At 72.2% G+C, this 56,779-nt stretch carries 51 protein-coding genes (1 of these 51 cut by a window edge); 15 read left to right on the forward strand and 36 right to left on the reverse strand.

The features are described from left to right. The 15 genes from IE252_RS18495 to IE252_RS18565 form a co-directional block, all read right to left on the reverse strand. Positions 1–227: flavodoxin-dependent (E)-4-hydroxy-3-methylbut-2-enyl-diphosphate synthase (locus IE252_RS18495; protein ID WP_190090543.1), on the reverse strand; the 227-nt coding region annotated here is incomplete at its 3' end. A 4-nt stretch (positions 228–231) separates the two neighbouring features. Beyond that, a complete protein-coding gene (hpnH, locus tag IE252_RS18500; RefSeq protein WP_190090544.1) occupies positions 232–1,254 on the reverse strand; it encodes an adenosyl-hopene transferase HpnH in 1,023 nt (340 codons plus the stop codon). A gap of 5 nt (positions 1,255–1,259) precedes the next feature. Then, complete coding sequence (locus IE252_RS18505) at positions 1,260–1,913, reverse strand: phosphorylase family protein (RefSeq protein WP_190090545.1); 654 nt, start codon at positions 1,911–1,913, stop codon at positions 1,260–1,262. Continuing rightward, on the reverse strand, positions 1,913–3,904 hold the full coding sequence (shc, locus tag IE252_RS18510) for a squalene--hopene cyclase (RefSeq protein ID WP_190090546.1): 1,992 nt from the start codon (positions 3,902–3,904) through the stop codon (positions 1,913–1,915). The genes IE252_RS18505 and shc overlap by 1 nt, the downstream gene beginning before the upstream one ends. A gap of 111 nt (positions 3,905–4,015) precedes the next feature. Beyond that, positions 4,016–5,119 carry a polyprenyl synthetase family protein gene (locus IE252_RS18515; RefSeq protein WP_190090547.1) on the reverse strand — a complete coding sequence of 368 codons (1,104 nt, stop codon included), beginning with the start codon at positions 5,117–5,119 and terminating at the stop codon, positions 4,016–4,018. Continuing rightward, positions 5,116–6,498 carry a hydroxysqualene dehydroxylase HpnE gene (gene hpnE / locus IE252_RS18520; protein ID WP_190090548.1) on the reverse strand — a complete coding sequence of 461 codons (1,383 nt, stop codon included), beginning with the start codon at positions 6,496–6,498 and terminating at the stop codon, positions 5,116–5,118. The genes IE252_RS18515 and hpnE overlap by 4 nt, the downstream gene beginning before the upstream one ends. Positions 6,499–6,634: 136 nt before the next feature. Beyond that, positions 6,635–7,585, reverse strand: a complete 951-nt coding sequence (gene hpnD / locus IE252_RS18525) for a presqualene diphosphate synthase HpnD (RefSeq protein ID WP_190090549.1) — start codon at positions 7,583–7,585, stop codon at positions 6,635–6,637. After that, positions 7,582–8,475, reverse strand: a complete 894-nt coding sequence (gene hpnC / locus IE252_RS18530; RefSeq protein ID WP_190090550.1) for a squalene synthase HpnC — start codon at positions 8,473–8,475, stop codon at positions 7,582–7,584. Before hpnC ends, hpnD begins: the two co-directional genes overlap by 4 nt. Before the next feature lie 429 nt (positions 8,476–8,904). Further along, a complete protein-coding gene (locus IE252_RS18535) occupies positions 8,905–9,708 on the reverse strand; it encodes an ABC transporter ATP-binding protein (RefSeq protein ID WP_190090551.1) in 804 nt (267 codons plus the stop codon). Beyond that, the gene (locus tag IE252_RS18540; protein WP_190090552.1) at positions 9,701–10,582 is read right to left on the reverse strand and encodes an ABC transporter permease; all 882 of its coding nucleotides are present in this window, start codon (positions 10,580–10,582) and stop codon (positions 9,701–9,703) included. Before IE252_RS18540 ends, IE252_RS18535 begins: the two co-directional genes overlap by 8 nt. Before the next feature lie 93 nt (positions 10,583–10,675). Further along, the gene (locus IE252_RS18545) at positions 10,676–11,560 is read right to left on the reverse strand and encodes a glycosyltransferase family 2 protein (protein ID WP_101391043.1); all 885 of its coding nucleotides are present in this window, start codon (positions 11,558–11,560) and stop codon (positions 10,676–10,678) included. Next, positions 11,557–12,336, reverse strand: a complete 780-nt coding sequence (locus IE252_RS18550; protein ID WP_190090553.1) for a CDP-alcohol phosphatidyltransferase family protein — start codon at positions 12,334–12,336, stop codon at positions 11,557–11,559. Before IE252_RS18550 ends, IE252_RS18545 begins: the two co-directional genes overlap by 4 nt. After that, entirely contained in the window at positions 12,314–13,375 is a 1,062-nt protein-coding gene (locus IE252_RS18555) for an iron-containing alcohol dehydrogenase family protein (RefSeq protein WP_190090554.1), read from the reverse strand. The genes IE252_RS18550 and IE252_RS18555 overlap by 23 nt, the downstream gene beginning before the upstream one ends. Beyond that, positions 13,363–14,100, reverse strand: a complete 738-nt coding sequence (locus IE252_RS18560) for a phosphocholine cytidylyltransferase family protein (RefSeq protein WP_190090555.1) — start codon at positions 14,098–14,100, stop codon at positions 13,363–13,365. Before IE252_RS18560 ends, IE252_RS18555 begins: the two co-directional genes overlap by 13 nt. Further along, positions 14,097–15,938: a DUF5941 domain-containing protein gene (locus IE252_RS18565; RefSeq protein WP_190090824.1), complete on the reverse strand. Its 1,842-nt coding sequence runs from the start codon at positions 15,936–15,938 to the stop codon at positions 14,097–14,099. Before IE252_RS18565 ends, IE252_RS18560 begins: the two co-directional genes overlap by 4 nt. 442 nt (positions 15,939–16,380) lie before the next feature. Here IE252_RS18565 and IE252_RS18570 point away from each other — a divergent pair, with 442 nt between their 5' ends. Further along, positions 16,381–17,322 carry a cation diffusion facilitator family transporter gene (locus IE252_RS18570; RefSeq protein WP_190090556.1) on the forward strand — a complete coding sequence of 314 codons (942 nt, stop codon included), beginning with the start codon at positions 16,381–16,383 and terminating at the stop codon, positions 17,320–17,322. 190 nt (positions 17,323–17,512) lie between these two features. Next, complete coding sequence (gene idi, locus IE252_RS18575) at positions 17,513–18,106, forward strand: isopentenyl-diphosphate Delta-isomerase (protein ID WP_190090557.1); 594 nt, start codon at positions 17,513–17,515, stop codon at positions 18,104–18,106. Here the strand turns inward: idi and IE252_RS18580 are convergent. Together IE252_RS18580 and IE252_RS18585 are read right to left on the reverse strand one after the other, a co-directional pair. Next, on the reverse strand, positions 18,081–18,581 hold the full coding sequence (locus IE252_RS18580) for an ATP-binding protein (RefSeq protein WP_190090558.1): 501 nt from the start codon (positions 18,579–18,581) through the stop codon (positions 18,081–18,083). The genes idi and IE252_RS18580 overlap by 26 nt on opposite strands. A gap of 134 nt (positions 18,582–18,715) precedes the next feature. After that, positions 18,716–19,384 carry an HdeD family acid-resistance protein gene (locus tag IE252_RS18585; protein ID WP_190090559.1) on the reverse strand — a complete coding sequence of 223 codons (669 nt, stop codon included), beginning with the start codon at positions 19,382–19,384 and terminating at the stop codon, positions 18,716–18,718. 75 nt (positions 19,385–19,459) lie between these two features. On the opposite strand from IE252_RS18585, the gene IE252_RS18590 reads away from it, so the two are divergent. After that, the gene (locus IE252_RS18590; protein WP_190090560.1) at positions 19,460–20,215 is read left to right on the forward strand and encodes an enoyl-CoA hydratase/isomerase family protein; all 756 of its coding nucleotides are present in this window, start codon (positions 19,460–19,462) and stop codon (positions 20,213–20,215) included. Between the two features lie 6 nt (positions 20,216–20,221). Here IE252_RS18590 and IE252_RS18595 read toward each other — a convergent pair whose 3' ends face one another. Beyond that, the gene (locus IE252_RS18595) at positions 20,222–20,857 is read right to left on the reverse strand and encodes a DJ-1/PfpI family protein (protein WP_190090561.1); all 636 of its coding nucleotides are present in this window, start codon (positions 20,855–20,857) and stop codon (positions 20,222–20,224) included. A 29-nt stretch (positions 20,858–20,886) separates the two neighbouring features. Next, positions 20,887–21,849: a GlxA family transcriptional regulator gene (locus IE252_RS18600; RefSeq protein ID WP_190090562.1), complete on the reverse strand. Its 963-nt coding sequence runs from the start codon at positions 21,847–21,849 to the stop codon at positions 20,887–20,889. 122 nt (positions 21,850–21,971) lie between these two features. On the opposite strand from IE252_RS18600, the gene IE252_RS18605 reads away from it, so the two are divergent. Both IE252_RS18605 and IE252_RS18610 read left to right on the forward strand, forming a co-directional pair. Continuing rightward, positions 21,972–22,835, forward strand: a complete 864-nt coding sequence (locus IE252_RS18605) for an SCO6745 family protein (protein WP_190090563.1) — start codon at positions 21,972–21,974, stop codon at positions 22,833–22,835. A 66-nt stretch (positions 22,836–22,901) separates the two neighbouring features. Then, positions 22,902–25,271 (forward strand): Tex family protein, encoded by a 2,370-nt coding sequence (locus tag IE252_RS18610; protein WP_190090564.1) that lies wholly within the window; start codon positions 22,902–22,904, stop codon positions 25,269–25,271. A gap of 144 nt (positions 25,272–25,415) precedes the next feature. Here the strand turns inward: IE252_RS18610 and IE252_RS18615 are convergent, their stop codons facing one another. The 6 genes from IE252_RS18615 to IE252_RS18640 form a co-directional block, all read right to left on the reverse strand. Continuing rightward, positions 25,416–26,744, reverse strand: a complete 1,329-nt coding sequence (locus tag IE252_RS18615) for an XrtP-associated glycosyltransferase (RefSeq protein ID WP_190090565.1) — start codon at positions 26,742–26,744, stop codon at positions 25,416–25,418. 199 nt (positions 26,745–26,943) lie between these two features. Continuing rightward, on the reverse strand, positions 26,944–28,071 hold the full coding sequence (wecB, locus tag IE252_RS18620; RefSeq protein ID WP_229848554.1) for a non-hydrolyzing UDP-N-acetylglucosamine 2-epimerase: 1,128 nt from the start codon (positions 28,069–28,071) through the stop codon (positions 26,944–26,946). 168 nt (positions 28,072–28,239) lie between these two features. Next, the gene (locus IE252_RS18625; RefSeq protein WP_190090566.1) at positions 28,240–28,932 is read right to left on the reverse strand and encodes a response regulator transcription factor; all 693 of its coding nucleotides are present in this window, start codon (positions 28,930–28,932) and stop codon (positions 28,240–28,242) included. Continuing rightward, positions 28,929–30,062 carry a PAS domain-containing sensor histidine kinase gene (locus IE252_RS18630; RefSeq protein ID WP_229848556.1) on the reverse strand — a complete coding sequence of 378 codons (1,134 nt, stop codon included), beginning with the start codon at positions 30,060–30,062 and terminating at the stop codon, positions 28,929–28,931. The genes IE252_RS18625 and IE252_RS18630 overlap by 4 nt, the downstream gene beginning before the upstream one ends. A gap of 82 nt (positions 30,063–30,144) precedes the next feature. Next, positions 30,145–31,785, reverse strand: a complete 1,641-nt coding sequence (locus IE252_RS18635) for an ABC-F family ATP-binding cassette domain-containing protein (RefSeq protein WP_190090568.1) — start codon at positions 31,783–31,785, stop codon at positions 30,145–30,147. 111 nt (positions 31,786–31,896) lie between these two features. After that, positions 31,897–32,913 (reverse strand): oxidoreductase, encoded by a 1,017-nt coding sequence (locus IE252_RS18640; protein WP_190090569.1) that lies wholly within the window; start codon positions 32,911–32,913, stop codon positions 31,897–31,899. Between the two features lie 65 nt (positions 32,914–32,978). On the opposite strand from IE252_RS18640, the gene IE252_RS18645 reads away from it, so the two are divergent. Next, entirely contained in the window at positions 32,979–33,911 is a 933-nt protein-coding gene (locus IE252_RS18645; protein ID WP_229848558.1) for an FAD-dependent oxidoreductase, read from the forward strand. Positions 33,912–33,935: 24 nt separating this feature from the next. On the opposite strand, the gene IE252_RS18650 is transcribed toward IE252_RS18645, so the two are convergent. Further along, the gene (locus tag IE252_RS18650; RefSeq protein ID WP_190090570.1) at positions 33,936–35,210 is read right to left on the reverse strand and encodes a M14 family metallopeptidase; all 1,275 of its coding nucleotides are present in this window, start codon (positions 35,208–35,210) and stop codon (positions 33,936–33,938) included. Further along, complete coding sequence (locus IE252_RS18655; protein ID WP_190090571.1) at positions 35,207–37,201, reverse strand: Xaa-Pro dipeptidyl-peptidase; 1,995 nt, start codon at positions 37,199–37,201, stop codon at positions 35,207–35,209. Before IE252_RS18655 ends, IE252_RS18650 begins: the two co-directional genes overlap by 4 nt. A 190-nt stretch (positions 37,202–37,391) precedes the next feature. Here IE252_RS18655 and IE252_RS18660 point away from each other — a divergent pair, with 190 nt between their 5' ends. Continuing rightward, positions 37,392–38,891: a M1 family metallopeptidase gene (locus IE252_RS18660; RefSeq protein ID WP_190090572.1), complete on the forward strand. Its 1,500-nt coding sequence runs from the start codon at positions 37,392–37,394 to the stop codon at positions 38,889–38,891. A 139-nt stretch (positions 38,892–39,030) separates the two neighbouring features. Further along, complete coding sequence (locus IE252_RS18665; protein WP_190090573.1) at positions 39,031–40,065, forward strand: LacI family DNA-binding transcriptional regulator; 1,035 nt, start codon at positions 39,031–39,033, stop codon at positions 40,063–40,065. Positions 40,066–40,069: 4 nt separating this feature from the next. Here the strand turns inward: IE252_RS18665 and IE252_RS18670 are convergent, their stop codons facing one another. Then, on the reverse strand, positions 40,070–40,927 hold the full coding sequence (locus tag IE252_RS18670) for an oxygenase MpaB family protein (protein WP_190090574.1): 858 nt from the start codon (positions 40,925–40,927) through the stop codon (positions 40,070–40,072). A gap of 210 nt (positions 40,928–41,137) precedes the next feature. On the opposite strand from IE252_RS18670, the gene sph reads away from it, so the two are divergent. Together sph and IE252_RS18680 are read left to right on the forward strand one after the other, a co-directional pair. Then, positions 41,138–42,127, forward strand: a complete 990-nt coding sequence (gene sph, locus IE252_RS18675; protein ID WP_190090575.1) for a sphingomyelin phosphodiesterase — start codon at positions 41,138–41,140, stop codon at positions 42,125–42,127. A 99-nt stretch (positions 42,128–42,226) separates the two neighbouring features. After that, positions 42,227–42,964, forward strand: a complete 738-nt coding sequence (locus IE252_RS18680; protein ID WP_190090576.1) for a MerR family transcriptional regulator — start codon at positions 42,227–42,229, stop codon at positions 42,962–42,964. A 39-nt stretch (positions 42,965–43,003) separates the two neighbouring features. Here IE252_RS18680 and IE252_RS18685 read toward each other — a convergent pair whose 3' ends face one another. The 5 genes from IE252_RS18685 to IE252_RS18705 all read right to left on the reverse strand — a co-directional run bounded on the left by IE252_RS18685 (position 43,004) and on the right by IE252_RS18705 (position 49,266). Then, positions 43,004–45,178: a 3-hydroxyacyl-CoA dehydrogenase NAD-binding domain-containing protein gene (locus IE252_RS18685; RefSeq protein ID WP_190090577.1), complete on the reverse strand. Its 2,175-nt coding sequence runs from the start codon at positions 45,176–45,178 to the stop codon at positions 43,004–43,006. Positions 45,179–45,218: 40 nt separating this feature from the next. Next, on the reverse strand, positions 45,219–46,433 hold the full coding sequence (locus IE252_RS18690; RefSeq protein WP_190090578.1) for an acetyl-CoA C-acetyltransferase: 1,215 nt from the start codon (positions 46,431–46,433) through the stop codon (positions 45,219–45,221). Positions 46,434–46,454: 21 nt separating this feature from the next. Further along, positions 46,455–47,597 (reverse strand): acyl-CoA dehydrogenase family protein, encoded by a 1,143-nt coding sequence (locus IE252_RS18695; RefSeq protein WP_190090579.1) that lies wholly within the window; start codon positions 47,595–47,597, stop codon positions 46,455–46,457. Next, positions 47,594–48,784 (reverse strand): CaiB/BaiF CoA transferase family protein, encoded by a 1,191-nt coding sequence (locus IE252_RS18700; protein WP_190090580.1) that lies wholly within the window; start codon positions 48,782–48,784, stop codon positions 47,594–47,596. Before IE252_RS18700 ends, IE252_RS18695 begins: the two co-directional genes overlap by 4 nt. A 98-nt stretch (positions 48,785–48,882) precedes the next feature. Beyond that, on the reverse strand, positions 48,883–49,266 hold the full coding sequence (locus tag IE252_RS18705) for an MmcQ/YjbR family DNA-binding protein (protein WP_190090581.1): 384 nt from the start codon (positions 49,264–49,266) through the stop codon (positions 48,883–48,885). 117 nt (positions 49,267–49,383) lie between these two features. On the opposite strand from IE252_RS18705, the gene IE252_RS18710 reads away from it, so the two are divergent. Beyond that, positions 49,384–50,607 (forward strand): saccharopine dehydrogenase family protein, encoded by a 1,224-nt coding sequence (locus IE252_RS18710; protein WP_190090582.1) that lies wholly within the window; start codon positions 49,384–49,386, stop codon positions 50,605–50,607. A 116-nt stretch (positions 50,608–50,723) separates the two neighbouring features. Here IE252_RS18710 and IE252_RS18715 read toward each other — a convergent pair whose 3' ends face one another. Next, positions 50,724–51,425: an endonuclease V gene (locus tag IE252_RS18715; protein WP_190090583.1), complete on the reverse strand. Its 702-nt coding sequence runs from the start codon at positions 51,423–51,425 to the stop codon at positions 50,724–50,726. Between the two features lie 39 nt (positions 51,426–51,464). Between IE252_RS18715 and IE252_RS18720 the strand changes: the two genes are divergently transcribed. Next, positions 51,465–51,767, forward strand: a complete 303-nt coding sequence (locus tag IE252_RS18720) for a YciI family protein (RefSeq protein WP_190090584.1) — start codon at positions 51,465–51,467, stop codon at positions 51,765–51,767. Here IE252_RS18720 and IE252_RS18725 read toward each other — a convergent pair. Beyond that, positions 51,764–52,849 carry a WD40/YVTN/BNR-like repeat-containing protein gene (locus IE252_RS18725; RefSeq protein WP_190090585.1) on the reverse strand — a complete coding sequence of 362 codons (1,086 nt, stop codon included), beginning with the start codon at positions 52,847–52,849 and terminating at the stop codon, positions 51,764–51,766. The genes IE252_RS18720 and IE252_RS18725 overlap by 4 nt on opposite strands. A gap of 243 nt (positions 52,850–53,092) precedes the next feature. Here IE252_RS18725 and ssgD point away from each other — a divergent pair, with 243 nt between their 5' ends. The 3 genes from ssgD to IE252_RS18740 all read left to right on the forward strand — a co-directional run bounded on the left by ssgD (position 53,093) and on the right by IE252_RS18740 (position 56,590). Next, the gene (gene ssgD / locus IE252_RS18730; RefSeq protein ID WP_190090586.1) at positions 53,093–53,509 is read left to right on the forward strand and encodes a spore wall synthesis regulator SsgD; all 417 of its coding nucleotides are present in this window, start codon (positions 53,093–53,095) and stop codon (positions 53,507–53,509) included. Positions 53,510–53,798: 289 nt separating this feature from the next. Beyond that, entirely contained in the window at positions 53,799–55,439 is a 1,641-nt protein-coding gene (locus IE252_RS18735; RefSeq protein WP_190090587.1) for an ABC-F family ATP-binding cassette domain-containing protein, read from the forward strand. A gap of 176 nt (positions 55,440–55,615) precedes the next feature. Next, complete coding sequence (locus IE252_RS18740; RefSeq protein WP_190090588.1) at positions 55,616–56,590, forward strand: acyl-ACP desaturase; 975 nt, start codon at positions 55,616–55,618, stop codon at positions 56,588–56,590. 10 nt (positions 56,591–56,600) lie between these two features. Here IE252_RS18740 and IE252_RS18745 read toward each other — a convergent pair whose 3' ends face one another. After that, positions 56,601–56,779 carry the final stretch of a GMC family oxidoreductase gene (locus IE252_RS18745; RefSeq protein ID WP_229848562.1) on the reverse strand. Its footprint extends 1,420 nt past the window's final position, so the window shows 179 of its 1,599 coding nt (coding positions 1,421–1,599); its start codon lies beyond the right edge, outside the window; it ends in the stop codon at positions 56,601–56,603.

The following is a 56,779-nucleotide window of genomic DNA, read 5'->3' on the forward strand; positions in this document are numbered from 1 at the left end:
CACGCCACCCGCACGATCTGACAGCCCGACGCCGTCAGCTCCGCGATCTGCTGAAGCGTCGCGCCGATGTCCGACGTACGCGTCGTCGTCATCGACTGCACCGAAATGGGCGCTCCCCCGCCGACGGCCACCGACCCGACCTGGATGCGCCGCGAGGTGCGGCGCATCGCCAGCGGTCGGGCCGGCAGCGCGGGGAGGCCCAGGGAGACGGGCTCTCCGGTCCTCATCACGTCACCCGCGGTTTCCCTGCACGGTCTCGCGGACCGCGCGCAGCGACTCCTTGAGCGACCCCATGGTCGCGAGGACGGCGGTGGGCTCGTAGCCGCAGTGCGCCATGCAGTTGGCACACCGGTCGTCCTTGCCCCGGCCGTACTTGTCCCAGTCGGTCTCCTCGACGAGCTGCCGGTACGTCGGGACGTACCCGTCGCTCATCAGATAGCAGGGCCGCTGCCAGCCGAAGAGCGAGTAGTTGGGGATCGCCCAGGCCGTGCACGGGAAGTCCGCCTTGCCCTCCAGGAAGTCCAGGAAGAGCGGCGAGTGGTTGAGCCGCCAGCGGCGCCGGTTGCCACCGGAGAACGCCTTCTTGAAGAGCTCCCGGGTCTGCTCGACGCCCAGGAAGTGTTCCTGGTCGGGCGCCTTCTCGTAGGCGTACGCGGGCGAGATCATCATCTCGTCGACCTGGAGGTCGTCGTTGAGGAAGTTGAGCACCTCGATGATCGTCTGCGGGGTGTCGGTGTTGAAGAAGGTGGAGTTGGTGGTGACCCGGAAGCCTTGGCGCTTGGCCTCCTTGATCGCCGCCACCGCCTCGTCGAACACGCCCTCCTTCGCCACCGACTCGTCGTGCCGCTCGCGCAGCCCGTCGATGTGCACGGCGAACGCGAAGTACGGGGACGGGGTGAACTTCTCCAGCTTCTTGCGCAGCAGCAGGGCGTTGGTGCACAGGAAGACGTACTTCTTCCTGGCCACCAACTGACGCACGATCTCGTCGATCTGAGGGTGCATCAGGGGCTCGCCGCCCGCGATGGAGACCATCGGGGCACCCGACTCCAGGACGGCGCCCACGGCCTGGGCCACCGGCATGCGCTGCTTCAGGATCCCGGCCGGATGCTGGATCTTGCCGCAGCCCTCGCACTTCAGATTGCACGCGAAGAGCGGCTCCAGCTCGACGATCAGCGGGAACTTCTCGCGCTTGCGGAGCTTCTGTTCAAAAAGATAGGTCCCGACCCTGATGGACTGGCGAAGCGGCATGGCCATCTGGCTCACCTCCTGGGGAGCGGCAAAGAACGGTGCCATTCAAAGAAAGCGGGAAGGACGGCACGAAGAACGCGGAAAGCCGATATTCCACCGCGTACCGTGCCGATCCGGACGAGTTCATGTTCTGGAGCGTCCACGACCACCCGTACGGCCGCAACCGGACGCTCTCCGGCCCCGACGGCGCTCCACAGCGTCGCCGCGGACTCCATGTCCACGGCGATCGCCCCGGTCGCGCGCAGTTCGGCCCGTTCGTGACCACGCACCACGTGGTCGGAGCCGATGAGCGGACCGGTGTGCACGGTGCGGCCGGGCAGCGCCGCGGTCAGCGCCTTGGCCAGCACCTCCGTACCCACGCAGGCGGTCGTGCCGCGCGGGTCGCGGGTCTCCGAGGCGACGACCAGGTCGCCGGGGTGCATCCCGGGGGCCAGGCCGGCGCAGAATCCGGAGGCGATCACGGCCGCCTCCCGGTTGGCCGAGGTGCCCAGGCCGCGCAGCACGGCCCGCTCGGCGGCTCTGGGGCCCATGCCGCTGCGCAGCACGGTGACCACCTGGCCCGGTGTGCGGCCCCGGCCGCCGCTGCGCAGCGCCAGCTCCTCGATGGTGAGCGCGCAGGCGACCAGCAGCGGTACGGGTTCGGGGAGTGCGGGGCGTACGTCCATCACTTCCCCTTGGGGCCGTTGGGAGAGAACGGTTCTCCATGGACGTAGCGACCGAGCGCGGTCAGCGGGAACACCTGCCGGTAGAGGTGGTAGTTGATCGAGAAGTCCCAGGGGAACCCGGTGCCGGTGAAGTACGGCTCGTCCCAGGAGCCGTCCGCCAGCTGGGTCCCGGCGAGCCAGGCCACGCCCCGCTCGACCGCCTTGCCCTCCCGCTCCCCCGCCGCCAGCAGCGCCAGCAGCGCCCAGGCGGTCTGGGAGGCGGTGGAGGCGCCGTGCCCGATCCACTCCTCCTCGCGGTAGGAGCGCAGGTCCTCGCCCCAGCCGCCGTCCTCGTTCTGCACCGACTCCAGCCAGCCGACGGCCCGGCGGATCGCCGGGTGCGAGGCGGGCAGCCCGGCCGCCGTCAGCGCCGGCACCACCGAGCCCGTGCCGTACACGTAGTTGACGCCCCAGCGCCCGAACCAGGCGCCGCTCGCCTCCTGTTCGGCGAGCAGCCACTCGATGCCCCGGCGGGTGCGCGGCTCGTGAGCCCGGCCCTCGACCGCCAGCATCTCCACCACGTGCGCGGTGACGTCGGCCGACGGCGGGTCGATGACCTCGCCGAAGTCGCAGAACGGCAGCCGGTTGGGGAGCGGGCTGGTGTTGTCGGCGTCGAAGGCGCCCCACGCCCCGTTCCTCGACTGCATCCCCAGCGTCCAGCGCGCGGCCCGGCCGATCGCCCCCTCGACCCGGTCGGGGTCGGGGTGGCGCACCCGGCGCAGCGCGAGGATCACCTCGGCGGTGTCGTCGATGTCCGGGTAGTTGTCGTTGTGGAACTCGAACGCCCAGCCGCCCGGCGCCAGTTGGGGCTTCTTCACCGCCCAGTCGCCGGGCCGGACGATCTCCTCGCCGAGCATCCAGTCGACCGCCTTGACCAGCGCCGGGTGGTCGGCGGGCAGCCCCGCGTCGGCGAGCGCGATGGTGGCCAGGCAGGTGTCCCACACCGGGGACTGGCAGGCCTCGATCATCCGGGCGCCGTCCTCGCGCCACACCGCGAACCGGTCCAGGGATTCGAGCCCGGCCCGCATCACCGGGTGCTGGAGGTCGTAGCCGAGCAGGTGCAGGGCGATCACCGAGTAGACGGCGGGCGGCTGGATCCCGCCCCAGCAGCCGTCGTTCTCCTGGCGCTCGACGATCCAGCGGGCGGCGGTGTTCATCGCGGCGCGGCGCAGCCTGCGCGGAGCGAGGCGGTGGTAGACGTGCAACGCCCGGTCGAGCCGCTGGAAGGCGCCGTCCCAGCTCGCGGCCGGGGCGAGCGGCTTCACGGGGTTGGGGTCGCGCGCGTCGGTGTGCAGCTCGTCGAGCGCGAAGGGCGCGGGCCGCACCGGCCGCTTGGCGGAGACCACCGTGAGCGGCACGATCGTCTGCCGGGCCCAGCAGCCGAAATCGTAGATGTTCAGCGGGAACCACTTGGGCAGGAAGATCAGCTCCGGCGGCAGCTCCGGCAGGTCGTCCCACTTCCACCAGCCGAACAGGGCCAGCCAGATCCGGGTGAAGACCCGGCAGGCGGCGATGCCGCCCTGGCTCCTGACCCACGCCGAGGCCCGCGCCATGTGCGGGTCGTCCGGCCGGTCCCCGGCGAGCCGCAGCGCCACGTACGCCTCGACGGTGGCGGACAGCTCCGGCGGGCCGCCGTAGAAGGTGGCCCAGGTGCCGTCGTCGCGCTGCTCGCCCCGGATGAAGAGCGCCGCCGCCCGGACGGTCTTCTCGTCCTGGATGCCGAGGAACTGACGGAGCAGCAGGTCCTCGGCGTCCATGGTGACGTTGGTCTCCAGGTCACCCTTCCACCAGCCGAGGGCGTCCTGCCTGCCGAGCAGGTGCTCGACCGCGCGGTCCGCCGCCCGCCGGGCGGCGTCGAGCGCCTCGTCCGCGCCGGGTGGTGCGGTCGGTCCCGTGGCCGCGGCGGCCGGGGGCCGCGGGGCCCCGGCGCTTCCGTCGGTCGTCGCTGTCATGGCTTCCCCTTAATGCAAGTGCAGTGGTACTTCTGCTGTGCTGGGGTCTCCGTCGGACGCGGCCCCCTGGCGGGCCCGCTCCGGCGACGTCGCGTCATATGCGAATGGTGATCATCTCTTCCGTACGACCACGAAGTCGGCCAGCGCGGTCAGCTGCGCCCGCACCCGCTCGGGCATGTCGACGGCGCCGAGTGCCTCGATCGCCACGGCGTGCTGCCTGCGGGCCTCCTGCGAGGTCCACTCGCGGCCGCCCGCCTCCTCGATGAGCGCCGCCCGGGTGGCGAACTCCTCCTCGGAGAAGGTGTCGAAGTCGTTGCTCTTGGCGTCGGCGGCGAGCAGCTCGCCGAGCCGCTCCGAGGCCGGGCCGCCGGCCGCGAGGGCCGCCACCACCGGCAGGGACTTCTTGCGCTGGCGCAGGTCGCTCCAGGTCTGCTTGCCGGTGGCCTCGGGGTCGCCCCAGATGCCGAGCAGGTCGTCGACGGCCTGGAAGGCGAGGCCGAGGTGGTAGCCGTACGCCTCCAGGGTGTCGGCGGTCCTGTCGTCGGCGCCGCCGAGGACCGCGCCGATGGAGCAGGCGCAGGCGAGCAGCGCGCCCGTCTTGTTGCCCTCCATCTCCAGGCACTCCTCGACGGTGACCCGCTCGCGATGCTCGTACGAGATGTCCTGGGCCTGGCCGTCGATGAGCTTGCGGGTCGCGGTGGTCAGCCGGCGCGTGGCGCGCCCCGCCTCGACCGTGCCGAGCTCCAGGAGGACCTCGTTGGCCAGCGCGAAGAGCGCGTCGCCGACGAGGATCGCCTGCGCCGGGCCGTGCACCTTCCACACCGTGTCGCGGTGGCGGCGCTGCTCGTCGCCGTCCATCAGGTCGTCGTGGAGCAGCGAGAAGTTGTGGACGAGCTCGACCGCGACCGCGCCGGGCACGCCGACCTCGGGCCGGGCACCGGCCGCCTCGGCGGAAAGGAGTGCGAGCGCGGGCCGCACCGCCTTGCCGCCGTCGCCGTCCGCCGGGTTGCCCTGGGCGTCGATCCACCCGAAGTGGTAGGCCGCGACGGTGTCCATGGGAGCCGCGAGCCGGTCCACGGCCGTGCGCAGCACCGGTGTGGCCAGCGTCCGTCCGCGCTCCAGAAGCGCGGCGACGTCCACGGTGTCGACAGCCGAGTCAGCCGAAGGCACAGTCGGCACGGTCTCTCCTCTTGTTCCAGTGCTGCTAAGGGTCATGCCGCCTCCTGAAGCGGGTGGGCGTGGGAGCGGCCGAGTACGGCCAGAGCCGCGCCCGCGGCGCTGAATCCGCTGCGTACGGCGCCTTCCATCGTCGCGGGCCAGCCGGTGGCGGTCCACGCGCCCGCCAGGTACAGGCCGGGCGCATTGGTGTGCGCGCCCGGCCGCAGCCGTCCCACGCCGGGGGTGGGGGCGAACGTCGCTGTCCGCTCCCGGGTCACGAAGAAGTCCCGTACGCCCGCGCCGCGCGCGGCGGGCAGCAGCCGTTCGAGCTCGGGCAGGTAGCGCGCACGCAGCGCGGCCACCGGCTCGTCGATCTCGTCCCCGGCGGCCGACTGGGAGACGGCCAGGTACTGGCCCCCGCCGGTGAGCCCCGACGACTCGGTGCGGTCGAAGACCCACTGCACGGGCGAGCCGAGGGCGGCGAAGAACGGCTGGCGCAGCACCTTGCGGTCGTAGACGACATGGAGGTTGAGGATGGGCGCGGTGCCGATGTCGAGCAGCTTGCCCGGGTCGTCGAGCGCGCCGTGCGGCAGCAGGTCGTGCGCCTCGCGCTGCGGGACGGCCAGGACGACCACCTCGGCGTCCAGCGTCTCGCCGCTGACCTCGACCCGCCAGGCGCCGCTCTCGGTACGGGACAGCGACTCCGCCTTGGTACGGGTCTCCACCCTCACCCCGGCCGAGGAGAGCGCCTTGCGGGCCAGCGTGTCGTGGAGCTCACCGAGCGGGACGTGCGCCCAGCCGATGTCGGCCGCGCCGGGCTCGGAGAGCAGGCCGGTCTTGAAGACCATCGCGGCGAGCCCCAGGGAGGCGTGCGGGGCGGTCGCGTTCAGGGTCGCCACGCCGACCAGGTCCCACAGGGCCTCGACGGTGCGGGCGGACTGGCCGTGGCGGCCGAGCCAGGTCGCGAAGTCCACCCCGTCGAGCGCCGGGTCGGCGGGGTCGAGGCGCTTGAGCGCGAGTGCGGCGCGCCCGACGGAGGCCCGCTCGGCGAGCGAGAGGTGCGGATAGGTGGCGAGGCTCCTGGCCAGGTGGAGCGGTACGGGCAGGGCGCTGCGGCGCAGCCGGCCGAGCCGGGGCCCGCCGGGGTGGGCGACGTCCAGGACGGGCACGTCCAGGCGGTCCTGGAGCGGCGCCAGGTGCGTACCGCCGACCCGGTCCAGGAACCAGCCGTAGGCCGTGCAGCAGCGCAGGTAGACGTGCTGGCCGTTGTCGACGGTGAGGTCGCCGCGCCGGAAGGAGAAGGCGAGGCCGCCCAGGCGCGGGCGGCCCTCGATCAGGGTGACGCCGAGGCCGGCGTCGGCGAGTTCGAGCGCGGCGGTGATTCCGGCCAGGCCTCCGCCGACGACCACCGCGCGTTCGGGCTGCGGGGTTGTCATGCGCCCTCCCCTCCGGCCGTGCCGGTGTCGTGCGCACGCCCGGCCGTCGCAGTCAGGGACGCCCCGGCCGGAGCGGGGGTTGCACACCCTGTGCGCGTAATGCTCCTCGGCCGCACGTCCAGGTGCCCATGGGCCATCAGGCGCGCCTCCTGGCGGTCTGCCGGGAGACGGTACGGGTGTCGAGTCCCGACAGTCCGCGTACCGCCACGTACGCCTTCTCCCTGCCAGGCAGCGAGACCCGGCCGCGCAGCACGGCCTCCGGGTCGCGCTCGATGCGGTCGAGGAGGCGGCGGTAGATTCCGGCCATCGCGGCGACACAGGCGCCGCTGCGCCGGTCGAGCATGGGCAGCAGCCGGTAGCCCTCGGCGAACAGGGCGCGGGCGCGGCGCACTTCGAAGTGGACCAGGCCCGCGAAGTCGGAGCCGGCCGGCGGCACCGGGGTGTGGAAGCCCGCGGCGCAGCCGAACTTCGCCAGGTCGTCGGCGGGCAGATAGGTGCGCCCGTTGCCCGCGTCCTCGCGAACGTCCCGGAGGATGTTGGTGAGTTGCAGCGCGAGACCCAGCGTGTCGGCGTACTCGGCGGCGCGCTCGGTGCCCGGTGCGCCCGGTTGTGTACCGAACACGCCCAGCGAGAGCCGGCCGATGGCACCCGCGACACACCGGCAGTAGACCTTCAGGTCGTCCCAGGTCTCGTAGGTCTCGCCGTGCACGTCCATCAGGACGCCGTCGATGAGCTCGTCGAGCCCGTCCAGCGGGATCGGGAAGCGGCGCGCCGCGTCGGCGAGCGCCACGGCCACCGGGTCGGTGTCGTCCTCCTCGACCGCGCCCTCGGCGATCCGGCCGAGCAGCGCCCGGGTGTCCTCCAGGCGCTGCTTCTTGTCCTTGGCGGGCAGGAGTCCGTCGCCGATGTCGTCGACGCGCCTCGAGAACGCGTAGAGCGCGGACATCGCCTGGCGCTTGTCGGTCGGCAGCAGCCTGATGCCGTACGCGAAATTGCGCGCCTGCTGTCCGGTCACCGCCTCGCAGTAGCTGTACGCGGCCTGTACCGGCGCGGACACGTGTGCGTGTGGATCCACGGTCCGGCTCACCCCTCTCTACGCGCTCTACGCAACACGGCTCCCACTTCGCGCAGCAGACTGGACTTGGTGGGCTTGGGAGGTCCAGGAAGTACGTCGTGGCCGGCGGCAGCGACCGCGTCGAGCGCGGCGCGTCCTCCGGCCACGAATCCGGCCAGCAGCAGCCTGAGTCTGCCGTGGACGCTACCCACCAGGGAGGTGCCTTCATTCAGCAGCTGTGCGGCGCGTTCCGCCTCGAACGCGACCAGGGCGCGCACCGACGCGCCCCCGCGCGGCGCGGCCAGATCGGCCTCCGTGACGTGGAACCGCTTCATGTCCTTGGCGGGCAGGTAGACGCGGTCCCGGCCGAGGTCCTCGGTGACGTCCTGGAGGTGCTCGACGATCTGGAGCGCCGTGCAGACGGCGTCCGAGCGGCGGATGCGCTCGGGGCTCTCGGTGCCGGTGATCGCCAGCACCAGGCGCCCCACGGGGTTGGCCGACAGTTCGCAGTACGCCACCAGGTCCTCGTAGGTCTCGTACCGCCTGACCTGCTGGTCCTGCCGGTTCGCCGCGATCAGGCCGAGGAACGGGCCGGGGGTGAGCGAGCGGCGGCGGACGGTGGGCTGCAGGGCCTTGAGCAGCGGGTGGTGCGGGGTGGAGTCGAAGACGCGGCGCAGATCGGCCTCGAAGGCGTCGAGCATCACGAGCCGGTCGTCCGCGTCGGCGGGGGCCACGCCCAGGTGGCGGGCGTCGGCGCCGCCGGGCGCGAGGTCGCCGTCGCCGATGTCGTCGACCAGGCGGGCATAGCCGTACACCGCCATCAGGTCGTCGCGCCAGGCGCGCGGCAGAAAGAAGGGGGCCACCGGGAAGTTCTCCTCCGTGGCCTTGTCGAGCGTGGTGCGCGAGGGGGAGTCGGTGCGCACGTCCCGGACACCTGTCACCGGGGGCCGCCCGGTACGGGAACGGCGGAGGTCTCTCGTAGCTGGAGATTTCCCGTAGCCATTGCCGTCACATCTCCCGTTCTACACCGCCGACCCAAAACATCCCATTTCGGACACGCCGCCGAGCCTCCCGAGTGGCGGACGGCTGCCGCGCGGGCTGTCCGGGGCGGTACCGCCCATCCGTCACGATCAACACCGGTACAGCTTACGTTGTACAACGCCTGACAACACGTCGGGGTGTTGCGCGCATTACAAGAACACTTCAATCCGCGCCAACCTTCCCCTGACGCAGGCGACTTGACGGAGCCTTGACATATCGGCCCGTCCCGCGGGCCTCCCCCAAGGACGCGAAGGCCCCCGCCGGGGTTGATCGGCGGGGGCCATCGGGGTCGTTCGAACGGTGACCGGCTGTCAGCGGCCGGTCTCCTTCTGGTACGCCTTGACGACCTCGTCCGTGGGGCCGTCCATCAGGAGCTCGCCCCGCTCCAGCCAGAGCACCCGGTTGCAGGTGTCCCTGATGGAGCCGATGCTGTGGCTGACCAGGAAGACCGTGCCCGCGTGCTTGCGCAGCTCGCGGATGCGCTCCTCGGAGCGGATCTGGAACTTGCGGTCACCCGTGGCCAGCGCCTCGTCGATCATCAGGACGTCGTGGTCCTTGGCGGCCGCGATGGAGAACCGCAGCCGGGCCGCCATGCCCGAGGAGTACGTCCGCATCGGCAGGGTGATGAAGTCGCCCTTCTCGTTGATGCCGGAGAAGTCGACGATCTCCTCGTACCGCTCCTTGATCTCCTCGCGCGACATGCCCATGGCCAGACCGCCCAGGATCACGTTGCGCTCGCCGGTCAGCTCGTTCATCAGCGCGGCGTTGACGCCCAGCAGCGACGGCTGGCCGTTGGTGTAGACCCGGCCCTTGGCCGGCGGCAGCAGCCCGGCGATCGCCCGCAGCAGGGTCGACTTGCCCGAGCCGTTGGTGCCGATCAGGCCGATCGCCTCGCCGCGGTACGCGGTGAAGGAGACGCCCCGCACCGCGTGCACCTTGCGCATGCCGCGCGACTCGCCCTTGTCCCGCTTCACTATCCGGCTCAGCGCGGCGGTGGCGCTGCCCCGGCCGCCGCCCGCGCCGTTGACCGTGTACACGATGTGCACGTCGTCGGCGATGACGGTCGGGATGCGCTCGCCGCTCGCGTCGGCGAGCCGGTTGTTGTCCTCAGCCACGGCCGTACTGCTCCTCTGCCTTCCAGAAGTACACGAAGCCCGCGACGCCCACGACGAGGGCCCAGCCGACCGCCACCAGCCAGACGTGCGGCGGCAGGTTGTGGGCACCGTATCCGTCGATCATGGCGAACCGGGCCAGGTCCATGTAGACCGCGGCCGGGTTCACCTGGAGCACCTGGGCCAGCCAGTGCGGCTTGCCCTGGAGGACCACCTTGATGCTGAACATGACGCCCGACGCGTACATCCAGGTGCGCAGGACGAACGGCATCAGCTGGGCCAGGTCCGGGGTCTTGCTGCCGAGCCGGGCCATGATCATCGCCAGTCCGGTGTTGAAGACGAACTGGAGCGCCAGGACCGGCACCATCAGCAGCCACGACGCCATCGGCATGGTGCCCGACGCGACCACCACGAGGATCAGGACGATCATCGAGAACAGCAGCTGCTGGAGCTGCTGGAGCGCGAAGGAGATCGGCAGGGAGGCGCGCGGGAAGTGCAGCGCGCGCACCAGGCCGAGGTTGCCGGAGATCGCCCGGACGCCCGCCATCACCGAGTTCTGGGTGAAGGTGAACACGAACACGCCCGTCACCAGGAACGGGATGTACACGTCCGACGGGATGCCCCGCTTGGCGTTCATCAGCACGCCGAAGATGAAGTAGTAGACCAGCGCGTTGAGCAGCGGGGTCGCCACCTGCCAGATCTGGCCGAGCTTCGCCTGGCTGTACTGGGCGGTCAGCTTCGCCTGCGAGAACGACAGGATGAAGTGGCGCCGCCCCCAGAGCTGGCGGCAGTACTCGAACAGCCCCGGCCGGGCGCCGCTCACCGCCAGGCCGTGCTTGGCGGCGAGGTCCGCCGGGGACAGAGTTGTGTCACTCACAAGAGGAAACTTTCGCTTTCAAAGAAGTTCGCCCGATGACCGAAGTGCCCGGAGCCCGGTGGCCCGCACCCGATGTGCTCAGACCCGAGAGTGTCAGATGACGGGCGGACGGCCCAGCCGGGTCAGCCGCCAGACCGTACGCCACTTCATGGGGCGGCGCGGTCCGCACGGCGTGGTCCAGCCCTCCTTGAAGCCGCCGAACCACGCCTTGAGGGCGGGCCCGGAGGGCTTCCTGGCGAGCGTGAGCAGCATCCAGACCCCCAGATAGACCGGGACCAGCGGGGCCGGCAGGTTGCGCCGGGCCAGCCAGACCCGGTTGCGGGCCACCATCCGGTGGTAGACCGCGTGCCGGGACGGCGCCGTCGTGGGGTGGAACAGGACCATGTCCGCGCGGTAGTCGATCATCCAGCCGGCGTCCAGCGCCCGCCAGGCCAGATCGGTCTCCTCGTGGGCGTAGAAGAACTCGTCGGGCAGCCCGCCGACCTCGGCGATGACCTTGGTGCGTACGGCGTTGGCGCCGCCCAGGAAGGTCGTCACGCGCGAGGAGCGCATCGGGTCGGAGGCGCGCAGCCGCGGGACGTGGCGGCGCTGGGTGACCCCGGTCTCCGGGTCCGCGATGCGGAAGCTGACGATGCCGAGCGCCGGGTCGGCGGCGAACGCCTGGCGGCACAGCTCGGCCGTGTCGGTGTTCGGCAGCAGCCCGTCGTCGTCGAGGAAGAGCAGGATGTCGACCTCGGCGCCGGACGGGCCGAACGCCTCGATGCCGACGTTGCGCCCGCCGGGGATGCCCAGGTTCTCGGGCAGCTCCACGGTCCGCACGCCCGCCGGGACGTCCGGGACCGGGGCGCCGTTGCCGACCACCACGACCTCGACCGGGTCGCCGTCCTGCTTGGCGACCGAGTCGAGCAGCGCGCGCAGCTCCTCGGGGCGGTTGCCCATGGTGATGACGACCGCGCCGACCTTCAGCGGGGCGCTCACTTGAGCCTGCTGGAGGCGAGGATGGACACCAGGTGCAGCACGCTCTGGAGCAGCGCGATGCCCGCGAGGACGGCGACGCCGAGCCGCGAGAAGAACAGGTCGCCGCGCACGTGGTCCACGATCGCGAGGACCAGGATCAGCAGGGTCGCCTCGATGCCCATGACCAGGCGGTGGAACTTGAGCGCGCCGGCGGCCCGGCGGGCCAGCGCCATGCCGGACGAACGCGGCTCGGACGCCGTCTCCTTGACCGGCGGCATGCCCTGCTGGTGGCGGGCGACACCGACGAGGTCGGTCTCGGACTTGATCAGCACGGCGCCGAGGGCGGCGAGGGTGCCGAGGAAGGCCCACAGCCAGTCGATGCGCCCGGTGCCCCAGATGTCGGCGGCGCGCAGCCCGAAGCCGACGAGGACGGCGGCGTCGAGCACATAGGCGGCGACCCGGTCCACGTAGACGCCGACCATCGAGTACTGCTTCTTCCAGCGGGCGACCTCGCCGTCGACGCAGTCCAGGAGCAGATAGACCTGCGCCATCACCACGCCGAGCACGGCGCCCCAGATCCCCGGCACCAGAAGGGCCGGGGCCGCGAAGGCGGCGGCGACGGTCATCACGTAGGTCAGCTGGTTGGGCGTGACCTTCGTGGTCACCAGGTGCCGGTCGACGCGCAGGGAGACCTCGCGCATGTAGAGCCGGCCTCCCCAGTGCTCGCCGCTCCGCCGGTCCTTGACGCCCGGAGGGTGCACGACCGGGCGGAGTTCAGCTACCGATGGCTTTTGCATAGTCGGCGTAAGCGTCCTTGATCTGGGCTGTGGACAGGTTGAGGTGTTCCAGGATCGTGAAACGGCCCGGCCGGGTCTGCGGCGCGTACGCCACCGCCCGGACGAACTCGTCGGCGGAGAAGCCGATTTCCTGCGGGAGGACCGGCAGGCCGTGCCGCCGCAGCACCTCCGTGAAGAGACCGGACTGCTCGGCGGCGCCGCGCAGGTGCATCGCGAAGGCGGCGCCGAGGCCGACCTGCTCGCCGTGGAGCGCGGAGCGCTTGGGGTAGAGCAGGTCGAAGGCGTGGCTGATCTCGTGGCAGGCGCCGGACGAGGGGCGGGTGTCGCCGCTGATCGACATGGCGATGCCGGAGAGCACCAGCGCCTCGGAGAGCACGGTGAGGAACTCGTCGTCGCCGACGCCGCCGGGGTGGCGCAGCACCGACTCGCCCGCGGTACGGGCCATGGCGGCGGCCAGGCCGTCCACCGGTTCGGCGTTGACCTCGTGCGAGAGCTCCCAGTCCGCGATCGCGGAGATGTTGGAGATCGCGTCGCCGATGCCGGAGCGGACGAACCGGACCGGTGCCTCGCGGATCACGTCGAGGTCGATGACCATGGCGATGGGCGTGGGCACGCCGTAGGAGCCGCGGCCGTTGTCGTTGTCCAGGATCGAGACCGGCGAGCAGATGCCGTCGTGCGAGAGGTTGGTGGCGACCGCCACCATGGGCAGCCCGACCCGCGCCGCGGCGTACTTCGCCACGTCGATGATCTTGCCGCCGCCCAGGCCCACGACCGCGTCGTACCGCTTGCCCTTGATGTCGTCGGCGAGCTGCACGGCGGAGTCGATGGTGCCGTCGGCGACCGGGTACCAGTCGGCGCCCGGGAGCACCGGCGCGAGCTTCTCGCTCAGCGCCTGGCCCGAGCCGCCGCTGACCGCGATCGCCAGCTTGCCGGAGGCCGAGATCCGCTGGTCGGCCAGGAGGCCCGCCAGGTCGTCAAGGGCGCCCCGGCTGATGTCGACGACGACCGGCGACGGGATGAGCCGGGTCAGTACTGGCACGCGATCTCACGGCCCTTCGCGAGGTCGTCGTGGTTGTCGATCTCGACCCACGAGACCTCGCCGATCGGCGCGACGTCGATCTGGAAGCCGCGGTTGACGAGCTCCTGGTAGCCGTCCTCGTAGTAGAGGTCGGGGTCGCGCTCGAAGGTGGTCTTCAGCGCGTCGGCGAGCTCGTCGGCGGCGGAGCCCTCGATGAGGGTGACGCCGATGTACTCGCCGGTGGCCGTCGCCGGGTCCATCAGCTTGGTGATCTTCTGGACGCCCTTCTCGGGGTCGACGATGACCTTCATCTCCTCGTCGGCGAGGCTCTTCACCGTGTCGAGGGCGAGGATGATCTTCTTGCCGTCGCCGCGCGCGGCCAGCAGCGTCTTCTCGACGGAGACCGGGTGCACGGTGTCGCCGTTGGCGAGGATCACGTCGTGCTTGATGGAGTCACGGCCGCACCACAGGGAGTAGGCGTTGTTCCACTCCTCGGCCTTGTCGTTGTCGATCAGGGTGAGCTTGAGGCCGTACTTCGCCTCCAGCGCCGCCTTGCGGTCGTAGACGGCTTCCTTCTTGTAGCCGACGATGATCGCGACCTCGGTGAGACCGATCTCGGCGAAGTTGCCCAGCGTCAGGTCCAGGATCGTGGTGTCGCCGTCGACGGGCACGAGGGCCTTCGGGAGCGTGTCGGTGTAGGGGCGCAGACGCCGTCCGGCACCGGCTGCGAGTACGAGGCCGATCATGCGGGTTCTCCTTCGTCATGTACTGCGGGTGCTCCGGAGGACACCCAGAAGCGGATGGACTCCACGACCACCAGGAGCGCGATGCCTACCGCGAGGGCGGTGAGCGCCAGGGTGAAGTCCGTGCCGCGGTCGGCGAGGGCCGCCGCGAGCACCGCGACCACCAGCGTCCGGCCTTCGTGGCCGCCCGTCAGCCGGACCAGCCAGCGCGGCGGCGCGCCGGAGCCGCCCTTGATGCGGTAGACCGTGTCGTAGTGATGGTAGGCGACCGCGGCCACCAGTCCGAAGGCCGCGGGCAAGGCCCCGTTCACCTCGGAGCGGGCGGCGAGGATGAGGACCGTGCCGTATTCGGCGGCCCGGAAGAAGGGCGGCACCAGCCAGTCGAGGGCGCCCTTGAGGGGGGCGGAGACGGCGAGGCCGGAGAAGAACGCGTACGCCACGGCCGCGCCCACACAGGCCCAGGACGGACCCGAGACGGCCGAGTCGACGAGCACGACGGCCGCGCCGAAGGCGGCGAGGAGCGGGGCGACGAACCCGGCGCGCGGGGCGCGGCGGGTGGAGCCCCGGGCTACCGACTCGGCAAGGGGGCCGCTGTCGGCGAGCTCGGCCAGCGCCTGCGCGGCCCGGTCGGTGCGGGTCGCCTTGCGGGTCAGCGAGCGCAGCACGCGCCCGGCCGTGGTGTAGCAGGCCGCGAAGGCGCACCCGACGAGCAGGACGTAGAAGACGGTACGGGGCGTGGTGACGGCGGTCAGGACCGCGATCATCGCCCAGCGCTCGCCGATCGGCAGCACGATCATCCGGCGCACCCAGACCGTCCAGCCGACCGAGTCGAGCTTGTCGGAGAGGGCGGCGGTGGGGCTGGTGTTGGCGCTGGCGTCGTGGTTGGACTCGTTGAACGAGAAGTCCACGACGTGGCGGCAGGTCTGCAGGACCATCGCGCCGAGCGCCAGTGCCCAGACGTCGTCGCCGCCGCGGGCCGCGCCGAGCGCCAGGCCCGCGTAGTACGCGTACTCCTTGGCCCGGTCGAAGGTCGCGTCCAGCCAGGCGCCGAGCGTGGAGTACTGGAGCGAGTAGCGGGCGAGCTGCCCGTCGGTGCAGTCCAGGACGAAGGAGAAGAGCAGCAGCGCGCCGGCCGCGACGAAGCCGCCCCGGGTGCCGGTCGCCGCGCAGCCGGCCGCGATCAGCGCGGTGAGCAGCGAGGCGGTGGTGACCTGGTTGGGGGTGAGGCCCCGGCGGGCGCACCAGCGGGCGATGTAGCGCGAGTACGGGCTGATGAAGAAGGTGGTGAAGAACCCGTCGCGGGACTTCACGGCCGTACGCAGCCGGACGGCCTCGTCGTCCACGGCGTCCACGGCCTTGCGGGCGGCGAAGGCGGCCTCGGGCCCGGCGGGCACGGTGGCCACCAGCGAGCCGAGCTCGGGGCGGTGCACGGCGGTGCCCCGGTCCTCCAGGGCGGCGGCGACGCGGTCGACGAGGACGCCCGTCGCGGTGGACGGGGTGTTCACGGCGACCGAGGCACCGGCGGCGGCCGGGGCGGGCGCCCCGGCGAGGTCCGCGAGCGCGCGCCCGAGCGCGGGGCGGGCCTCCGCCTGGACCGCCATGGCTCCGCTGACCGCCGCCGCCGGGAAGCGGGGGTCGGTCAGGGCGAGGCGCAGGGCGTGCGTGTGGCCCACGAAGGACGGATCGACCAGGGCGACCCGCTCACCGGGCGGGACCTCGGCGAGCAGGCCGGGCAGGTCCTCGGGCCGCTGGGCGGACCGTACGTCGAAGCCCAGCGAGCGCAGCTCGGGTGCGAGCTGCGACCCGGGGACCGGGAGCCCGGTCAGGATGGCGGTCGACAGACGAACTCACTCCTTGGAGCTGGCATGGCTGATGTCCGGCGGCCCGGCCCGGAAACAAGCGGCGGGCGGCACGTCGGCAGAGGCTATCGGGAGGCTATCGGATGCGTGGAACCGGGAGTTCATCGCCTGTTTACGCCCCGATCGGGCCCTGCGGCGGGGGTCCGCCGCGTGGATCATCATCGTCGATCAAGGCCGCGCCCCACAAACCGCCCCCCGTCGATCGGCACCGGGGCTCCGCGCCGTCCGGGGCGGCCGTGCACCGCTCTGACCTGCGACGCCTGTGCGAATGGCGTACAAACCTGAGAGGCAGCACGTTTTCGCAGGTCAGGGCACATGACAACGGTGTTCAGTGCCGTGTTGCCCGATACCCCCCGCCCGTAGTTCACTGACCCCTCGTACGGAGATCGCACAACCTTGCCGACCGTCTGAGAGGTGGCCTTCCATGGGGGCTGGGCACGACCACGGACACGCGCACGGCGGACCGGCGCCCACCGGGACGGCCGCCGCGGCCTACAAGGGGCGGCTGCGGGTGGCCCTGTGCATCACGCTGGGCGTGATGGTGGTCGAGATCGTCGGCGGGCTGCTCGCGGACTCGCTGGCACTGGTCGCGGACGCGGCGCACATGGCCACCGACGCCCTCGGGCTGGCGATGGCGCTGCTCGCCATCCACTTCGCCAACCGCCCGGCCGGTCACAACCGGACGTTCGGCTACGCCCGCGCCGAGATCCTGGCCGCGCTCGCCAACTGCCTGCTGCTGCTCGGCGTCGGTGGATACGTGCTGTACGAGGCGGTCCAGCGGTTCGTCGAGCCGGCCGACACCTCGGGGCCGACGACGATCGTTTTCGGCCTGATCGGTCTGGTCGCCAACATGGTCTCGCTGTCGCTCCTGATCAAGGGCCAGCAGGACAGCCTCAATGTGCGCGGCGCCTTCCTGGAGGTGCTCGCGGACGCGCTCGGCTCGGTGGCGGTGCTGATCTCGGCGGTGATCATCATGTCGACGGGCTGGCAGGCCGCCGACCCGATCGCCTCGCTGGTGATCGGCCTCATGATCGTCCCGCGTACGGTGAAGCTGCTGCGGGAGACGCTGAACGTGCTCCTGGAGGCCGCGCCCAAGGGTGTCGACATGGGCGAGGTGCGCGCCCACATCGTGGCCCTGCCGGGCGTCGAGGACGTCCACGACCTGCACGCCTGGACGATCACCTCCGGCATGCCGGTGCTCTCCGCCCATGTGGTGGTCAGCCAGGAGGCCCTGGACTCGGTGGGCCACGAGAAGCTGCTGCACGACCTCCAGGGCTGCCTGGGTGATCACTTCGACGTGGAGCACTGCACCTTCCAGCTGGAGCCGAGCGGCCACGCGGCCCACGAGGCCGGGCTCTGCCACTGACCGACAGCGGGCCGGACACCCCGGCTCGCTCACACGTTCGATGGTTCCGCTTCGGTGCGGCTGGGCACGATCCCTTCTTCGGTGGTGTCGCGCACCCGACGCATTACGGACATGCGCCGCCCGTCGAAGTGCGGACACGCCGCTTTTGTACGGCAGACTTGGCAGCCGAGGACCGAAGCGAAGGATGGTTATGCCGACCACACCAGCCACTACGGCGAACAGCTCGTCGAACGGGACCGCCGAAGAGATCATGCTCGAACTGGTCGACGAGAGCGGCAATACCATCGGCACCGCGGAGAAGCTCTCCGCCCACCAGGCCCCCGGCAAGCTGCACCGGGCGTTCTCCGTCTTCCTCTTCGACTCCACGGGCAAGCTGCTGATCCAGCGCCGCGCGCTGGGCAAGTACCACTCCCCCGGCGTCTGGTCGAACACCTGCTGCGGTCACCCCTACCCCGGCGAGTCCCCCTTCGCGGCGGCCGCCCGGCGCACCCACGAGGAGCTGGGCGTCTCGCCCTCGCTGCTCGCCGAGGCGGGCACGGTCCGCTACAACCACCCGGACCCGGACTCGGGCCTGGTGGAGCAGGAGTACAACCACCTCTTCGTCGGTCTGGTGCAGGCGCCGGTCAAGGCGGACCCGGAGGAGGTCTACGAGACCGCCTTCGTCTCGCAGCAGGAGCTGACCGCGCTGCACGAGCGGGCCACCTTCTCCGCGTGGTTCATGACGGTCCTGGACGCGGCCCGGCCCGCGGTCAGGGAGCTCACAGGGCCTGCCGCGGGCTGGTGACCGCGCCGGGGACCGGGGCCAGCGGCAGGGCCACCCAGATGATCTTGCCGCCGCTCGCGGTCTGCTCGACGTCGCAGGCCCCGCCCGCCTCACAGGTGATCTCGCGCACCAGCAGCAGTCCGCGCCCGCCGGTCTGGCCGTAGTCGGTCTCCAGCGCCTTGGGGCGGTAGGGGTGGTTGTCCTCCACCGAGACCCGGATCCACTCGGCGCCGATGGCGACCTCCACGGCCACCTGCGGGGAGAGCAGGGCCGCGTGCTTGACCGCGTTGGTGACCAGCTCGGAGACGATCAGCAGAAGGCCCTGGACGAGGTCGTCGTGGACCGGCACGCCCTGCCGGCGCAGCAGGTCGCGCACGGCGTGCCGGGCCTGCGGGACCGAGGCGTCGACGGCGGGTGCCGTGAAGCGCCAGACTCCCTCGTACGGGAACGGCCTGGCCGGCGCGGCGTCGGGTGGCACGCTCCCGCGGATCTCCATGTTCCGGCACCCACCCTCGCACTCGGCTGTCAGGCTCTTCGGTAACGAGTGTTGAGAGTGGGATGGTCCGGACCGGGCGACTGAACAGAAGTCAGCGCGTATCGACGCCTTCTGATCTCAATCGCCCGCCGATGTCACTTCCGAAAACGTCCCTGATCGCTGTCTGACGGCTTTGCCACGGCTTGCGGGGGTGTCTGCGGTACGGGTTCGGGCTCCCGGGCGTCGGTGTCCGCGAGCCCGTCCGTCACCAGGCCCACGATCCGCCGGCCGCCGACGCCGAGCGCGATCAGGCCGAGGCCGTCGAAGAGCAGGCCGAGCGAGAAGAAGCAGCCGATCACATAGCGGCTGCTGCTCGGCCAGCTCGCAAGGACCAGCACCCCGAGCAGCACGCCGAAGGCGCCCTGCACCAGCGTCCAGCCCATCTGCGGCCCGCGCACCACCACGCTGCCCGCGAGCCGGAACACCCCGCCGGTGAGGAAGAGCAGCGCGGCGAACATGGTCAGCGCCTCGGCCGAGCCCTCCGGGCGGCGGATGACCACCACACCGGCCGCGATGTTCAGGGCCGCGACCACCACGCCGAGCCAGAAGAAGTTCGCGCCGCGCGACTGGATCGCGTGCATCAGCCCGACCACGCCGCCCACCAGCAGCAGCCAGCCGAACAGGAGCATCGAGGTGAGGGTCGCCACGCCTGTGTAGACGAGTCCGACCAGGCCCGCGAGGGCGAGGACCGCGCCGAGGACGGTCAGCCGTCCGAAACTGCGGCGGAGCTTCCTGCTGTCGCGTGCGGTTGCGGGTGCGGCCATCAGCGTCTCCTCGTGGCATCGCCGGTCGTCCCCCTCTTGATCATAGGAGCGGCCCGCCCGGATAGCATCCGGCGCATGGAGCCGCAGCTGGAGCACACCGTGGCGGACGGGGTGGCCACCGTCGTCATCAGCAACCCCGCCAAGCGCAACGCGATGACGGCCGGGATGTGGCGGGCACTGCCGCCGCTGCTCGACGGGCTGGCCGCCGACCCGGACGTGCGGGCCCTGGTGCTGACCGGCGCCGGGCCGACGTTCTGCGCGGGCGCGGACATCTCCTCGCTGCGCGCGCCCAGGCCGGGCGAGGACCCGCAGTCGCTCGCGGTGGCGGCCGAGGAGGCGCTCGCCGCCTTCCCCAAGCCGACGCTGGCCGCCGTGCGCGGCTACTGCGTGGGCGGCGGCTGCCAGCTCGCGGCCGCCTGCGACCTGCGCTTCGCGGAGGAGGGCGCCTCGTTCGGGATCACGCCCGCCAAGCTCGGCATCGTCTACGCGTCGTCCTCGACCCGGCGGCTGGCCGCCCTGGTGGGGCCTTCGACCGCCAAGTACCTGCTGTTCTCGGCCGAGTTGATCGACTCGGCGCGGGCGCTGCGGACCGGCCTGGTGGACGAGGTGCTGCCGGCCGGTGAACTGGACAAGCGGGTGGCCGAGTTCACCCGCGTCCTCGCCGCCCGCTCCCAGCTGACCCAGGCGGCGGCCAAGGAGTTCGCGAACGGCCGCACCGACCGGGACGCGTACTGGCGGGAGCAGGCGCGCGGCAGCGGCGACACCGCCGAGGGCGTCGCCGCGTTCCTGGAGCGCCGGGCCCCGCGCTTCACCTGGACCGCCTCGGGCTGAGCCGCGCTACCGCACGACGGCGTGGCCCCCCGAGCGCAGCCTGGCCACCAGATCGGCGGGGGCCTTGAGGGGCGAGCCCGCGTCGTAGGGCGGCTGCGGGTCGTACTCGGTCAGCAGCTGCACGGCCTGCGCGAACTCGTCGCCCGCGAGGCGGCCGACCAGGGTGAGCCCCATGTCGATGCCGGAGGAGACCCCGGCGGCGGTGATGTACTTGCCGTCGACGACCACGCGCTCGCCGGTCGGCTCGGCGCCCAGCGCGGCCAGGGTGTCGTAGCCGAGCCAGTGCGTGGTGGCGCGCCGGCCCGTCAGCAGCCCGGCCCCCGCGAGCAGGATCGAGCCGGTGCAGACCGACGTCGTCCAGGTGGTGGTGGCGTCGACGGTACGCAGCCAGTCGGCCAGGGCCGCGTTGCGCAGCGTCTCCTCGGTGCCGGGGCCGCCCGGGACGACCACGATGTCCGGGGTGCGCACCTCGTCGAGGGACTTCTCGGCCACCAGGCGCAGGCTGCCCTTGTCGTTGGTCACCGGACCTGCCTGCTCGGCGACGAAGACCGTCTCGGCGTCGGGCAGGCGGCAGAGCATCTCGTACGGGCCGATGGCGTCCAGCGAGGTGAAGCGGTCGTAGAGCAGGATGGCGATCTGCATCGGGTTCCTCTCGGGGTGGGGCGGACAGGTCAGCCGGCGGGGTGGAACCGGCGCCGGTACTCGGCGGGCGCGGTGCCCAGGGACTTGAGGAAGGCGCGGCGCATGGCCTCGGGGGTGCCGTAGCCGCAGGCGCGGGAGATCTCCTCGACTCCGTCGGCGGTGTCCTCCAGCAGCCGCCGGGCGTGCTCGACGCGGACGCGCTCGACGTAGCGGCCGGGCGTCGTCCCGGTCTCGGCCTGGAAGGCGCGGGCGAAGTGGCGCGGCGAGAGCCGGGCGCGGGCGGCCAGCGCGTCCACCGAGAGGTCCTCGCCGGGGTGCTCGGTGATCCAGTGCTGCACCTCGCGCAGCGGCTCGCGCCGGGCGGTCTGGGCGGAGAGCTGGGCGCTGAACTGGGCCTGGTTGCCCGGGCGGCGCAGGAACACCACCAGGTGCCGGGCGACCGTGAGCGCGGCCTCGCGCCCCAGGTCCTCCTCGACGAGCGCGAGGGAGAGGTCGATCCCGGCCGTCACCCCGGCCGAGGTGGCCACGTTCCCGTCGCGTACGTAGATGGGGTCGGGCTCGACGGTGACCTTCGGGTGGCGGCGCGCGAGGGATTCGCAGTACGCCCAGTGGGTGGTCGCGCGGCGGCCGTCGAGCAGCCCCGCCTCCGCGAGGAGCTCGGCCCCGGTGCAGACGGAGACCAGCCGTTCGGCCCGGGGCCCGTGCTCGCGCAGCCAGGCGATCAGGGCCGGGTCCGGGGCGCGGGTGCCGCTGCCGCCCGGCACCAGCAGGGTGTGCGGCTCGGGCGCCTCGGCCAGGGCGAAGTCCGGGACGAGGGTGAGCCGGCTGGAGCTGCGGACCGGGCCGCCGTCCAGCGAGGCGGTGCGGACGCGGTACTCGTCGCCGACGGCCCGGGCGAAGTGGCCGGCCCCCGTGAAGACCTCCATGGGACCGGTGACGTCCAGGCTCTGGACGTCCTCGAAGAGGACGATGAGGACGGTTCGCTGTGCCATGCCCACGATTCTTCGGGGCGCCCGGGGTGTCCGCAATGACGAGTACCCCACCTTTCCTGCCACCGCGCGCCCGTCCCGTCCGGGGACTTCACGCCGTACCGACCAGTCGGTAACCTGCGGGTATGACGTCTCTCCCGCCGCGCGCCGGCCGCCACTGCCACAACTCCGTCAACCCGCTGCACTCGACGGTCTACTTCTCCCCCGACTACACCAAGGAGCTCGTGGCGCTCGGCATCGAGGACGAGCGCGCCTCCTACTTCGCGGGGCGCGCCGCCGCGATGGGCGCGGTCGGCCCGGGCACGATCACGGCCACGTTCTACAACTTCAACCACGAGCTGGTCGCCCGGCACGTGCCCGCCGTCTGGGACATCGCCTCCCCCGAGGCGGTCCTCGCCGCCCGGCTGCGGGCCGTCGACAGCACCCTGCGGCGCCTGCTCGGCGACGACGTGGTCGCCTCCCCGGAGATGGCCGAGGCCGCCCGCCTCGCCCTGCGCGCCGCCGAGGGCTGCACCCGCCACGCCCGGCCGCTGTACGCCGCCCACGCCGACCTGCCGGTGCCCGAGGAACCGCACCTGGCGTACTGGCACGCGGCGACGCTGCTGCGCGAGCACCGGGGCGACGGCCACCTCATGGCGCTGCTCGACGCGGCACTCGACCCGCTGGAGGCACTGGTCAGCCACACCGCCACCGGCAAGGGCATGGCGCCGCGCTGGGTGATCGCCTCGCGCGGCTGGCGGCGCTCCGACTGGGAGGCGGCGCAGGAACGGCTGCGCGGGCGCGGGATCCTGGACGCCGAGGGCGAGTTGACCGAGGCGGGCACCGCGCTGCGCGCCGAGGTCGAGGAGCGCACGGACCGGCTCGACCTGGGCCCGTACGAGCTGCTCGGAGCGGACGGCGTGGCCCGGCTGACCGAGCTGGCCCGGGGCTTCCTGATGACGGCGCTGGCGGCGGGCGCGTTCCCGGCCGACCTCACCGGCAAGGGCTGACCGCCGATTGTCGGTGCCGCCTGCCACAATGGCGCCTCAAGCTCTGCGAGAAGGCGGTACGGGATCGTGACGACGTCCATCGAAGGCAGGATCGCCGAGGAACTCGGCGTACGGGAGCGGCAGGTGAAGGCCGCCGTCGAGCTGCTCGACGGAGGGTCGACCGTGCCGTTCATCGCGCGCTACCGCAAGGAAGCGACCGAGATGCTCGACGACGCCCAGCTGCGCACCCTGGAGGAGCGGCTGCGGTATCTGCGCGAGCTGGAGGACCGCCGCACGGCGGTCCTCGACTCCGTACGCGAGCAGGGCAAGCTCACCGAGGAGCTGGAGCGGCAGATCCGCGCCGCCGACACCAAGGCGCGCCTGGAGGACATCTACCTGCCCTTCAAGCCCAAGCGCCGCACCAAGGCGCAGATCGCGCGCGAGGCGGGCCTGGAACCGCTGGCGCAGGGCCTGCTCACCGACCCGTCGGTGGAGCCGCTGGCCGCCGCGGCCGCGTTCGTCGACGCGGACAAGGGCGTCGCGGACCCGGCGGCGGCCCTGGAGGGCGCCCGCGCCATCCTCACCGAGCGGTTCTCCGAGGACGCCGACCTGATCGGCGAGGTGCGCGAGCGGATGTGGGCCAAGGGCCGCCTCGCGGCCAAGGTGCGCGAGGGCAAGGAGGAGGCGGGCGCCAAGTTCGCCGACTACTTCGACTTCACCGAGCCGTTCACGGCGCTGCCCTCGCACCGGGTCCTGGCGATGCTGCGCGGCGAGAAGGAGGAGGTCCTCGACCTCGTCCTGGAGCCCGAGGAGCCGTCGGAGGTGCCCGGCCCCTCGGCGTACGAGAACATGGTGGCGCGCCGCTTCGGCATCGCGGACCGGGGCCGGCCGGGCGACAAGTGGCTGGCCGACACCGTCCGTTGGGCCTGGCGCACCCGGATCCTGGTCCACCTCGGCATCGACCTGCGGCTGCGGCTGCGCACGGCCGCCGAGGACGAGGCGGTGCGGGTCTTCGCGTCGAACCTGCGCGACCTGCTGCTCGCCGCCCCGGCCGGGACGCGCGCGACGCTGGGGCTCGACCCCGGGTTCCGTACGGGCGTGAAGGTGGCCGTCGTGGACGCGACGGGCAAGGTCGTGGCGACGGACGTGATCTACCCGCACGTCCCGGCCAACAAGTGGGACCAGGCGCTGGCCAAGCTGGCGGGCCTCGCCAAGGAGCACGCGGTCGAGCTGATCGCCATCGGCAACGGCACGGCGTCCCGCGAGACCGACAAGCTCGCCGGTGAACTGATCACCAAGCACCCCGAGTTGAAGCTCACCAAGGTGATGGTGTCGGAGGCGGGCGCCTCGGTGTACTCGGCGTCGGCGTTCGCCTCGCAGGAGCTGCCCGACATGGACGTGTCGCTGCGCGGCGCGGTCTCCATCGCCCGCCGCCTCCAGGACCCGCTCGCCGAGCTGGTCAAGATCGACCCCAAGTCGATCGGCGTCGGCCAGTACCAGCACGACCTCTCCGAGGTGAAGCTCTCGCGCTCGCTCGACGCGGTCGTGGAGGACTGTGTGAACGGGGTGGGCGTGGACGTCAACACCGCGTCCGCGCCGCTCCTCTCGCGCGTCTCGGGCATCGGCGCCGGACTCGCCGAGAACATCGTGGCGCACCGCGACGCCAACGGCCCGTTCCGCTCGCGCAGGGCGCTGAAGGACGTGGCCCGCCTGGGCCCGAAGGCGTACGAGCAGTGCGCGGGCTTCCTGCGGATCCGCGGCGGCGACGACCCGCTGGACTCGTCCAGCGTGCACCCCGAGGCGTATCCGGTGGTGCGCCGGATGGTGAAGTCCACGGGCAGCGAGGTGGCGGCGCTCATCGGCAACACGGCGGTGCTGCGGTCGCTGCGGGCCGACACGTTCGTGGACGAGACGTTCGGTCTGCCGACCGTCACGGACATCCTGCGCGAGCTGGAGAAGCCCGGGCGCGACCCCCGGCCCGCCTTCAAGACGGCGACCTTCAAGGAGGGCGTCGAGAAGATCGGCGACCTGGAGCCGGGGATGGTCCTTGAGGGCGTGGTGACGAACGTGGCGGCGTTCGGCGCGTTCATCGACATCGGGGTGCACCAGGACGGGCTCGCGCATGTGTCGGCGCTGTCCAAGACGTTTGTGAAGGACCCGCGCGAGGTGGTGAAGCCGGGGGACATCGTCAAGGTGAAGGTGCTTGATGTGGATGTGCCGCGTAAGCGGATTTCTTTGACGCTGCGGTTGGATGACGAGGCGAGCGCCGGCGCCTCGGGCGGCGGGCCGAAGCGGGAGGAGCGGGGTGGGCGGCCCCCGCGGCAGCGTCAGCAGCAGCGGCGCGGTGGCGGTGACCGGGACCGTGGTGGTCGTCAGTCGGCGCCGCCTCCGGCGAATGGGGCGATGGCGGATGCCCTTCGCAAGGCGGGGTTGCTGGATCCGAAGGGGCGCCGCTGAGGGGGGCGGGCGGGGTGGAGCGGTGCCCGGGGACGGGGTGCCGCTGTGCCCACCCTCCCCCAAGCTCTCGGCTTCGCTCGAGCAGGGGGGACCCCCATCGCCCTTAGCGGCACGATTGCCCACAGCTCCTCCGGAGGGGGGTTGCTAGCCCTCCAGGGCCACCGGGCCCGTTGTGACAGGTTCCGCGTTCCTTCGTGTCTTTGCCCAGCCGTTGCGGCCTCGGGTCATGCGGATGAAGGCGCGGGCCGAGACCACGAAGAGGTGGTAGGCGTACAGCCAGAGGGCCACGCCCCACAGGACCGCCGTGAGGCGGGAGGCGTCGGGGGCGTGGTCGCGGCGGTAGACCGGGCCCCACAGGACGAACGGGCCGATGGCCAGGGCCGCGAGCACCAGCATGAGCGGCCACAGGGTGAGTGAGCCGATGCCGCCCAGGACCAGCATCGCCGCGCTCAGCGCGAGCGTCAGCAGATGCGCGACCGGCTGGCAGAACGTGTACAGCGTCTCCAGGACGCCCCGGCCGCTGTAGTGGCGGGACGAGACGATGCGTGGGGCGTAGCGCACGCACTGGAGGTTGCCCTGGGCCCAGCGGGTGCGCTGGGTGAGCAGTCGGCGGGCGTGCGGCAGGCCTTCCTGGGAGACCCAGGTGTCGGCGATGTGCGTGATGCGGAAGCCCGCGAGGATCATGTGCAGGCCGAGCTCGTAGTCCTCCAGGAGCGCGCCGCGCTGCCACGGGCGGCGTTCGGCGTCGGCGATCCGGTCGAGCGCGGAGAGCCGGGTGAACTGGCCGTTGCCGCCCAGGCCGACCGAGCCGGTACGGCCGCGCAGCAGCTGCATCCCGGCGTTGGAGACGGCGAACTCCATGTCCTGGACGCGGACGAGGAGCCGCGCGAAGGCGTTGGCGACCCGGCCGCGCTCGGGCAGCGGGCGGGGGTCGTCCACGTTGCGCATCCGCACGCTGACCTGCACCCCGCCGATCTCCGGGTCGCCGAACGCGGCCGGGCCCGAGACCAGTTCGAGGGCGCGCGGGTCGAGCCGCCCGTCGGCGTCCACGACGCACACCACGACCCGGTCGCGGTCGGCGCCCGCCGGCAGGAACTCCCCGAGCTGGTCGTACGCGGCGTTCAGCGCGTCGCCCTTGCCGGTGCGGGCGTCGGGGCGTATTCGACGTACGAGATGGACGCGGCGGTCGTCCTCCGCCAGGGCGGCGACGATCAGCCCGGTCCGGTCGTCACTGTCGTCGTCGACGACCCACACGTGCGCGGCCGGAAAATCGGCCCGGAGCTGCGAAACGGTGGCCCCCACGACGGCCTCCTCGTCCCGACACGGCACGAAGAAGTGCCATTCGAGAGCGGCGGGGTCCCCGGCCTCGGCACGCGGCCGGTTGAGGTAGGCGTGCCGGGCTCCGGCCCAGTAGAGGAGGAAGCAGGTGAGGAGGACGAAGGGGAAGAGGAGGATGAGGAGGCTGTCGAACATGGGGGGCTTTCGGTGAGTTGGGGGGCGGCCCTTCAGGGACGCGGGGAACGGCGCGACCAGCCGACGGACGGCCTTCGGCCTCTAAGGGGCGCGGGGAACCGCGCGGCCAGCCAGCGACGACCCGCAGCCGACCGGCGGCACTTCCGGCCCCATAAGGGGCGCGGGGAACTGCGCCGCGAGCGACCGCGTCGGTGAAGTGCTACGCCGCCGCCCCGTACGGCATCACGGCCAGTTCCGACAGCAGCCCCACGATCCGGCGCGACGCGAGCCCGTCGCCGAACGGGCTCGGCAGTGCCGCGAGCCGGGCGCGGCCCGCCGTACCCAGGGCCAGCCCGTCCCGCGCGGCACGCCCGAGCGCGGGGCCAGGCGCCACCAGCGTCGCGAAGTCGGCCATCGCCTCCGGCCGCTCCGTGGAGTTGCGGACGACCACCAGCGGCCGCCCCAACACGGTGACCTCCTCCTGGACGCCCCCGGAGTCGGAGACGAGCAGCGCCGCGTGCCGCGCCAGGGCGAGGAAGTCGCGGTACCCGAGCGGACGGGTCACCCGCAGTGGCGCGAGCAGCGCGGCGAGCCCCGCCGCCTCGACGCACGCCCGGGTACGCGGGTGCAGCGGCAGCACCACCGGCACGTCGGCCGCCAGCGCGGCCAGCTCCGTGAGGATCGCGCGCAGGGCCGCCGGGTCGTCGGTGTTCTCGGGGCGGTGGACCGTGGCCAGGACGTAGCCGTCCGGGGTGAGGCCCAGCTCATCCAGGTGCGCGGAGCGCTCGTCGGCGTCCGGCAGCTGGCTGTGGACCGCCTCGACCACCGTGTTGCCGGTGATCTCCACGAGCTCCGGGGCCACGCCCTCGGCCAGCAGGTTGTCGCGGTTCTCCGGCGTCGCCGCGCACAGGACGTCGGCGAGCCGGTCGATCAGGACCCGGTTGTGCTCCTCCGGCATGTTCCGGTCGTGGCTGCGCAGCCCCGCCTCGACGTGGACGAGCGGGACCGACCGGGCGTTGGCGGCGAGGGCACCGGCGAGTGCGGCGTTGGTGTCGCCCTGGACGACCACGGCGAGCGGCGGCTCCGCCAGGAACAGCGCGTCGAGCTGGGCCAGGGCCGCCGAGATCTGGACGGCGCGGGGGTGGCCGCCGATGCCGGTGAGGTAGGTCGGCTCGGGTATGCCGAGGTCGGTGAGGAACCGGCCGGAGAGCTCCTCGTCGTAGTGCTGGCCCGTGTGCACGACGTGCGCGGCGGGTCCGAGGAGGCGGATCAGCTCGGTGAGCTTGACCAGCTCGGGGCGGGTGCCGAGGACGAGGGCGATGCTGCGGGGTGGCAGGTGGGTGGGCACGGGGGCTCCTGGGACGGCCGGGCGGGACGTCCATGAGCGTGGCCGGGGAGCGTTGCGGGGGGTGGTGGCGGTTGGTTGCCCGACGGTTGCGGTGTGGGGGTTCGGGACGTTCGGCCCCGGGCGGGCGGGACCTTTGGCCCCCACCCCGCCCCTCCCGGGTGGGAAGCCTCAGACCCCCGTCTCCCCCCGATATCGATACCCCATCCCCCGCACCGCCTCGATCGGATCCCCCTCCCCCTCGCCCGCCGCCTGCTGCAGCTTCCGGCGCAGTCTCAGTACCGCGAACTTCACCCGGTCGCGGCCGATGCCCTGGGGGTCGTCCCAGACCTGGTCGAGGAGCTGGTCCGTGGTGACCACTCGGCCTCGGTTGCGGACCAGGAGTTGGAGGAGGCGGTATTCGATGTCGCTGAGGCGGACCTCCTCGCCGTGCCAGAGGGCCGCGCGGCGTTCGGGGACCAGGCGCAGGGCGTCGTCGTGGGCGGCGCCCGCCCAGCGCGCGGGGGCGGCCCGGCGGAGCAGGGCCTCGACCCTGGCGAGGAGTTCGTCGTTGCCGAACGGCTTGGGCAGGTAGTCGTCGGCCCCGGCCCGCAGCCCCCGCACCCGGTCGCTCTCGGCGCCGCGTGCGGTGAGGAGCAGGACGGGCAGGTCGGTCATGTCCCGAGTGCGTTCCAGGACCTGCCAGCCGTCGAGGCCGGGCAGGCCGATGTCGAGCAGCATCAGGTCGGGGCCGTCGGCGAAGAGGCGGCGCAGGCCCTCGCGGCCGTCGGCGGCGGCCACCACCTCGTACCCGGCCCTGGTCAGCAGCACCCGCAGCGCCGTCGCCACGTCCGGGTCGTCCTCGACGACCAGGATCCGCGTCACGGCTCCTCCCCGCCGCGCCCGGGCCCGGCCACCGGCAGGCGCAGGGTGAAGACCGCTCCCCCGCCGGGCGCGTCCGAGACGGTGAGGTCACCGCCGTGGCGGCGCACGATGTCCCGGCTGAAGGTGAGGCCGAGACCGGTGCCGGGGAAGCCGCCGCTCTCGGCGTTGGGGGCCCGTACGAAACCGGAGAAGATCTCCTCCCGGTACGCCTCCGGCACGCCGATCCCCGTGTCCGAGACCGTGATGCGCCAGCCCTCGCCCTCCGGCGCCGCGTCGATCCCCACCGCCCCGCCCGGTGGCGTGAACTTGGCCGCGTTCTCCAGGAGGTTCGCCAGGACGTGTTCGAGGCGGTGCTCGTCGCCGTACAGCGGTGGGCCCGGCTCGCAGGAGAGGACCGTGAACAGGCCCGCTTCCGTCAGTGTCGACATGCGGTCGTGCACCGCGTGCTCCAGCATCCGCGCGATGTCCACCTCGCCGAACTCCAGGCGCAGTTGGGGCTCGCGCATCCGGGTGGTGTCGAGCAGCGTGGTGATCACGGTCGCCATCCGCCGCGCGTTGCGGCGGATCGCGTCCAGGAAGTCCAGCCGGTCCGCGTCCAGGGGGCCCGACGCCGGGTCCGCGAGCAGGTCGCAGAAGCTGATGATGGAGGTCAGCGGGGTGCGGAGGTTGTGCGACGCGGAGGCGAGGAACTCGTTGCGCTGGCGGGCCAGCTCCGCCAGCGCCTCGTTGTCCCGCCGCAGCGCGTGCTCCCGGCGCTTGTCCTCGGTGATGTCCTCGGCGGTCCACAGCGACCCGAAGGGCCGCCCGCCCGAGTCGTAGAGCGGCTCGACGTCGCGGCGGATGACCCGGCCGTCGGTGAGGTCGATCTCGGCGGCGCGGTGGATACGGCGGGCGGCGATCGTGTGGGTGGTCTCGACGACCCAGGCGGGGCGGTCCGCGAAGGTGTCGCAGACCGCCTCGACCACCGGTCCGAGCGGGGCCCCTGGCTCGTACGACACCCGTCCGGCCAGGCCGAACATCTCCACGAAGCGGCGGTTGACGGCGACCACGTGCTCGTCGCCGCCTTGCACGATCGCCGCCCGGGGCAGCGCCTCCAGAACGGCCTGCAGTCGGTCGCGCTCGCGGTCCACCCGCTCACCGTACGCGCGCACCGGCCGCCGCTCACGTAACGCGGGCGCGTCCCGGCGCACAACCGGTCGCGTCAGCGCACGGTCAGCTCAGCTCCGTCACCTTGCCGTCGGCGACCTCGATGCGCCGGGTCGTGTGCACCGCGTCCAGCATCCGGCGGTCGTGGGTGACCAGGAGCAGCGTGCCGGTGTACGAGTCGAGGGCGGACTCCAGCTGCTCGATCGCCGGGAGGTCGAGGTGGTTGGTCGGCTCGTCGAGGACGAGCAGGTTGACGCCCCGGCCCTGGAGCAGCGCGAGCGCGGCCCGGGTGCGCTCGCCGGGCGAGAGCGAGGCGGCGGGGCGCAGCACGTGGTCGGCCCGCAGGCCGAACTTGGCGAGGAGCGTGCGCACCTCGGCCGGCTCGGTGTCGGGCACGGCCGCGCAGAACGCTTCCAGTAGGGCCTCCTCGCCGACGAAGAGGCCCCGGGCCTGGTCGACCTCGCCGACGATCACGCCGGAGCCGAGCGTCGCCCGCCCGGCGTCGAGCTGGAGGCGGCCGAGCAGGGCGGCGAGCAGGGTGGACTTGCCGGAGCCGTTGGCGCCGGTGATCGCCACGCGGTCGGCCCAGTCGATCTGGAGGGTCGCGGGGCCGAAGGTGTAGTCGCCGCGCCGGATCTCGGCCTGGCTGAGGGTGGCGACGACCGCCCCGGAGCGCGGCGCGGCCGCGATCTCCATCCGGAGCTCCCACTCCTTGCGGGGCTCGTCGACGACGTCCAGGCGCTCGATCATGCGCTGGGTCTGGCGGGCCTTGGAGGCCTGCTTCTCGCTGGCGTCGCTGCGGAACTTCCGGCCGATCTTGTCGTTGTCGCCCGCCTTGCGGCGGGCGTTCTTGACGCCCTTGTCCATCCAGCCGCGCTGCATCAGGGCCCGGCTCTCCAGGGCCGAGCGCTTGTCCGCGTACTCCTCGTAGTCCTCGCGGGCGTGCCTGCGGGCGGTGGCGCGCTCTTCCAGATACGCCTCGTAGCCGCCGCCGTAGAGCGTGATCTGCTGCTGCGCGAGGTCGAGTTCGAGCACCTTGGTGACCGTGCGGGTGAGGAACTCGCGGTCGTGGCTGACCACGACCGTGCCCGCGCGCAGGCCTTTGACGAAGGACTCGAGGCGCTCCAGACCGTCGAGGTCGAGGTCGTTGGTGGGCTCGTCGAGCAGGAACACGTCGTACCGCGACAGCAGCAGCGAGGCCAGTCCCGCGCGGGCGGCCTGGCCGCCGGAGAGGGCCGTCATCGGCTGGTCGAGGCCGATGGTGAGGCCGAGGGTGGCCGCGACCTCCTCGGCGCGCTCGTCCAGGTCGGCGCCGCCGAGGTCGAGCCAGCGCTCCAGGCTCTCCGCGTACGCGTCGTCGCTGCCGGGGGCTCCGTCGACCAGGGCCTGGGTGGCCGCGTCCATGGCCTCCTGGGCGGCCGCCACGCCGGTGCGGCGGGCGAGGAAGGCGCGCACGGTCTCGCCGGGGCGCCGGTCCGGCTCCTGCGGCAGGTGGCCCACGGTGGCGCCGGGCGGCGAGAGCTTCAGCTCGCCGTCCTCCGGCGTGTCGAGTCCGGCGAGCAGCCGGAGCAGGGAGGACTTCCCCGCCCCGTTCGCCCCGACGAGGCCGATGACGTCGCCGGGGGCGACGACGAGGTCGAGCCCGGCGAAGAGCGTGCGGTCGCCGTGGCCGGCGGCGAGGTCCTTGGCGACGAGAGTGGCAGTCATGAGGACATAGATCCTACTGGGGTGCGCTGACACCGGCCGACGAATATCCGCCGGGGCCCGGTCCGCCCGCACACTGCGGACCGATTCCGCAGGTCGCCCCAGCGGACCGTTTCAGCGCACCACCGCCGCCGTGATCACTCCGCCCGTCGTGCGCGCCACCAGGAAGGCCTCTCCGCGCAGGGCGCGCTCGTCCAGCGGGATGCGGTGCGGGCCGGGGTCGAGGACCGCGTCCAGGACCTCCTGGGTGTGCACGCGGTGCAGCCGGTCCAGGCGGTACGCGGTGAGCCGCACCCGGCAGGTCGCGCCGACCGCGAGCCGGGCCTCCTCCGGGGACGCGGAGAGGTAGGTGAGCCGGCGCTGGCCCGGCGGGGTGCGGTCCAGGGCCTGTTCCAGCTGGGCCACCAGGAGCGGGGTGATGGGGGCCAGGCCCGTCACGTACACGGGGTGCGTGTGGGCGCGGCCGAACGCGGCGCGCACCGCCGCGCGTTCGGCCTCCGGGACCGCGCGGCCGAAGGCGACCGCGCCGTAGGTGGCGAGCTCCTCGGGAACCGCCTCGGTCACGTCGTGGGCGATGTCCGCGCCGATGCCGATCGAGCGCAGGGCCGCCGCGAGCTTGCCGAGGACGGCCGCGCGGGCCCCCACCAGCAGGACCCGGCGCCGGGGCGGCTCGTCGCAGAGCAGCCGCTCCAAGGCGGCTCTGTACTCCTCGGCGCGGAAGCGGAACGGCCCTATCCCGTGGTAGCCGTTGAGCGGCAGATCGGGCACGGGCCCGGTCTGCCAGGCGAAGTCCCGCCAGATGATGTCGTCGCCGGAGCGCTCGATGACCGCGGTGACCGCGCCGCACGCCAGGTCCTCGCACTCCGGGCAGGCATAGACCACGTACCGCCCGTCGGCGAGCGGCGGTTCGGTCTCCAGGAGGAGGCTGCGCACCTGGGCGCCGAGGATGGCGGGCGGCACGTCCGCCGCGAGCGGGGAGACGGCGTCGAGGTCGGCGAGTTGGAGCAGCAGCGGCCGGCCGTCGACGACGAAGTCCATGAAGTCGCGGTGCAGCTGGGGAGAGCCGGCCCCCGCCACGTCGCCTGCCCGCATCGCGGGGGCGAGTGCGAAGGTCGCGTACGCGGCAGACATGTCCTGAGTATTCCCATCTGCGGCTGTTCCGAGCACGGGGTCACCCATTCCGCTACCGTCCCGCCATGAGCGAGCAGATGATCGTGCTGGGTGGCGGAGTGATCGGGCTGACCACGGCGGTGGTCCTGGCGGAGTCGGACCGCCAGGTGCGGGTGTGGAGCCGGGATCCGGTCGGGGAGACGACGTCGGCGGTGGCGGGGGCGCTGTGGTGGCCGTACCGCATCGAGCCCGCCGGGCGGGTCGGCGACTGGGCGCTGGCCTCCCTGCGGGTGTACGAGGAGTTGGCCGCCGATCCCGGGCGGACCGGGGTGCGCCTCGTCGAGGGGCTGCAGTCTGGCCTGAACCTCGCCGAACTGGGGCCGTGGGCGGCCGGGGTGGCCGGGCTGGGCGAGTCTTCGGACGGGGTGCGCGCCCGGATACCGCTGATCGACATGCCGGTGCACCTGGCGTGGCTGCGGGGGCGTCTGGAGGCGGCGGGCGGGACCGTGGAGATACGCGAGCTCGACGGGTTGCCCGACGCGCCTGTCGTGGTCAACTGCACGGGTCTGGGCGCCCGTACGCTCGTTCCCGACCCCGGGGTGCGGCCGGTGCGCGGCCAGTTGGTGGTCGTGGAGAACCCCGGGGTGACCGAGTGGTACACCTCCGTCGACCACTCCTCCAGCGACACGACCTACTTCTTCCCCCAGCCCTACGGGCTGCTGCTCGGCGGCACCGCGCAGGACGACGACTGGGACCTCGCCCCGGACCCGCGCGTGGCCGAGGAGATCGTGGCGCGGTGCGCGCGGGTGCGTCCCGAGATCGCCGGGGCGCGGGTGCTCGCCCATCGGGTGGGGCTGCGGCCGGTGCGGGACGCGGGGGTGCGGATCGAGGCGGAGACCACCGCGTCGGGCGGGCTGCTGGTGCACAACTACGGGCACGGCGGCGCCGGGGTGACCGTCGCCTGGGGGTGTGCGCGGGAGGCGGCCGCGCTGGCCGCCTCCCGCACTCCCCTCCGGTGAGAACCCGTTGCGGCGGGCGCTGCCTCAGCAGCGCGGCACGGGTTCGGCCGCCGTCAGCCCGTACTGCGCACGGGCGTCGAGCAGCAGGGGCACGAGCGCCCGCAGCGGCTGGCGCAGCGGGACGAACGCGCCGTCGCCGGACCGGCGCGCCCGGATGCCGTGCAGGGCGAGCCGGTCCTTCACCTCGGCGTACTGGGCGGGTGTGAGGCGGTAGCCGCAGGGCGGGTCGGTCAGGGTCTGCTCGGGTTTGGCGGGTTCGTTGTCCGCTCCGCCTAGGTAGACCGGCCCGCGGTCGCGGTATCCGGCGAGCCGGGCGGCCGTGGTGGCCGCCTCGACGGCGCCCCTGCGCTCGGCCGTGAAGCTCAGCAGTCCGCGCAGCCCGCTCAGCTGGGAGACCACCCGGCGCCGGTTGTTGAGCGCCGGGTCGGCCTTCTCGGCATCGGTCGCCGCGTCCACGCGGCTCTCGATGAGCAGGCCGACGGCGTGCTTGATACCCGCCGTGTTGCGCAGGATCCGCTCCTGGCCGTCGCCCGCGACCTGTTTGACCGGCTCGCCGGTGACGGGGTCGGTCCAGATGCCGTAGGTGCCGGTGGAGAAGCCGTCCGCCTTGGCGGCCTCCCGTACGTACGCGCCCGACAGCGTCCGGGCCTCCTCGTGCACCGCCGGGGCGGTGTTGAGGTTGCGCGGCCACAGGTCGAACAGGTCCTTGTCGTAGTACTTGGGCGTGGCGCTGTACTCGTGCAGGTCGTAGACGACGTCGGGCTGTTCGTCGCGCAGCACGGCGGCGACGGCCCGGGCCTCCTGCGTCTTGAGGGCGATGTGGTCGCGGTTGATGTCGACGCCGTCGGCGTTGACGCGGCTGTCGGCGGCCCGGCCGTCCGGGTTGGCGGTCGGCACGACGTAGAGCGTGGTGTGTGCGAGGAGTTGGCGGGTCGCCCGGTCCTTCGCGTAGGCGAGGTCGCGGACGGTGGCCAGACAGGCCTCGCGGCCGGCCGGCTCGTCGCCGTGCTGGCTGCACACCAGCAGGACGCGGTGGGCGGTGTGCCCGGTGCCGACGCGGACGAGCTGGAGCGGGCGGCCCTGGGTGGTGGTGCCGATGCGCAGCACCGAGGCCCGGTCGCTGCCCTGGGCGACGGCCGCGAGGAAGTCCTGCTCCTCGCTCTCGCCGGTCCAGCGCGCCCCGGCGCTCACCTCGAAGCCGGTACGGGGCGGGCTCGCGGTCGCCCGCGCCGGGACGGTCACCAGGGGCACGGCGAGCGCGGCGCCCGTGACGCCGAGGAGCAGGGTGCGGGCTCTCATCGCGCCTCCGGGACCGGGCGGAGCAGGTGCGGGGCCTCGACGCCGGCCGGGTGCGGGACCTTCGGCGCGATCCGGTGCGGGGTGGTGGACGTGGCCCGCCAGAACGCCCCCGTACCGCCGAGGAGCGGCAGCTTCGCCGAGGTGCGGGCGAGGTCGAGGGTGAGGGTGGGGCGGCTCGCGGGCGGGTCGATGAGGTCCTTGTCGGTGCCCGCGACGATCAGCGCGAGGCGGTGGCCGGCCGGAACGACGTGGTCGGTGGCGTGCAGGTCGAGGGTGATCGTGTACGGCTTGCCCGGGGTGAGCGGCTGCCCGGTGTCGCCCGCGTAGTTGCCGAGGTCGGCCCAGCCGCGGCTGAACACGGTGTAGTCGACGGCCTTGGTGTCGGCCGATGTCACCTTGTAGCAGGCGCTGTCCCCGGCCGTGCTGTCGCCCCAGCAGGTGCGGGCGGTGCCGGTGAGGATGCCCTCTCCGTCGCCGCCGTAGTTGCGGATGGTGTCGGGGCCGAGGTCGACCAGGACCGCCGAGAGGTGGGCGCTGGTGGTGGTCGGGGTGGCGGTGACGGTCACCTTCGAGGAGCCGGAAAGGCGCAGGTCGGCGCCGAGCGGCTGGGTGACGAACCCGGCCTTCTCCGGAGTGGACCTGTCGACGGCCGCGGACCAGCTTCCCTCGTCCAGCTGCGGGTTGTCGGTGAACGTCTCGGTCGCTCCGGCGGGCGCCGGGTTCAGGCCGAGGCCGCCGACGCCGGGCGCGGAGCCGGTGACCGGGCGCAGCACGGCGTCACGGGTGCCGGCCGGGGGCCAGGTGCGGTCGGTGGACCACTGGTCGGGGTGGCGCTCGATGTCGGCCATCGGCGCGCGCTCTATGCCGTTGTCGTAGCCGAGGAGGTAGTGGTCGAACCACTTGTGGAGGGTGGCGACCCAGTCGGCGCGGCGGTAGTCGAAGGGGTCGACGTGCCCGGTCTGGGAGAGCCAGATCTTGCGCTCGACGCCGTGGGCCGCCAGCGCGTCCCACCACTGGCCGAAGTTCTTGGTCCGTACGTTCAGGTCCTGCATGCCATGGACCACGAAGACGCTCGCCTTGACGTCGCCCGCGTCGGCCACGTAGTCGCGCCCGCTCCACAGCGGCGTCCAGTCGCCGGTGCGCGGCGCCCCGTCGACGAGCCGCTTCTGCACGGCGGCGCAGTGGGCCTGTGCCTCGGGGCTCTCGACCGCGTTGGAGAGCCAGTCGGGCCCGGAGTCGTAGAGCGGGGCGCCCTTGGCGAAGTAGTAGTCGTACCAGGAGGAGATGGCGCTGATCGGGACGATCGTCCTGAGGCCGTCGACGCCGGTGGCGGCCACGCCGTTGGCTATGGTGCCGTCCCAGCTCTTGCCGATCATGCCGGTGCGGCCGTTGGTCCAGCCCGCGCTCGCGCGCTGGTTCCCGGTCCGCGTGGTGTAGGCGCGGGCGCGGCCGTTGAGCCAGTCGACGACCGCCTTGGCGGACTGGATGTCGGACGGGCCGCCGATGTCGACACAGCCGTCCGAGCGATTGGTTCCGGCCAGGTCGACGCCGACGAAGGCGTAGCCGCGGGGCACGAAGTAGTTGTCGTAGAAGAGCGGCATCTGGACGACGCGGCCCTGTGCGTCGTACGTCTTGAGCTGGTGCTCGTTGCCGCGTCCGCAGCAGGAGTAGTACGGCGAGGCGTCCATGATGACCGGAACCTTGCGGCCCTGGCTGGCGGGCTCGCGGGGGCGGACTATGTCGACGGCGACCCGGTCGCCCCTGCCGTCGCCGTCCTCGTCGAGCCGGGTGTCGACCCAGACGGATTCGCGTATCGCGTTCTCGTACGAGTAGACGGGCGTGCTCTCCCTGGCACGGCCCGCCTGGGCGCCCGCCGGGGAGAGGAACAGGGCCGTCAGGGCGGCCGCGGCCGCCATCACGAGCAGGCGCGCCCAACCGGGCGACCGGAGCGATCTGAACCTTGTGCGGCTGGACCGCGCAGGAATCGGCATGGGCGGACGGTACTCCCGTCAACTCCCGTGCAAAAGGGGGCATGCACGGTCCGAAAGTGCTCCTGGACGAGCAGGTCAACATGTCGGCGCAATGGCGATCGTGTGACAGGTGGGGCCATGGACATGACCTGCCGGGCGGGCGCTGAATAGGGTCCGAAGAGATCGTTCACCCCGACGACTTGGAGCACTCGTGCACCGCAGAATCCTCGCCCCGAGCGTGCTCGCCGCGTCCTTGCTGCTGGCGATCCCGGCATCCGCGACCGACTTCACACCGGGCGCCCCGGGTATCGGCGACCCCTACTACCCGAGCAGCGGCAATGGCGGTTACGACGTTTCCCACTACGACCTGCGACTGAAGTACCAGCCCGCCACCGACCTCCTGGAGGGCACGGCGACGATCCTGGCCACCACGACGCAGAACCTCTCCCGCTTCAACCTGGACTTCGGGCTCGCGGTGAGCGAGGTCAGGGTCAACGGCACCAAGGCGAAGTACGTCAAGACCGGCACCCAGGAGCTGGAGATCACCCCGGCCGCGCCGCTGGCCAAGGGCAAGTCGGTCTCGGTGGTGGTGAAGTACGCGGGCAAGCCGTCCGAGCTGAGCATCGACGGGTACACCGCCTGGCACCGCACCCCGGACGGCGGGGTGGCGGCGCAGGAGCCCGACTCGGCCGTGTGGTGGTTCCCGTCCAACGACCACCCGCTGGACAAGGCCACCTACGACGTGTCGGTGCTGGTGCCGGACGGCACCCAGGCGATCAGCAACGGCACGCTCCAGTCGCAGAGTTCCAAGCTGGGCTGGACCCGCTACAACTGGCGCTCCAACAAGCCGCAGGCCACCTATCTGGCGACGCTCGCGATCGGCAAGTTCGACATCACGACCGACACCACGGCCAACGGGCTGCCGGTCATCAACGCGTACAGCAAGGACCTCGGCGACAACGACGGTGCCGCGCGGGCCAGCATCGAGCGCACCAAGGAGGTCACCGAGTGGCTGAGTGACGTGTTCGGACCGTATCCGTTCAACTCGGTCGGCGGCTACGTGCCGAACGTGACCTCCGGCTTCGCCCTTGAGACCCAGACGCGGCCGTACTACAGCCCCAAGCAGTTCGCGAACGGCGCCAACGTCTCGGTGGTCGTCCACGAGCTGGCCCACCAGTGGTACGGCGACAGCGTCTCGGTGAACGGCTGGAAGGACATCTGGAACAACGAGGGCTTCGCCCGCTACGCCCAGTGGCTCTGGTCGGAGAAGGAGGGCGAGGGCACCGCGCAGGAGCTCGCGGACTACGTGTACGCGCAGCACCCGGCCGACGACCCGTTCTGGAAGGTGAAGCCGGGCGACCCGGGCGCGGACAACCAGTTCGACCTCGCCGTCTACGACCGGGGCGGGCTCGCCCTCCAGGCGCTGCGCAACGCGGTCGGCGACAAGACGTTCTTCACGATCCTGAAGGGCTGGCCGGCGGCCCACCAGTACGGCAACGCCAAGGTGGGCGACTTCGTGCAGTACGCGGAGAAGGTCTCCGGCAAGCCGCTGGCCGGGCTCTTCGACACGTGGCTCTACCAGCCCGTCAAGCCCGCCGCCCCGGCCGCCAAGAAGGCGAAGCTGGTGGCCGGTTCGGCCGGCTCGGTGGTGACGCAGCCGAAGTCCTGGAAGAAGATCGCGGCGACGAACGAGATCCACGACCGTCACTGACGCGAGCACGGCTCCGGTGGGCGGGCGCGGCTGGGGAGCCCGCGCCCGCCCACCGGGTCTCCCCCGGGGCCGCCGGATACGCTGGGCGCGGCGCAGCGCCGTGCGCCGCAACCACCGCCGCGCACGAGGAGCACCCGCCTTGACCGTGCAGCACCCCGGGGCCCGCCCCACCCTGGAAGCCGTCGCCGCGCACGCCGGGGTCTCGCGGGCCACGGCCTCCCGGGTCGTCAACGGCGGTGCGGGGGTGCGGCCGCCGCTCGTCGACAAGGTGCGCCGGGCGGTCGAGGAGCTGGGTTACGTACCCAACCACGCGGCCCGGACGCTGGTCACCCGCCGCACCGGCGCCGTCGCCGTGATCATCCCCGAGCCGGAGATCAGGATCTTCTCCGACCCGTTCTTCTCGCAGCAGATCCGGGGCATCAGCAGGGAACTCACCGCGCACGACACCCAGTTGGTGCTGCTCCTGGTGGAGGGGCCGGGCGACTACGACCGGATCGCGCGCTATCTCGCGGGCGGCCACGTCGACGGCGCGCTCGCCTTCTCGCTGCACACCGACGACCCGCTGCCCGCGATCGCCCGCAGGACCGGGATGCCGACGGTGTACGGGGGCCGCCCTGGCTGGCCGACGGCGCCGGGCGAGCGGCCCGTCCCGTACGTGGACGCCGACAACCGGGGCGGCGCGCGGCAGGCCGTACGCCATCTGCTCGCGCTCGGCCGCAGCCGGATCGCCCACATCGCGGGCCCGCGCGACCAGACGTCGGCGACGGACCGGCTCGACGGGTTCCACGACGTGCTGCCCGGCGCCGATCCCGAGCTGGTCGAGGAGGGCGCCTTCACGGCGGAGAGCGGGGCCCGTGCGATGGCCCGGCTGATGGAGCGGCGCCCGGACCTGGACGCGGTGTTCGCCGCGAACGACCTGATGGCGTCGGGCGCCCTGCGGGTGCTGCGCGAGCACGGGCGCCGGGTGCCCGAGGACGTGGCCCTGGTCGGCTTCGACGACATGCGCGGGGTGGCCGAGACGACCGATCCGCCGCTGACCACGGTCCGCCAGGACATCGAGGGGATGGGCCGGCTGATGGCCCGGCTGCTGCTGCGGGGCCTGGCCGAGGGGGCGCCGGACGCGCCGACCCCGGTGATCACGGAGACGGCGCTGGTGCGTCGGTCCTCGGCCTGACGTTTCAGCGTCTGTGCCGCGCCCTTGCCTCCCGGGCGAGCGGGAGGTAGCGCAGCCGCTCGGGCAGTACGGGCACGACGGCCCGCACCACGCGGCCGAACCGGCGCAGCTTCCGCTCCTGCGCGTCGGTCCACTCGAGGCCCAGCGCGTCGCGCGCGTCCGGCGGCAGGAACCCGATGGTCGCGAACCGCCGGAAGCGGGATATGCGCGGCAGCAGCACCGGCCAGCACAGCCGGAGCAGCAGCCGGACGGGCAGCGGGCCGCGGTCGGGGGCCGGGACCTTCGCGTCGACCGAGATCAGCTCCTCGACGACCGCGTTCGAGGCGATCTCGTCGCCCAGCATCTTGCGGTAGTACGGCCAGAACTCCTCGATCGTCTGCGGCATGTCCCGGTCGTGGATGCCCAGGATGCGCCCCACCTGGAGCCACTCGGCGTACAGCTGCCGCTCCTGGGCCTCGGTGAGGGGGCGGTTCAGATACTTCTGGGAGTGGGCGAAGACGGGGTAGCCGGTGGCGTGCACCCAGGCGTAGTTGGCCGGGGTCAGCGCGTGGTACGGGCGGCCCCGGGTGTCGGTGCCCTGGATGGTCCGGTGCAGTCGGCGCAGCCGCCGCCCCTCCTCGGCGGCCGCCTCGCCGCCGTACACCCACAGCTGTAGGGAGCGCAGGGAGCGCTCGCCGCGCCCCCAGGGGTCGGTCCGGAACACGGAGTGCTCGTCGACCCCGGCGCCGACGGCCGGGTGCGCGACCTGGAGGGTGAGCGCGGCGGGCAGGGTGAGCAGCATCCGTACGTCGCCGGCGAGGCTCCACAGGACACCGCCGGGCGGAGGCGGGGTGGGGACTGACGGCTGACGATTTTCGATCATGTATTCAGGGATATCAGATAACAGATGACACATTCTCCCCACTGTCATCCGGGCTGACATCCGGCCTGACAGCCGGCACCGCCGCACCAAGATCGCCCGCTAGTTACGACCCCGGCAAGAAATGCGCCACCGAACGGTTACCCCGAAGTAACTGTGGCTGGTTTGATGTGCCCGCCAGGCCAACCCCCCACTCCACTCTCGGGAGTTCCAGTGCCGCACTCCGCGCTTCGCCGTGTCCCCGGCGCGGCCCTCGCCACCGCGCTCGCCGCCGTCACGCTGGCCGCCGCCGCCCCGTCGGCCTCGGCCGACACCGCCTCGGCGGACGCGCCCAAGCTGAAGGTCCTGACGTACAACACGTTCATGATGAGCACCAACCTGTACCCGAACTGGGGCCAGGAGCACCGGGCGCAGGCGATACCCGCCGCTTCCTTCTTCCAGGGCAACGACGTCGTCGTCCTCCAGGAGGCGTTCGACAACACCACCTCGGACGCGCTGAAGCGGAACGCCGCCGCCCAGTACCCGTACCAGACGCCGGTCGTCGGCCGGAGCAAGGACGGCTGGGACGCCACCAGCGGCTCGTACTCCTCGACCACCCCCGAGGACGGCGGCGTCACCGTGCTCAGCAAGTGGCCGATCGTCCGCAAGGAGCAGGTGATCTTCAAGGACGCCTGCGGCGCCGACTGGTGGTCCAACAAGGGCATCGCGTACGTCGTGCTGAACGTCAACGGCACCAAGGTGCACGTCGTGGGCACCCACCTGCAGTCCACCGACTCCGGGTGCGGCGCGGGCGAGGCCGCCAAGGACCGCTCGCTCCAGCTCAAGGCGATCAAGTCGTTCCTGGACGCCAAGAACATCCCGGCGAACGAGCAGGTCATGCTCGCCGGTGACCTCAACGTCGACTCGCACAGCTCCGAGTACGCCTCGATGCTCACCGACGGCGGTCTGGTCGCGGCGGACTCGCGCACCGGCCACACCTACTCGTTCGACACCGTCGACAACTCCATCGCCGCCTACCGCTACCCCGGCGAGGCGCGCGAGGACCTCGACTACGTGCTGCACTTCCAGGGGCACGCGCGTCCCTCCGGCTGGAACAACAACGTCGTCAAGGAGCAGTCGGCGCCCTGGACGGTGAGCAGCTGGGGCAAGAGCTACACGTACACCAACCTCTCCGACCACTACCCGCTGGTCGCGGGCGGCTGATGCGCTGAGGCGGCCCGTTCCCCGGGTGGGTGACAACAGTGGTGAGACAGCAATACTGTTGCATCGCAGTCCGCGCACCCGGGGAAACGAGGCACCGCCATGGCGACGGAGACCGAGGAGCCGACCCTGACGGTCGACGAACTGGCCGCGCGGGCCGGGGTCACCGTGCGCACCATCCGTTTCTACAGCACGCGCGGCCTGCTGCCACCGCCCGCGATCGGGCCGCGCCGCGTCGGCCACTACGGCCCTGCGCATCTGTCCCGCCTCGCGCTGATCGAGGAGTTGCAGCACCACGGGATGACGCTGGCCGCGATCGAGCGGTATCTGGAGCAGCTGCCGCCCGACCTCAGCGCCCACGACCTGGCCATCCACCGTGCCGTGGTGGCCTCCTGGGCCCCCGACGCGGCCGAGGAGGCGACCCGGGCCGAGCTGGAGCGGCGGGCCGGGCGGGCCCTGTCCGACACCGACATCGACCGGCTGGCCGCGATGAGCGTCCTTGAGCGGACCGAGGCGAAGCCCGACGCGTTCCTGGTCGACCCGGGCCTGCTGGCGCTCGGGGTGCAGCTCCTGGACGTGCCGATCGCGCACGAGACGATCCTGGCGGCGCGGACCGTGCTGCTGGAGCACACCCGCTCGGCCGCGCACGAGCTGACACGGCTGTTCCGGGACGAGGTGTGGAACCCGTACCGGGAGCGGGAGTCGGACCCCGACCACGTGGCGGCGATGCGGTCACTGTCGGCCCATATGCAGCCCATGGTGGTGCAGGCGCTGGTCACCGCGTTCCAGCGCTCGCTCAAGGAGGAGCTGCGGGCGGCGTTCCGCGCCGAGTCGGAGTGACGGGCGGGGGCTCTCCGGCCCCCGCCCGCACCCCTTCGCTCACGCGTCGGTGAACTTCTCGCCCTTCTCCGCCTTCGCCACGAGCAGCGCGGGCGGCAGGAACCGGTCGCCGTAGCGCTCGGCCAGCTCGCGGGCGCGGGCCACGAAGCCGGGGAGCCCGCCCTCGTACCCGTTGATGTACTGGATCACGCCGCCGGTCCACGCCGGGAAGCCGATGCCCATGATGGAGCCGATGTTGGCGTCGGCGACCGAGGTGAGCACGCCTTCCTCGAAGAGGCGGACGGTGTCGAGCGACTCCGCGAAGAGCATCCGCTCCTTCATGTCCTCGAAGGGGACGTCCGCGCCGGGCTTGCCGAAGTGCTCGCGCAGCCCCGGCCAGAGCCGGACGCGCTTGCCGTCGCCGTCGTACTCGTAGAAGCCCGCGCCGCCGCTGCGGCCGGGGCGGCCGAACTCGTCGACCATGCGGTCGATGACCGCGTCCGCCGGGTGGCCGGGCCAGACACCGCCCGCCTCCTCGACCGCGCGCCGCGTCTCGTCGCGGATCTTGCGGGGCAGGGTGAGGGTCAGCTCGTCCATCAGCGAGAGCACCTTGGCGGGGTAGCCCGCCTGGCCCGCCGCCTGCTCGATCGACGCGGGCTCGACGCCCTCGCCGAGCATCGCGACGCCCTCGTTGATGAACTGGCCGATGACCCGCGAGGTGAAGAAGCCGCGCGAGTCGTTGACCACGATCGGGGTCTTCTTGATCTGGCGGACCAGGTCGAAGGCGCGGGCCAGCGCCTCCTCGCCGGTGCGCTCGCCCTTGATGATCTCGACGAGCGGCATCTTGTCGACGGGCGAGAAGAAGTGCAGCCCGATGAAGTCGGCCTGGCGCGTGACACCCTCGGCGAGACCGGTGATCGGCAGGGTCGAGGTGTTGGAGCAGAGCAGCGCGTCCGGCTCGACGACGTCCTGGATCTCCTGGAACACCTTGTGCTTGAGCTCGGTGTTCTCGAAGACCGCCTCGATCACCGCGTCGCAGCCCGCCAGGTCCTGCGGGGTGGCGGTGGGGGTGATCCGGGCCAGCAGCTCGTCGCGCTCGGCCTCGGTGGTGCGGCCCCGCGAGAGCGCCTTGGCGAGGAGCTTCTCCGAGTACGCCTTGCCCTTCTGCGCGGCCTCCAGCGAGACGTCCTTGAGGACGACCTCGATGCCGGCCCGGGCGCATGAGTACGCGATGCCCGCGCCCATCATGCCCGCGCCGAGCACGGCGACCTTGCGGACCGGGCGCGGCTCGATGCCCTTGGGGCGGTTGGCGCCGGAGTTGACGGCCTGGAGGTCGAAGAAGAACGCCTGGATCATGTTCTTCGCGGTCTGGCCGGTGACCAGCTCGGTGAAGTAGCGCGCCTCGATGGTCAGCGCGGTCTCGAAGTCGACCTGGGAGCCCTCGACGGCGGCCGCGAGGATGTTGCGCGGGGCCGGGTAGGGGGCGCCGTTCAGCTGCTTCTTCAGGTTGGCCGGGAAGGCGGGCAGGTTGGCGGCGAACTTCGGGTTCGACGGGGTGCCGCCCGGGATCCGGTAGCCCTTGACGTCCCACGGCTGCTGGGATTCGGGGTGGGCGTCGATGAAGGCGCGCGCCTTGGCGAGCATCTCCTCGGGGGTGGCCGCGACCTCGTGCACCAGGCCGTTCTCCAGGGCCCGCTGCGGGGAGTACTGGGTGCCCTGGAGGAGCACCTTCAGGAGCGCGTCCGCGATGCCCATCAGCCGTACGGTACGGGTCACGCCGCCGCCCGCCGGGAGCAGGCCCAGCGTCACCTCGGGCAGGCCGATCTTGGAGCCGGGGGCGTCGAGCGCGATGCGGTGGTGGCTGGCGAGGGCGATCTCGTAACCGCCGCCGAGCGCCGCGCCGTTGATGGCGGCGACGACCGGCTTGCCCAGGGTCTCGATGCGGCGCAGCGAGCGCTTGATGGCGGTGCCGGTGTCGAAGGCCTGCTGGGCGTTCTCGGGGCCGACCTGGATCATGTCCTTGAGGTCGCCGCCCGCGAAGAACGTCTTCTTGGCGGAGGTGTAGACGATGCCCCGGATGGAGTCCTTCTCGGCCTCGGCGCGGTCGGCGATCGCCGCGATGGAGTCCTTGAAGGCCTGGTTCATCGTGTTGGCGGACTGGTTGGGGTCGTCGAGGACGAGGGTGACGACGCCGGTCTCGTCCTGTTGCCAGCGGATGGTCGTGCTTTCGGTCATTGCTCAGATCTCCGTATGAGGGGGTGCCGGGACAGGACGGTCAGAGACGCTCGACGACGGTGGCGATGCCCATGCCGCCGCCCACGCAGAGCGTGGCGAGGCCGTAGCGCTGGTCGCGGCGCTCCAGCTCGTCGACGAGCGTGCCGAGGATCATCGCGCCGGTGGCGCCCAGCGGGTGGCCCATGGCGATGGCGCCGCCATTGACGTTGATCTTGTCGAGCGAGAGGCCCATGTCCCGGGCGAAGCGCAGCACCACGCCCGCGAACGCCTCGTTGATCTCGACGAGGTCGATGTCGTCGATGGTGAGCCCGGCCTTGGCGAGCGCCTTGCGGGTGGCGGGGGCGGGGCCGGTCAGCATGATGGTGGGCTCGGAGCCGGAGACGGCCGCCGAGACGATGCGGGCGCGCGGGGTGAGGCCGTAGCGCTCGCCGACCTCGCGCGAGCCGATGGCGACCAGGGCGGCGCCGTCGACGATGCCGGAGGAGTTGCCCGCGTGGTGGACGTGGTCGATCTTCTCCACCCAGTGGTACTTCTGGAGCGCCACCGCGTCGAAGCCGCCCATCTCGCCGATGGCGGCGAACGAGGGCTTGAGGGCCGCGAGCGAGTCGGCGGTGGTGCCGGGGCGCATGTGCTCGTCGTGGTCGAGGACGACCAGGCCGTTGCGGTCCTTGACGGGGACGACGGACCGGGCGAAGCGGCCGTCCTTCCACGCGTCGGCGGCCCGCTCCTGGGAGAGCGCCGCGTACTCGTCGACATCGCGCCGCGAGAAGCCCTCGATCGTGGCGATCAGGTCGGCGCCGATGCCCTGCGGGGCGAAGTTGGTGTCGAAGTTGGTCATCGGGTCGGCGAACCAGGCGCCGCCGTCCGAGGCCATCGGCACCCTCGACATCGACTCGACGCCGCCCGCGAGCACCAGGTCCTCCCAGCCCGAACGGACCTTGGCGGCGGCCAGGTTGACCGCCTCCAGGCCCGAGGCACAGAAGCGGTTCTCCTGGACGCCGGCGACGGTGTCCGGCAGCCCGGCGGCGATCGCCGCGATCCGGGCGATGTCGGAGCCCTGGTCGCCGACCGGGCCGACCACGCCGAGCACGATGTCGTCGATCGCCGCCGGGTCGAGGTCGGGGAAGCGCCCCCGGATCTCGTGGATCAGCCCGACGACGAGGTCGATCGGCTTGGTGCCGTGCAGGGAGCCGTTGGCCTTGCCCCGGCCGCGCGGGGTGCGGATCGCGTCGTACACATACGCTTCGGTGCTCACGGAAAAGCCTTTCAAGGAGGGTTAGCCGAGGAGGGAACGACCGATGATCTCCTTCATGATCTCGGTGGTCCCGCCGTAGATGGTCTGGATGCGTCCGTCCGTGAAAGCCCTGGCGACGCGGTACTCGCTCATATAGCCGTAGCCGCCGTGCAGTTGCAGACAGCGGTCGGCGGTGCGCTTCTGGAGCTCGGTGGCCCACCACTTGGCCATCGAGGCGTGTACGGCGTCGAGCTCCCCGTTCGAGTGATCCACGATGCAGCGGTCGAGGAACGCGCGGGTGACGGCGCACTCGGTGGCGAGCTCGGCGATCTCGAAGCGGATGTGCTGCTTGGTGGCCAGCGGCCGCCCGAAGGCCTCGCGCTCCTTCACGTACTGCGTGGTGATCTCAAGCAGGTGTTCGGCGGCGGCGATCCCGGCCACGGCGATCGCCATCCGCTCCTGCGCCAGGTTGGTCATCAGGTGGACGAAGGCGCCGTTGAGCTCGCCGAGCAGGTTCTCCTTGGGGACGCGTACGTCGTTGAAGAACAGCTCGGCCGTGTCCTGGGACTTCTGGCCGATCTTGTCGAGGTTGCGGCCGCGCTCGAAGCCCGCCATGCCCCGCTCGACGACGAGCAGCGAGAGCCCGTGGGCGCCGCCCTCGGGGGTGGTCTTCGCGACGACGATCACCAGGTCGGCGAGGATGCCGTTGGAGATGAACGTCTTGGAGCCGTTGAGCAGCCAGTGGTCGCCCTTGTCCTCGGCGTGCGTGGCGATGCCCTGGAGGTCGGATCCGGCGCCGGGCTCGGTCATGGCGATCGCCGTGATCAGCGAGCCGTCGCAGAAGCCGGGCAGCCAGCGCCGCTTCTGCTCCTCGGTGGCCAGCCCGGTCAGATACGGCCCGATGATGTCGTTGTGCAGCCCGAGCGCGAGGCCCGCCGCGCCCGCCCGGGTGAACTCCTCGGCGAGCACCGCGCTGTAGCGGAAGTCGGCGTTGCCGCCGCCTCCGTACTCCTCGTCCACCGCGAGCCCGAGCAGCCCCTGGCGCCCGGCGGCCAGCCAGGCCTCGCGCGAGACGATGCCGTCCTTCTCCCACTGGTCGTAGTGCGGCAGGACCTCCTTGGCGAGGAAGGTGCGGACGGTCTCGCGGAAGGCGTCGTGCTCGGCGGTGAAGATCTGCCGCTTCAACGGTCGTTCTCCTCTGTGGACTTGGCGTTCCCGGACGCGGCGAGCTCCGGCACGCCCCAGTCGCGGGCGACCTCGGCGGTGTCGGCGCCGGGCAGGGCGGGCGGACGGCGGACGGCGCCGGGGGTGGCCGAGAACCGGGGCGCGGGCGCCGGCTGAGTCAGGCCGCCGTGCTCGACGAAGGTGGCGCGGGCGGCCAGATGCGGGTGGGCGGGCGCCTCGCGCAGCGAGAGCACAGGCGCCACGCACGCGTCCGACCCCTCGAAGACGGCCGTCCACTCCTCGCGCGTACGGGTGCGGAACCGCTCGGCGATGGCCGTGCGCAGCTCCGCCCAGCGGGCCAGGTCCTTGCGGGCCGGGGCGACCGCTTCGAGCCCCACGAGGCGGATGAACTCGTCGTAGAACTGCTGCTCGAGCGAGCCGACCGCCATGTACTGGCCGTCGGAGGTCTCGTAGGTGCCGTAGAACGGGCAGCCGCCGTCGAGCAGGTTGGCGCCGCGCCGGTCCTGCCAGCCGCCGGCCGCGATCATGCCGTGGATCATGGTGGCGAGGTGGGCGGCGCCGTCCACGATCGCGGCGTCCACGACCTGCCCTTCCCCCGCCGTCCGGGCGTGCTGGAGGGCGGCGAGGACGCCGACGACGAGGTAGAGCGAGCCGCCCGCGTAGTCGCCCACCAGGTTGGCGGGGACGGTCGGCCCCTCGTCCGGCTTGCCGATCATGCCCAGGGTGCCGGTGACGGCGATGTACGCGATGTCGTGTCCGGCGCGGGCGGCGAGCGGGCCGTCCTGGCCCCAGCCGGTCATCCGTCCGTAGACCAGCCTCGGATTGCGGGCCAGGCACTGCTCGGGCCCGACGCCGAGACGCTCGGCGACGCCGGGGCGGTAGCCCTCGACGAGGATGTCGGCCCGTTCGACCAGGTCGAGGACGCGGCGGGGGCCGTCCTCGGACTTCAAGTCGATCAGCACGGAGCGCTTGTTGCGGTTGGTCAGGTCGTACGCGGGGTTTATGGCCAGGCCGGCGCCGCCCGGGCGGTCGATCCTGACCACGTCGGCGCCGAGGTCGGCCAGGAGCATCGCGGCGAACGGGCCGGGCCCGATCCCCGCCAGCTCGACCACGCGCACCCCGGTGAGCGGGCCGTTCCCTGAACCTGTCATCGAGCCCCCAGCACTGTGACACAACTGATGTAACATCAGTGATGCTAAGAACACGTTCCACTTCGCACAAGCCCCTTGCGCGAGCAAGCGCTTGGTTTTTACCGAGTGGTACGCCAGTGTTCCATCGGCCCGGCTCAGCCGCCGTCGAGCTCCGCGATCAGCTTCTTCGTGGCGATCGCCCGATAGCTCTCCTCCACCCACTCGCAGAGCAAATCCGCCCTCGGCGCGCCCTTCTCGGCCAGCGGCACCCGCACCCAGCCCGACTTGCCCAGGCCGTACCCGGACGGCTGGGCGCCGGGTGAGGTCAGGGCGTGCGCGTGCGTGGCGTCGTCCGTCAGCTTGACGCCCATGCCCAGCGGATAGGTGCCGTCGTCAACACCGAGGAAGACGAAAATCTTTTTGTTGACCTTGATGACGGTCTCGCCCCAGGGGTGCTCCTCGACGGCCCCCGGCAGCCCCAGGGCAAACGCCCGCACCTTCTCCCATTTCGCCAGCGCGGCCTTCGGCGGTGCTCCCATGTCCGTCCTCCTCGCTCACCCTCTTGATCACCCGCGACACCGCTACTCACGCTAGCCTCAGCCACCGACAACGGCGCGGGAGCGCGACCGGGGCAGAGCGAATCGGAGGGCACCCCCTTGGAACGGTCGGAGCAGTCGGAGCGGTCGGCGGAGCAGCGGGCGCGGCGGGCGGCGCGGCCGTACGACCTCGTGCTGTTCGGCGCGACGGGGTTCGTGGGCGCGCTCACGGCGGAGTACCTGGCCGCGCACGCGCCGCAGGGGTGCCGCTGGGCGCTGGCCGGGCGGTCGGCCGCCAAACTGGAGCGGCTGCGCGAGAAGCTGGCCGCGATCGACCCGGCGTGCGCCTCGCTCCCCCTGCTCACCGCGGACTCCGCCGACCCCGAGTCGCTGCGCGCGCTCGCCGAGTCCGCGCGGGTGGTGGTGACCACGGTCGGCCCGTACGTCTGGTACGGCGAGGGCCTGGTCGCCGCGTGCGCCGAGGCGGGGACCGACTACCTCGACCTGACCGGCGAGCCGGAGTTCGTGGACACGATGTACGTACGCCACGACGCGCGCGCCCGGGAGACCGGCGCGCGTCTGGTGCACGCCTGCGGGTTCGACTCGGTTCCGTGCGACCTGGGTGTGTACTACACGGTCCAGCAGCTGCCCGAGGGCGTGCCGCTGCGGGTGGACGGGTTCGTACGGTCCAACGCGATGTTCTCCGGCGGCACCCTGGCGTCCGCGATCACCGCGATGGGGCGCGGGCCGCAGCAGCTGCGGGTGGCCCGGGAGCGGCGGCTGCACGAGCCCCGGCTCGTGGGGCGCCGGGCCCGATCCCCGCTGGGCGCGCCGCACTTCAGCCGCGAGACCGGCGCGTGGGCGCTGCCGCTGCCGGTCCTCGACCCGGTGGTGGTGGCCCGCTCGGCCTCGGCGAGCGCGCGCTACGGGCCCGACTTCCGGTACCGCCACTTCGCGGCCGTACGGCGACTGCCGCTCGCGCTGGGCGCGGTGGCGGGGGCGGGGGCGGCGTTCGGGGTGGCCCAAGTGCCTGCCGCGCGACGGTTTCTGATCAACCGATACGAGCCGGGCACGGGCCCTGACCAGGAGCGGCGGGATCGGAGCTGGTTCTCCCTGCGGTTCGTTGGGGAGGGCGGTGGGCGGCGGGTCTTCACCGAGGTGTCGGGGGGTGACCCGGGGTATGACGAGACGGCGAAGATCCTCGCGGAGGGGGCGCTCAGTTTGGCGTTCGATGAACTGCCGTCGCTGGCCGGGCAGTTGACGACCGTCACGGCGATGGGTGACGCGCTGCTGGAACGGATCCAGAAGGCGGGGATCCGTTTCCGGGTGGCCGATGCGCGTTGAGCGCTCCGCGGGGGCGTGGTTATTCGGCTGCGGACCGTGGGTGGCTGGTCGCGTAGTTCCCCGCGCCCCTAAAGGGGCGCACTCCGCAGCGCGTCGGCGAGCCCGGCCAGTACGGGCTACACCGGCCGCAGCGCGTTACGAAGCGCCTCCCTGCACAGCGCGTCCGCCCTCCGCGTCGACTCCGGTAGCCGGTAGCGCGGGGTCAGGCTCAACACGTGGGCGCAGGCGTTGTCCAGGGTCACCCGGTGGCCGACCGAGACGAACACCGGCTTGATCGCGTCCTGGGTGCGCAGGGCGCGGCCGACCTCCTCGCCCGGTGCGGCCAGCAGCGGCGACGCCTCGCCGCGCCGGGTGCCCGGCTGCTCGTACGCGAAGGTGAACGGGTTCTTGGCGACGCCGATCACCGGGAGCCCGGTGAGCACGCCGAGGTGGGAGGCGAGGCCGAAGCGGCGCGGGTGGGCCAGTCCGTATCCGTCGCAGACCACCAGGCCGGGGCCGGTGGTCAGCGCGCCGAGGGCCGCCAGGACCGTGGGGATCTCCCGGAAGGCGAGCAGCCCGGGCACGTACGGGAAGGCGACGCGGCCCACCGCGGTGGACTCCTCCACGACCTCCAGGGTGGCCGCGTCCAGGACGACGGCGGCCGCCGCGACGACGTCCCGCTCGTCGTCGTACGCCACGTCCACGCCCGTGACCAGCCCGGTCCCCGGCGGCGGGCCGGGCTCGTCGAGCACGACCCGGCCGCGCAGTTCGTCCTGCACGGCCAGCGCCCGCGCCTCGTCGGCGGGCCAGCCCTCGGGGATCTCCGTCAGCGTCACCATGCCCTCACCCTAGACGCGGGCCGGAGTAGCCTGACGATCATGTTCATACTGGACCTGACCTACACCGCCCCCATCGAGCGCGTCGACGAGCTGCTGGCCGAGCACGTCAGCTGGCTGAACGGGCAGTACGAGGCCGGGGTGTTCATCGCCTCCGGCCGCAAGGAGCCCCGCGAGGGCGGGGTCATCCTGGCTGTCGGGGACGATCGCGCGGCGATCGAGGAGATCGCGGCGACCGACCCCTTCAGCGTCCACGGCGTCTGCGCGTACCGGATCACCGAGTTCTTCGCGACCAAGGTCGCCCCCGAACTCGTCTCCTTCCGGCAGGAGTTGCCCGCCGTCTAGCGGGTGGATCGAGCCACCCGGCCCTTCTCGCCCGCCGCCCAGCAGCCCCCGTCGGGCGTGCAGTCCACGGTGTCGTACGAGCCGGTGTCGACGGTGTGCCAGGTGCGGCCGCCGTCGGTGGTGGCGTCGGTGCCGGTGGGGCCCACCGCGAGCGCCGTCGAGCGGGAGTGCGGCAGCCAGGCGACGCCGGAGCGGTAGGCCGCGACCGGGGCCGTCGCCGGGGACCAGCTGCGGCCGCCGTTCCCGGTGGCCTCGGCGGCCCGGGGCGAGGGCTGTCCGGCCCGGTAGTCGCCGCCGACGGCGAGTCCGTGCGTACGGTCGCGGAAGGCGAGGCCGAAGACGCCGCGCGCCGGGTCCCCGGCCGGGATCGTCGACGCGGTCGCCGTCCAGGTCAGACCGCGGTCGGCGGAGTGCAGGACGCGTGCGGTGGCCGCGCCGCCGGTGGCCAGCCACACGTCGTGCGGCCCGGAGCTCACCAGGCACTGGCCGCTCGCCGCGAAGGACGCCTCGCCGGGCTGCGCCTCGGGCATCCCGGTGTTCGGCAGCACCTTCCAGGAGCGGCCGCCGTCGGCGGTGGACAGGATGCGGTACCTGCCGTCGACCGGGTCGCTCACCGCCAGTCCGTGGCGGTGGTCGAAGAAGGTGAGGCAGTCGTAGAACGCCTTGGGGTCGAGGTTGCGGAACGATTCCTTCCAGGTGGCGCCGCCGTCCTCGGTCCGATAGACCCGGGACGCCTCGCCCTCGCCGATCGCGAGCACCACGGCCCGCCGTCCGTCGAAGGCCTCGACGTCCCGGAACTCCAGCTCGCCCGCGCCCGGAGGCGAGACATCGCGCCAGTGCCGCCCGCCGTCGGCCGTCCGCAGCACCGTGCCCTTCGTCCCGGCCACCCACGCGGTGGTCCGGCTGACCGCCGCGAGCCCCCGGAACCGGGCGTCCGTACCGGTCTGTGTGAGCTGCCAGGACGGTGCCGGGTGGTCCTCGCCGTGGCCGTGCGCCTGGGCCGGTGCGGTCAGCGCGGCGGCCAGCGCCACCCCGCCGAGCCCCACCGACAGCATGCGTCTCGTCTTCCCCATGGGCTTCATGGCGCTGGAAGCTAGCCGACCCCGCGAGGAGCGTCCAGAGGGCGAAACTCGACCGTATCGACATCAATCCGGAGCCAGTTAAGCACCGCGTAAGACCGAGCGGTGACGCACCGGTAAGTGACGCACACGTAGCGATCAGGTGACACAGCTCACCCTCCGCTCTGGTGCACGCAACCGTGTTTTCTGCCGTCTTCGTGAACAGCAGGAAGTGAAGTACCCGGTCGTGAGTAGGGGAGCAGGGCGTTGTCCACTGTCATCGAGCAAGCCGTCGAGGCCCGCCTGATCGCGTCCGACCCCCGGGTGCAGACCGTTCCCGCGACGCTGACGTACGACCGCGAGGACCCGTTCGCCGTGCGGATGGTCTTCCCCGCGCCCGCCACCCTGGAAGGGGTGGAGGTCTGCTGGGCGTTCTCGCGCGAGCTCCTCGAAGCGGGGGTGGACACCTCGGCGGGGATGGGCGACGTGCGGGTGCGGCCGTACGGGTTCGACCGCACGGTCGTGGAGTTCCACGCCCCGGAGGGCACCGCGATGGTGCACATCCGCACCTCCGAGCTGCGCCGCTTCCTCAAGCGCACCCAGCTGATGGTGCCCGCGGGACACGAGCACCACTACCTCGACCTCGACGGGGACCTCACCGCGCTGCTGCGCGACGCGTGCTGACCCCACGCGCCGCCGCGCCGGTCAACTGCGTGCCGTAAATCGTTTGCACGCGGTCGGCGTCACGTCGTACGTTCATCTCGGCCCTGTTGTCGTCGATCGGAGTAGGACGTTGCTCGTCTGAGGCATCTGAGACACCGTTTCGCGCACTCCCTTCCGTGTCGCGCGCGCGGTGTGACCTGCCTCCGAGCCGTCCTCCACGACCAGGGCCTCTTTTCTTTTCTCCTGCTGCCCTGACACCGGTGTCTCAGTTCCCGTTGCCCCCGCCCTTCCCCGCAACAGGGAGACACTCATGTCCAGTTACACCGCGTCCTCGACGCACATCAGCTGCTCCGACCTCTCCTTCGCCTGGCCCGACGGCACCCCGGTGTTCGACGGATTCCAGCTGGCCGTCGGCCCCGGCCGCACCGGGCTGATCGGCCTCAACGGCTCCGGAAAATCCACGCTGTTGCGGCTGCTCGCCGGTGAACTCACCCCGGCCGGCGGCCGGATCCTCACGGCGGGCGAGATCGGCTACCTCCCGCAGAACCTCACCCTGGCCACCGGAATGCGGGTCGACGAGGCCCTCGGGATCGACCGGGTGCGGGCCGCGCTGCACGCCATCGAGGCGGGCGACACCCGCGAGGAGCACTTCACGGCGGTCGGCGACGACTGGGACGTGGAGGAGCGGGCCCGGGCGGCGCTCGGCCAGCTCGGCCTCGACGCCGTCGGGCTCGACCGGACCATCGGGGAGCTCTCCGGCGGCGAGTCGGTGCTGCTGCGGCTGGCCGCGCTGCTGCTGCGCCGCCCCGACGTCCTGCTGCTCGACGAGCCGACCAACAACCTGGACCTGCAGGCCCGTCGGCGGCTCTACGACGCGGTGGCGGCCTGGCCGGGAGTGATGGTCGTGGTGAGCCACGACCGCGAACTCCTGGACCGGGTCGACCAGATCGCGGATCTGCGCGACGGCGAGGTCTCCTGGTACGGCGGCAACTTCTCGGCGTACGAGGAGGCGCTGGCCGTGGAGCAGGAGGCGGCCGAGCGGATGGTGCGCACCGCCGAGGCCGACGTCCAGCGGCAGAAGCGCGAACTCTCGGACGCCAACGTCAAGTTGGCCCGGCGCCAGCGGTTCGCCCAGAAGAGCTACGAGAACAAGCGGGTGCCGAAGATCGTCGCCAACGGCCGCCGGAGCGAGGCCCAGGTGTCGGCGGGCAAGCACCGCATCCTGCACACCGAGCGCCTGGCCCAGGCGCGGGACCGGCTCAACGAGGCGGTCGACGCGGTCCGGGACGACGACGAGATCCGTATCGAGCTCCCGCACACCAAGGTCCACCCGGGCCAGGGCGTCCTGACCCTGCGTGACCTCCGACTGCCTTACACGGAGCGGGCGGTGGGCAATCTGGAGATCCACGGGCCGGAGCGGATCGCGCTCGTCGGCCGCAACGGGGCCGGCAAGACGACCCTGCTGCGGGCGCTCGCCGGGCAGCTCGCACCGGCGGCCGGCGAGGCGGAGGCACATGTGCCGCTGCGGTTCCTGCCGCAGCGCCTCGACGTGCTGGACGACGAGCTGAGCGTGGTCGACAACGTGGCGCGGTACGCGCCGGACGCCACCGGCAACGCGATCCGGGCGCGGCTCGCCCGCTTCCTGTTCAAGGGGGCCCGGGCCGACCGCCCGGCCGGCACGCTCTCGGGGGGCGAGCGCTTCCGGGCCTCGCTCGCGGCGCTGCTGCTCGCCGAGCCCGCGCCGAGGCTCCTGATGCTGGACGAGCCGACGAACAACCTGGACATGGCGAGCGTAAGGCGGCTCACCGACGCGCTGGCCGCCTTCGAGGGGGCGCTGATCGTGGCGAGCCACGACGTGCCGTTCCTGGAGTCGATCGGGGTCACCCGGTGGCTGCTGCTCGACGGTGAGCTGCGCGACACGACGGCCGAGGAGGTGCGGGAGGGCAGCTGACGGATGTCTGACTTGTCTCCCGCTGCCCCGCTATGACCTGGGCGGATGACGGAGAGTAGTCGGGGAGGAAGAGGGCGGGACTTGGCTGTGGCTTACCGCGCGCTTAACCTACGGTCTCGTAACCTACGTAGGCGTAGGTAACCCGTCCCCCCTCCCCGTCCCCCTGGAGCACCCTCGTGACGATCACCTCTCCCCACCTCGGCAGTTCGGACGTGTGGACCGACGCCCGGCTGCTGTACGCGTTGGAGGAGGTCGTCGAGAAGGAGCTCAACCGGCACCTCAAGGTGGCCAAGGACTGGATGCCGCACGACTACGTGCCGTGGTCGGACGCGCGCAACTTCCCCGGCCTCTTCGAGGACGGCGAGGCGTGGGAGCCGCAGCAGTCCAAGGTCACCGACATAGGCAAGATCGCGCTCGTGGTGAACCTGCTCACCGAGGACAACCTCCCCAGCTACCACCACGAGATCGCGAGCCTCTTCGGGCGCGACGGCGCCTGGGGCACCTGGGTGCACCGCTGGACCGCCGAGGAGGGCCGGCACGGCATCGTGATGCGCGACTACCTGCTCGCCTCGCGCGCCGTGGACCCGGACAAGCTGGAGCAGTTCCGCATGGCGCACATGGCGGAGGGCTTCGAGTCGGACAACCGGCACTCGATGCTCCACTCCGTGGCGTACGTGGCCTTCCAGGAGCTCGCCACCCGCATCTCGCACCGCAACACCGGCCACCAGTCCGGCGACCCGGTCTGCGACCGCATGCTGGCACGGATCGCGACCGACGAGAACCTGCACATGGTCTTCTACCGCAACCTGCTGGGCGCCGCCTTCGAGCTCGCCCCCGACCTGACCATGCAGGCGGTACGGGACGTGGTCGTCGGCTTCCGGATGCCCGGCCACGGCATGCCCGGCTTCGAGCGGGCCGCCGCGCAGATGGCGATCGGCGAGATCTACAACCTGCGCATCCACCACGACGACGTGATCCAGCCCGTGCTGCGCTACCTCAAGGTCCTGGACATCGACGGGCTCGGCCCGGAGGGCCTCAAGGCGCAGGAGGAGCTCGGCCTGTACATGGGCGGGCTCGACTCGGAGGCCAGCAAGTTCGACGAGAAGCTCGCCGCGCGCAAGGCCCGGATGCTGGCCCGCGGCAAGGCCTGAGCCGACCCCGCTAGCGCGCGTCCTCCCGGATCAGCTCCGCCGCCTTCTCGGCGAGGGCGACCGTCGGGGCGTGCGTGTGGCCGCGCGTGATGCGCGGCATGACGGAGGCGTCCACCACCCGTAGACCCTCGGCGCCGCGCACCCGGAGCCGGGGGTCGGTGACCGAGCCCTCGTCGGAGCCCATCCGGC

This window comes from Streptomyces melanogenes (assembly GCF_014649795.1).
Lineage (GTDB): Bacteria > Actinomycetota > Actinomycetes > Streptomycetales > Streptomycetaceae > Streptomyces > Streptomyces noboritoensis.

Excerpts from the sequence above, each read along its gene's own strand:
- idi (WP_190090557.1), top strand. The coding sequence starts at position 17,513 with ATGCCGACCACACCAGCCACTACGGCGAACAGCTCGTCGAACGGGACC.
- hpnE (WP_190090548.1), bottom strand. The coding sequence starts at position 6,498 with ATGACAACCCCGCAGCCCGAACGCGCGGTGGTCGTCGGCGGAGGCCTG.
- IE252_RS18715 (WP_190090583.1), bottom strand. The coding sequence starts at position 51,425 with ATGGTGACGCTGACGGAGATCCCCGAGGGCTGGCCCGCCGACGAGGCG.
- IE252_RS18720 (WP_190090584.1), top strand. The coding sequence starts at position 51,465 with ATGTTCATACTGGACCTGACCTACACCGCCCCCATCGAGCGCGTCGAC.
- IE252_RS18570 (WP_190090556.1), top strand. The coding sequence starts at position 16,381 with ATGGGGGCTGGGCACGACCACGGACACGCGCACGGCGGACCGGCGCCC.
- IE252_RS18735 (WP_190090587.1), top strand. The coding sequence starts at position 53,799 with ATGTCCAGTTACACCGCGTCCTCGACGCACATCAGCTGCTCCGACCTC.
- IE252_RS18670 (WP_190090574.1), bottom strand. The coding sequence starts at position 40,927 with ATGATCGAAAATCGTCAGCCGTCAGTCCCCACCCCGCCTCCGCCCGGC.
- IE252_RS18615 (WP_190090565.1), bottom strand. The coding sequence starts at position 26,744 with ATGTTCGACAGCCTCCTCATCCTCCTCTTCCCCTTCGTCCTCCTCACC.
- IE252_RS18550 (WP_190090553.1), bottom strand. The coding sequence starts at position 12,336 with ATGCAAAAGCCATCGGTAGCTGAACTCCGCCCGGTCGTGCACCCTCCG.
- IE252_RS18640 (WP_190090569.1), bottom strand. The coding sequence starts at position 32,913 with ATGTCTGCCGCGTACGCGACCTTCGCACTCGCCCCCGCGATGCGGGCA.
- IE252_RS18685 (WP_190090577.1), bottom strand. The coding sequence starts at position 45,178 with ATGACCGAAAGCACGACCATCCGCTGGCAACAGGACGAGACCGGCGTC.
- IE252_RS18635 (WP_190090568.1), bottom strand. The coding sequence starts at position 31,785 with ATGACTGCCACTCTCGTCGCCAAGGACCTCGCCGCCGGCCACGGCGAC.
- IE252_RS18705 (WP_190090581.1), bottom strand. The coding sequence starts at position 49,266 with ATGGGAGCACCGCCGAAGGCCGCGCTGGCGAAATGGGAGAAGGTGCGG.
- IE252_RS18600 (WP_190090562.1), bottom strand. The coding sequence starts at position 21,849 with ATGGCACAGCGAACCGTCCTCATCGTCCTCTTCGAGGACGTCCAGAGC.
- hpnH (WP_190090544.1), bottom strand. The coding sequence starts at position 1,254 with ATGGCCATGCCGCTTCGCCAGTCCATCAGGGTCGGGACCTATCTTTTT.
- IE252_RS18645 (WP_229848558.1), top strand. The coding sequence starts at position 32,979 with ATGAGCGAGCAGATGATCGTGCTGGGTGGCGGAGTGATCGGGCTGACC.
- IE252_RS18700 (WP_190090580.1), bottom strand. The coding sequence starts at position 48,784 with ATGTTACATCAGTTGTGTCACAGTGCTGGGGGCTCGATGACAGGTTCA.
- IE252_RS18595 (WP_190090561.1), bottom strand. The coding sequence starts at position 20,857 with ATGCAGATCGCCATCCTGCTCTACGACCGCTTCACCTCGCTGGACGCC.
- IE252_RS18585 (WP_190090559.1), bottom strand. The coding sequence starts at position 19,384 with ATGGCCGCACCCGCAACCGCACGCGACAGCAGGAAGCTCCGCCGCAGT.
- IE252_RS18590 (WP_190090560.1), top strand. The coding sequence starts at position 19,460 with ATGGAGCCGCAGCTGGAGCACACCGTGGCGGACGGGGTGGCCACCGTC.
- IE252_RS18515 (WP_190090547.1), bottom strand. The coding sequence starts at position 5,119 with ATGACCCTTAGCAGCACTGGAACAAGAGGAGAGACCGTGCCGACTGTG.
- IE252_RS18725 (WP_190090585.1), bottom strand. The coding sequence starts at position 52,849 with ATGAAGCCCATGGGGAAGACGAGACGCATGCTGTCGGTGGGGCTCGGC.
- IE252_RS18580 (WP_190090558.1), bottom strand. The coding sequence starts at position 18,581 with ATGGAGATCCGCGGGAGCGTGCCACCCGACGCCGCGCCGGCCAGGCCG.
- IE252_RS18505 (WP_190090545.1), bottom strand. The coding sequence starts at position 1,913 with ATGGACGTACGCCCCGCACTCCCCGAACCCGTACCGCTGCTGGTCGCC.
- shc (WP_190090546.1), bottom strand. The coding sequence starts at position 3,904 with ATGACAGCGACGACCGACGGAAGCGCCGGGGCCCCGCGGCCCCCGGCC.
- IE252_RS18605 (WP_190090563.1), top strand. The coding sequence starts at position 21,972 with ATGACGTCTCTCCCGCCGCGCGCCGGCCGCCACTGCCACAACTCCGTC.
- IE252_RS18655 (WP_190090571.1), bottom strand. The coding sequence starts at position 37,201 with ATGCCGATTCCTGCGCGGTCCAGCCGCACAAGGTTCAGATCGCTCCGG.
- IE252_RS18650 (WP_190090570.1), bottom strand. The coding sequence starts at position 35,210 with ATGAGAGCCCGCACCCTGCTCCTCGGCGTCACGGGCGCCGCGCTCGCC.
- IE252_RS18680 (WP_190090576.1), top strand. The coding sequence starts at position 42,227 with ATGGCGACGGAGACCGAGGAGCCGACCCTGACGGTCGACGAACTGGCC.
- IE252_RS18560 (WP_190090555.1), bottom strand. The coding sequence starts at position 14,100 with ATGATCGGCCTCGTACTCGCAGCCGGTGCCGGACGGCGTCTGCGCCCC.